69 protein-coding genes (2 of these 69 cut by a window edge) are annotated in these 53,790 nt (G+C 65.6%); 27 read left to right on the top strand and 42 right to left on the bottom strand.

What is annotated here, in order from left to right; translation table 11 throughout:
* The 6 genes from LL964_RS10015 to LL964_RS09990 form a co-directional block, all read right to left on the bottom strand.
* Positions 1-625 carry the 5' end (the start) of an aldehyde dehydrogenase family protein gene (locus LL964_RS10015; protein WP_104587482.1) on the bottom strand. Its footprint begins 971 nt before the window's first position, so only the first 625 of its 1,596 coding nucleotides appear in the window; it begins with the start codon at positions 623-625; its stop codon lies beyond the left edge, outside the window.
* A 192-nt stretch (positions 626-817) separates the two neighbouring features.
* Positions 818-1,726: a dihydrodipicolinate synthase family protein gene (locus LL964_RS10010; RefSeq protein WP_104587483.1), complete on the bottom strand. Its 909-nt coding sequence runs from the start codon at positions 1,724-1,726 to the stop codon at positions 818-820.
* A complete protein-coding gene (locus LL964_RS10005; RefSeq protein ID WP_208621445.1) occupies positions 1,723-3,036 on the bottom strand; it encodes an NAD(P)/FAD-dependent oxidoreductase in 1,314 nt (437 codons plus the stop codon). Before LL964_RS10005 ends, LL964_RS10010 begins: the two co-directional genes overlap by 4 nt.
* Positions 3,029-3,277, bottom strand: a complete 249-nt coding sequence (locus LL964_RS10000; RefSeq protein WP_104587485.1) for a 2Fe-2S iron-sulfur cluster-binding protein — start codon at positions 3,275-3,277, stop codon at positions 3,029-3,031. Before LL964_RS10000 ends, LL964_RS10005 begins: the two co-directional genes overlap by 8 nt.
* Positions 3,274-4,551: an NAD(P)/FAD-dependent oxidoreductase gene (locus tag LL964_RS09995; protein WP_104587486.1), complete on the bottom strand. Its 1,278-nt coding sequence runs from the start codon at positions 4,549-4,551 to the stop codon at positions 3,274-3,276. Before LL964_RS09995 ends, LL964_RS10000 begins: the two co-directional genes overlap by 4 nt.
* Positions 4,551-5,489: a proline racemase family protein gene (locus LL964_RS09990; protein WP_104587487.1), complete on the bottom strand. Its 939-nt coding sequence runs from the start codon at positions 5,487-5,489 to the stop codon at positions 4,551-4,553. Before LL964_RS09990 ends, LL964_RS09995 begins: the two co-directional genes overlap by 1 nt.
* A 161-nt stretch (positions 5,490-5,650) precedes the next feature.
* Between LL964_RS09990 and LL964_RS09985 the strand changes: the two genes are divergently transcribed.
* From LL964_RS09985 to LL964_RS09965, 5 genes are all read left to right on the top strand, one after another.
* The gene (locus tag LL964_RS09985; RefSeq protein ID WP_104587488.1) at positions 5,651-6,367 is read left to right on the top strand and encodes an AraC family transcriptional regulator; all 717 of its coding nucleotides are present in this window, start codon (positions 5,651-5,653) and stop codon (positions 6,365-6,367) included.
* Between the two features lie 275 nt (positions 6,368-6,642).
* Complete coding sequence (gene ftsY, locus LL964_RS09980) at positions 6,643-8,286, top strand: signal recognition particle-docking protein FtsY (RefSeq protein ID WP_146092371.1); 1,644 nt, start codon at positions 6,643-6,645, stop codon at positions 8,284-8,286.
* Positions 8,287-8,358: 72 nt separating this feature from the next.
* Positions 8,359-8,550, top strand: a complete 192-nt coding sequence (locus tag LL964_RS09975) for a hypothetical protein (protein WP_228329429.1) — start codon at positions 8,359-8,361, stop codon at positions 8,548-8,550.
* Positions 8,551-8,624: 74 nt separating this feature from the next.
* Complete coding sequence (gene mutY, locus LL964_RS09970) at positions 8,625-9,698, top strand: A/G-specific adenine glycosylase (RefSeq protein ID WP_104587490.1); 1,074 nt, start codon at positions 8,625-8,627, stop codon at positions 9,696-9,698.
* Positions 9,699-9,717: 19 nt separating this feature from the next.
* Positions 9,718-9,996, top strand: coding sequence for an oxidative damage protection protein (locus LL964_RS09965; RefSeq protein ID WP_104587491.1), 279 nt, complete (start codon positions 9,718-9,720; stop codon positions 9,994-9,996).
* Between the two features lie 390 nt (positions 9,997-10,386).
* Here the strand turns inward: LL964_RS09965 and LL964_RS09960 are convergent, their stop codons facing one another.
* Together LL964_RS09960 and LL964_RS09955 are read right to left on the bottom strand one after the other, a co-directional pair.
* Positions 10,387-12,009, bottom strand: a complete 1,623-nt coding sequence (locus tag LL964_RS09960; protein WP_104587493.1) for a hybrid sensor histidine kinase/response regulator — start codon at positions 12,007-12,009, stop codon at positions 10,387-10,389.
* 400 nt (positions 12,010-12,409) lie between these two features.
* Positions 12,410-12,685, bottom strand: coding sequence for a hypothetical protein (locus LL964_RS09955; protein WP_104587639.1), 276 nt, complete (start codon positions 12,683-12,685; stop codon positions 12,410-12,412).
* 261 nt (positions 12,686-12,946) lie between these two features.
* Here LL964_RS09955 and LL964_RS09950 point away from each other — a divergent pair, with 261 nt between their 5' ends.
* Complete coding sequence (locus tag LL964_RS09950; protein WP_104587640.1) at positions 12,947-13,411, top strand: hypothetical protein; 465 nt, start codon at positions 12,947-12,949, stop codon at positions 13,409-13,411.
* A gap of 57 nt (positions 13,412-13,468) precedes the next feature.
* Here the strand turns inward: LL964_RS09950 and LL964_RS09945 are convergent, their stop codons facing one another.
* From LL964_RS09945 to LL964_RS09935, 3 genes are all read right to left on the bottom strand, one after another.
* Positions 13,469-13,702, bottom strand: coding sequence for a hypothetical protein (locus tag LL964_RS09945; RefSeq protein ID WP_228329428.1), 234 nt, complete (start codon positions 13,700-13,702; stop codon positions 13,469-13,471).
* A gap of 130 nt (positions 13,703-13,832) precedes the next feature.
* A complete protein-coding gene (locus tag LL964_RS09940; RefSeq protein WP_104587494.1) occupies positions 13,833-14,771 on the bottom strand; it encodes an SOS response-associated peptidase family protein in 939 nt (312 codons plus the stop codon).
* 9 nt (positions 14,772-14,780) lie between these two features.
* Positions 14,781-15,005 (bottom strand): hypothetical protein, encoded by a 225-nt coding sequence (locus LL964_RS09935; RefSeq protein ID WP_104587495.1) that lies wholly within the window; start codon positions 15,003-15,005, stop codon positions 14,781-14,783.
* Between the two features lie 60 nt (positions 15,006-15,065).
* Between LL964_RS09935 and LL964_RS09930 the strand changes: the two genes are divergently transcribed.
* The 3 genes from LL964_RS09930 to LL964_RS09920 all read left to right on the top strand — a co-directional run bounded on the left by LL964_RS09930 (position 15,066) and on the right by LL964_RS09920 (position 16,398).
* Entirely contained in the window at positions 15,066-15,266 is a 201-nt protein-coding gene (locus tag LL964_RS09930) for a hypothetical protein (protein WP_104587496.1), read from the top strand.
* Between the two features lie 260 nt (positions 15,267-15,526).
* Positions 15,527-15,958 (top strand): hypothetical protein, encoded by a 432-nt coding sequence (locus LL964_RS09925; RefSeq protein WP_104587497.1) that lies wholly within the window; start codon positions 15,527-15,529, stop codon positions 15,956-15,958.
* A gap of 71 nt (positions 15,959-16,029) precedes the next feature.
* Positions 16,030-16,398: a hypothetical protein gene (locus LL964_RS09920; protein ID WP_104587498.1), complete on the top strand. Its 369-nt coding sequence runs from the start codon at positions 16,030-16,032 to the stop codon at positions 16,396-16,398.
* Here LL964_RS09920 and LL964_RS09915 read toward each other — a convergent pair.
* The 30 genes from LL964_RS09915 to LL964_RS09770 form a co-directional block, all read right to left on the bottom strand.
* Complete coding sequence (locus tag LL964_RS09915; protein WP_267190405.1) at positions 16,395-16,838, bottom strand: BLUF domain-containing protein; 444 nt, start codon at positions 16,836-16,838, stop codon at positions 16,395-16,397. The genes LL964_RS09920 and LL964_RS09915 overlap by 4 nt on opposite strands.
* Positions 16,839-16,977: 139 nt before the next feature.
* Positions 16,978-17,628 carry a hypothetical protein gene (locus tag LL964_RS09910; RefSeq protein WP_104587500.1) on the bottom strand — a complete coding sequence of 217 codons (651 nt, stop codon included), beginning with the start codon at positions 17,626-17,628 and terminating at the stop codon, positions 16,978-16,980.
* A gap of 1 nt (position 17,629) precedes the next feature.
* Complete coding sequence (locus LL964_RS09905) at positions 17,630-18,307, bottom strand: hypothetical protein (RefSeq protein WP_104587501.1); 678 nt, start codon at positions 18,305-18,307, stop codon at positions 17,630-17,632.
* 1 nt (position 18,308) lies between these two features.
* A complete protein-coding gene (locus LL964_RS09900; protein WP_104587502.1) occupies positions 18,309-18,620 on the bottom strand; it encodes a hypothetical protein in 312 nt (103 codons plus the stop codon).
* Positions 18,617-23,341, bottom strand: coding sequence for a host specificity factor TipJ family phage tail protein (locus LL964_RS09895; protein WP_104587503.1), 4,725 nt, complete (start codon positions 23,339-23,341; stop codon positions 18,617-18,619). Before LL964_RS09895 ends, LL964_RS09900 begins: the two co-directional genes overlap by 4 nt.
* Entirely contained in the window at positions 23,332-23,724 is a 393-nt protein-coding gene (locus tag LL964_RS09890; protein WP_104587504.1) for an NlpC/P60 family protein, read from the bottom strand. The genes LL964_RS09895 and LL964_RS09890 overlap by 10 nt, the downstream gene beginning before the upstream one ends.
* Positions 23,724-24,191 carry a DUF1833 family protein gene (locus LL964_RS09885; protein WP_104587505.1) on the bottom strand — a complete coding sequence of 156 codons (468 nt, stop codon included), beginning with the start codon at positions 24,189-24,191 and terminating at the stop codon, positions 23,724-23,726. The genes LL964_RS09890 and LL964_RS09885 overlap by 1 nt, the downstream gene beginning before the upstream one ends.
* Entirely contained in the window at positions 24,188-24,544 is a 357-nt protein-coding gene (locus tag LL964_RS09880; protein ID WP_104587506.1) for a hypothetical protein, read from the bottom strand. The genes LL964_RS09885 and LL964_RS09880 overlap by 4 nt, the downstream gene beginning before the upstream one ends.
* Entirely contained in the window at positions 24,544-27,213 is a 2,670-nt protein-coding gene (locus LL964_RS09875) for a phage tail tape measure protein (protein WP_228329427.1), read from the bottom strand. Before LL964_RS09875 ends, LL964_RS09880 begins: the two co-directional genes overlap by 1 nt.
* Before the next feature lie 206 nt (positions 27,214-27,419).
* A complete protein-coding gene (locus LL964_RS09870) occupies positions 27,420-27,896 on the bottom strand; it encodes a hypothetical protein (protein ID WP_104587508.1) in 477 nt (158 codons plus the stop codon).
* Complete coding sequence (locus tag LL964_RS09865) at positions 27,893-28,648, bottom strand: phage tail tube protein (protein WP_104587509.1); 756 nt, start codon at positions 28,646-28,648, stop codon at positions 27,893-27,895. Before LL964_RS09865 ends, LL964_RS09870 begins: the two co-directional genes overlap by 4 nt.
* Positions 28,649-28,678: 30 nt before the next feature.
* On the bottom strand, positions 28,679-29,113 hold the full coding sequence (locus tag LL964_RS09860) for a hypothetical protein (RefSeq protein ID WP_104587510.1): 435 nt from the start codon (positions 29,111-29,113) through the stop codon (positions 28,679-28,681).
* Positions 29,106-29,432 carry a hypothetical protein gene (locus tag LL964_RS09855; RefSeq protein ID WP_104587511.1) on the bottom strand — a complete coding sequence of 109 codons (327 nt, stop codon included), beginning with the start codon at positions 29,430-29,432 and terminating at the stop codon, positions 29,106-29,108. Before LL964_RS09855 ends, LL964_RS09860 begins: the two co-directional genes overlap by 8 nt.
* Positions 29,429-30,202 carry a hypothetical protein gene (locus LL964_RS09850; protein ID WP_104587512.1) on the bottom strand — a complete coding sequence of 258 codons (774 nt, stop codon included), beginning with the start codon at positions 30,200-30,202 and terminating at the stop codon, positions 29,429-29,431. Before LL964_RS09850 ends, LL964_RS09855 begins: the two co-directional genes overlap by 4 nt.
* On the bottom strand, positions 30,199-30,510 hold the full coding sequence (locus tag LL964_RS09845) for a lipoprotein (protein WP_228329426.1): 312 nt from the start codon (positions 30,508-30,510) through the stop codon (positions 30,199-30,201). Before LL964_RS09845 ends, LL964_RS09850 begins: the two co-directional genes overlap by 4 nt.
* The gene (locus LL964_RS09840; protein ID WP_104587513.1) at positions 30,510-31,010 is read right to left on the bottom strand and encodes a hypothetical protein; all 501 of its coding nucleotides are present in this window, start codon (positions 31,008-31,010) and stop codon (positions 30,510-30,512) included. Before LL964_RS09840 ends, LL964_RS09845 begins: the two co-directional genes overlap by 1 nt.
* Positions 31,007-31,285, bottom strand: coding sequence for a hypothetical protein (locus LL964_RS09835; protein WP_104587514.1), 279 nt, complete (start codon positions 31,283-31,285; stop codon positions 31,007-31,009). The genes LL964_RS09840 and LL964_RS09835 overlap by 4 nt, the downstream gene beginning before the upstream one ends.
* Positions 31,282-31,743: a hypothetical protein gene (locus LL964_RS09830; RefSeq protein WP_104587515.1), complete on the bottom strand. Its 462-nt coding sequence runs from the start codon at positions 31,741-31,743 to the stop codon at positions 31,282-31,284. Before LL964_RS09830 ends, LL964_RS09835 begins: the two co-directional genes overlap by 4 nt.
* On the bottom strand, positions 31,743-32,171 hold the full coding sequence (locus LL964_RS09825; RefSeq protein ID WP_104587516.1) for a structural protein P5: 429 nt from the start codon (positions 32,169-32,171) through the stop codon (positions 31,743-31,745). The genes LL964_RS09830 and LL964_RS09825 overlap by 1 nt, the downstream gene beginning before the upstream one ends.
* A gap of 80 nt (positions 32,172-32,251) precedes the next feature.
* Complete coding sequence (locus LL964_RS09820; RefSeq protein ID WP_104587517.1) at positions 32,252-32,605, bottom strand: DUF2190 family protein; 354 nt, start codon at positions 32,603-32,605, stop codon at positions 32,252-32,254.
* 73 nt (positions 32,606-32,678) lie between these two features.
* Positions 32,679-34,898, bottom strand: a complete 2,220-nt coding sequence (locus LL964_RS09815) for a ClpP-like prohead protease/major capsid protein fusion protein (protein ID WP_104587518.1) — start codon at positions 34,896-34,898, stop codon at positions 32,679-32,681.
* 2 nt (positions 34,899-34,900) lie between these two features.
* A complete protein-coding gene (locus LL964_RS09810; protein WP_228329425.1) occupies positions 34,901-36,361 on the bottom strand; it encodes a phage portal protein in 1,461 nt (486 codons plus the stop codon).
* 86 nt (positions 36,362-36,447) lie between these two features.
* Entirely contained in the window at positions 36,448-36,645 is a 198-nt protein-coding gene (locus LL964_RS09805; protein ID WP_267190395.1) for a primosomal replication protein PriB/PriC domain protein, read from the bottom strand.
* A gap of 110 nt (positions 36,646-36,755) precedes the next feature.
* A complete protein-coding gene (locus LL964_RS09800) occupies positions 36,756-37,088 on the bottom strand; it encodes a hypothetical protein (protein ID WP_104587521.1) in 333 nt (110 codons plus the stop codon).
* Entirely contained in the window at positions 37,088-39,028 is a 1,941-nt protein-coding gene (locus LL964_RS09795; protein ID WP_104587522.1) for a phage terminase large subunit family protein, read from the bottom strand. Before LL964_RS09795 ends, LL964_RS09800 begins: the two co-directional genes overlap by 1 nt.
* A 118-nt stretch (positions 39,029-39,146) precedes the next feature.
* Complete coding sequence (locus LL964_RS09790; protein ID WP_104587523.1) at positions 39,147-39,728, bottom strand: hypothetical protein; 582 nt, start codon at positions 39,726-39,728, stop codon at positions 39,147-39,149.
* A gap of 340 nt (positions 39,729-40,068) precedes the next feature.
* Positions 40,069-42,480, bottom strand: coding sequence for a DUF5906 domain-containing protein (locus LL964_RS09785; RefSeq protein ID WP_104587524.1), 2,412 nt, complete (start codon positions 42,478-42,480; stop codon positions 40,069-40,071).
* Positions 42,481-42,862: 382 nt separating this feature from the next.
* Entirely contained in the window at positions 42,863-43,381 is a 519-nt protein-coding gene (locus tag LL964_RS09780) for a hypothetical protein (RefSeq protein WP_228329422.1), read from the bottom strand.
* Positions 43,382-43,440: 59 nt separating this feature from the next.
* Positions 43,441-43,737 (bottom strand): hypothetical protein, encoded by a 297-nt coding sequence (locus LL964_RS09775; protein WP_228329421.1) that lies wholly within the window; start codon positions 43,735-43,737, stop codon positions 43,441-43,443.
* Positions 43,730-44,086: a hypothetical protein gene (locus tag LL964_RS09770; protein WP_228329420.1), complete on the bottom strand. Its 357-nt coding sequence runs from the start codon at positions 44,084-44,086 to the stop codon at positions 43,730-43,732. The genes LL964_RS09775 and LL964_RS09770 overlap by 8 nt, the downstream gene beginning before the upstream one ends.
* Between LL964_RS09770 and LL964_RS09765 the strand changes: the two genes are divergently transcribed.
* Both LL964_RS09765 and LL964_RS09760 read left to right on the top strand, forming a co-directional pair.
* The gene (locus tag LL964_RS09765; RefSeq protein WP_104587528.1) at positions 44,085-44,321 is read left to right on the top strand and encodes a hypothetical protein; all 237 of its coding nucleotides are present in this window, start codon (positions 44,085-44,087) and stop codon (positions 44,319-44,321) included. The genes LL964_RS09770 and LL964_RS09765 overlap by 2 nt on opposite strands.
* A gap of 280 nt (positions 44,322-44,601) precedes the next feature.
* Positions 44,602-44,979, top strand: coding sequence for a hypothetical protein (locus tag LL964_RS09760; protein WP_104587643.1), 378 nt, complete (start codon positions 44,602-44,604; stop codon positions 44,977-44,979).
* Between the two features lie 148 nt (positions 44,980-45,127).
* On the opposite strand, the gene LL964_RS20160 is transcribed toward LL964_RS09760, so the two are convergent.
* Complete coding sequence (locus tag LL964_RS20160; protein WP_104587529.1) at positions 45,128-45,352, bottom strand: transcriptional regulator; 225 nt, start codon at positions 45,350-45,352, stop codon at positions 45,128-45,130.
* Between the two features lie 84 nt (positions 45,353-45,436).
* On the opposite strand from LL964_RS20160, the gene LL964_RS09755 reads away from it, so the two are divergent.
* The 16 genes from LL964_RS09755 to LL964_RS09680 form a co-directional block, all read left to right on the top strand.
* Positions 45,437-46,126 (top strand): LexA family transcriptional regulator, encoded by a 690-nt coding sequence (locus LL964_RS09755; RefSeq protein WP_228329419.1) that lies wholly within the window; start codon positions 45,437-45,439, stop codon positions 46,124-46,126.
* A gap of 23 nt (positions 46,127-46,149) precedes the next feature.
* The gene (locus tag LL964_RS09750; RefSeq protein ID WP_146092372.1) at positions 46,150-46,989 is read left to right on the top strand and encodes a hypothetical protein; all 840 of its coding nucleotides are present in this window, start codon (positions 46,150-46,152) and stop codon (positions 46,987-46,989) included.
* Positions 46,990-47,171: 182 nt separating this feature from the next.
* Complete coding sequence (locus LL964_RS09745; protein ID WP_104587530.1) at positions 47,172-47,414, top strand: hypothetical protein; 243 nt, start codon at positions 47,172-47,174, stop codon at positions 47,412-47,414.
* On the top strand, positions 47,411-47,746 hold the full coding sequence (locus tag LL964_RS09740) for a hypothetical protein (protein ID WP_104587531.1): 336 nt from the start codon (positions 47,411-47,413) through the stop codon (positions 47,744-47,746). The genes LL964_RS09745 and LL964_RS09740 overlap by 4 nt, the downstream gene beginning before the upstream one ends.
* Entirely contained in the window at positions 47,743-48,036 is a 294-nt protein-coding gene (locus tag LL964_RS09735) for a hypothetical protein (RefSeq protein ID WP_104587532.1), read from the top strand. The genes LL964_RS09740 and LL964_RS09735 overlap by 4 nt, the downstream gene beginning before the upstream one ends.
* A gap of 1 nt (position 48,037) precedes the next feature.
* A complete protein-coding gene (locus LL964_RS09730; protein WP_104587533.1) occupies positions 48,038-48,352 on the top strand; it encodes a hypothetical protein in 315 nt (104 codons plus the stop codon).
* 144 nt (positions 48,353-48,496) lie between these two features.
* Complete coding sequence (locus tag LL964_RS09725) at positions 48,497-48,721, top strand: hypothetical protein (RefSeq protein ID WP_228329418.1); 225 nt, start codon at positions 48,497-48,499, stop codon at positions 48,719-48,721.
* Between the two features lie 2 nt (positions 48,722-48,723).
* Complete coding sequence (locus tag LL964_RS09720; RefSeq protein ID WP_228329417.1) at positions 48,724-49,029, top strand: hypothetical protein; 306 nt, start codon at positions 48,724-48,726, stop codon at positions 49,027-49,029.
* 8 nt (positions 49,030-49,037) lie between these two features.
* Positions 49,038-49,295 carry a hypothetical protein gene (locus LL964_RS09715; protein ID WP_017163199.1) on the top strand — a complete coding sequence of 86 codons (258 nt, stop codon included), beginning with the start codon at positions 49,038-49,040 and terminating at the stop codon, positions 49,293-49,295.
* The gene (locus LL964_RS09710) at positions 49,292-49,777 is read left to right on the top strand and encodes a hypothetical protein (RefSeq protein ID WP_104587536.1); all 486 of its coding nucleotides are present in this window, start codon (positions 49,292-49,294) and stop codon (positions 49,775-49,777) included. Before LL964_RS09715 ends, LL964_RS09710 begins: the two co-directional genes overlap by 4 nt.
* 30 nt (positions 49,778-49,807) lie before the next feature.
* Complete coding sequence (locus tag LL964_RS09705) at positions 49,808-51,913, top strand: DNA cytosine methyltransferase (protein ID WP_104587537.1); 2,106 nt, start codon at positions 49,808-49,810, stop codon at positions 51,911-51,913.
* On the top strand, positions 51,910-52,197 hold the full coding sequence (locus tag LL964_RS09700) for a hypothetical protein (protein ID WP_104587538.1): 288 nt from the start codon (positions 51,910-51,912) through the stop codon (positions 52,195-52,197). Before LL964_RS09705 ends, LL964_RS09700 begins: the two co-directional genes overlap by 4 nt.
* Complete coding sequence (locus LL964_RS09695; protein ID WP_104587539.1) at positions 52,194-52,739, top strand: Lcl C-terminal domain-containing protein; 546 nt, start codon at positions 52,194-52,196, stop codon at positions 52,737-52,739. Before LL964_RS09700 ends, LL964_RS09695 begins: the two co-directional genes overlap by 4 nt.
* A gap of 33 nt (positions 52,740-52,772) precedes the next feature.
* Positions 52,773-53,198 carry an Lcl C-terminal domain-containing protein gene (locus tag LL964_RS09690; protein ID WP_104587644.1) on the top strand — a complete coding sequence of 142 codons (426 nt, stop codon included), beginning with the start codon at positions 52,773-52,775 and terminating at the stop codon, positions 53,196-53,198.
* A 21-nt stretch (positions 53,199-53,219) separates the two neighbouring features.
* Complete coding sequence (locus tag LL964_RS09685) at positions 53,220-53,663, top strand: four helix bundle protein (RefSeq protein WP_104587540.1); 444 nt, start codon at positions 53,220-53,222, stop codon at positions 53,661-53,663.
* Positions 53,660-53,790 carry the 5' end (the start) of an RNA-directed DNA polymerase gene (locus LL964_RS09680; RefSeq protein ID WP_104587541.1) on the top strand. It continues 1,246 nt past the right edge of the window, so 131 of the gene's 1,377 nt are visible here — the first part of the coding sequence; the start codon lies at positions 53,660-53,662; its stop codon lies beyond the right edge, outside the window. The genes LL964_RS09685 and LL964_RS09680 overlap by 4 nt, the downstream gene beginning before the upstream one ends.

Below are 53,790 nucleotides of genomic sequence, written 5' to 3'. Positions count from 1 at the left end.
CCGGCAGGCCCGCCGCAAGCAAGGCGGTGTGCGCAAGCTGCGCCATGCGCTGGCTGGTGGCCGGATGCAGCGGATGCGCCTTGGCGATCACCGGATTGCGCGCGGCAATGGCCGAAGCGAAATCGCTGCCGGCAATCGCATTGAAGGCGAATGGGAAATTGTTCGGGCCAAACACCAGCACCGGCTTGCCCAGCGGTGCCAGATGCGAACGCAGATCGGCAGCGGTGTCGATGATGGGTTGGGTCCAGCTGTAGCTGCGCACCGCCTGTGCGGCCTGACGCAACTGCCCGCTGGTGCGCGGCAACTCGTTGCCACGCAGCCGCGTGGGGGCCGGCAGTGCAGTCTCGGCATGCGCCAGCGCGACCAGGGCATCGGCATCGGCATCCAGCGCGTCGGCATAGCCGTCGAGAAAGGCCGCGATGCGCGCGGCGGGTGCGCCCGCCAGTTCGCTTGCCACCGCCTGTGCGGCGCGCAGCGCGGTCTCGATGTCGTCGGCATCGCTGATCGGAAACAACGGGCCGATCGGCTCGCCGGTGGTGGGATCGGCGGCGCGAAAGCTGCCTGTCGCCGCATGGCTGGGCCGCCATTGGCCGGCGAGCAGAATGGGTTGCAGCGTGTCGTTCATTGCAGCACCTTCGATTGCGTGGAATGGGCCGCTGCGCGATGTGCCGCGGCGACCCACCAGGGAGGCGATATGGAGGACCTCGTGCGGACGACCTCCATGGCGATCACCATGCGGCCACCGTGCAGGCAGCGGCGCCCCGACGCCACCTGCCGACAGCGCGTGGCATCGCGCAGCGTCGTGTTGGCTGCGCGCTCACGCCAGCCTGGGCGCATGCGCGATGGCGTGGTCGATCACCTTCAACGCCGCCTCGCGTTCGGCACCGGCCACCACCAACCGGGGCGCGCGCACATGTTCGCTGCCCATGCCCACTTTCGCCTGCACCAGCTTGATCAACTGCACGAAGGTGGGCACGGTATCCAGGCGCAGCAACGGCAGGAACCAGTTGTACAGCTCCCTGGCGGCGGGGTAACCGCCATCGCGGGCCAGTTCGAACAGGCGCACCGATTCCTCCGGATACGCATTGACCAGGCCGGCGATCCAGCCCTTGGCACCCATGCTCAGGCCTTCGACGATGGCATCGTCCATGCCCACCAGCAGCGCCAGACGATCGCCCAGCAATTCCTGCAGTGCGGCGAAGCGGCGCACGTCGCCGGAGGATTCCTTCACTGCCTGCAGGTTCGGGAATTCGCCGGCCAGCTCGGCGATCTGCGCCGGGCCGAAGTCGGTCTTGTAGGCCACCGGATTGTTGTACAGGATCACCGGCAGGTCGGTTGCGCCGATCACCGCACGCACATGCGCGCCCATCTCACGCCAGTCGGTGGAGTACACGTACGGCGGCAGCACCATCAAGCCGCCGCAGCCGATCTCCTTGGCCGCCTTGGCCAGCGCCACCGCCTCGCCGGTGGCCAGGCTGGCGATGCCCGGCACCACCGGCACGCGGCCGTTCAATGCCGCCACCAGCGTGCGCAGGATGGCCAGCTTGTCGTCCACGCTCAAGGTGGCCGCCTCGCCCAACGAGCCCAGCGGCACGATCGCGGTGCAGCCGGCATCCACCAGCTGGTTGGCGTGCTTGCCCAGGAAGTCGTGGTCGATCGCGCCATCGGCGGTGAACGGGGTGGTGATGGCCGGCAATACGCCGTGCCAGAACGCAGCAATGCTCATGGAAGATTCCCTTGCGAGTCGGAAGTGAAGGAGTCGGCCAGCGCCGCGAGGCGGACCGGGAACAACGGCGGCCGGCGGCCGGCATCGGTGGAAAGCGCAGGCAGGCAGCGGCCCAATTCGGTCAGTGCAGTGCCGCAGATGCGGCCCTGGCAGGCGCCCATGCCGCAACGCGAAGCCAGCTTGGCGTCGCGCGCATCGTTGAAGTTGTCCAGCGCGCCCAGCGGCACGTCTTCGCAACGGCAGACCAGCGTATCGGCCTGCGCCAGCGCATGGATGCGCCGGTCCAGGGCGAACTGCTGCTGCAACAACGCAGCGAAGGCGCGCGCCGTGTGTCGACGTGCCTGCAGGCGTAGCGCATGCTCCGGCGCATCGGCCGCCATATGCCCGGCCATGGCGCCCTCGACCAACGCGCAGTCGCGTCCACCGATCCCGCAGGCTTCGCCAGCGGCGAATACCTGCACGACGCTGGTGCGCAGCAGTGCATCCACCTGCACCTGCTGGTGCGCGCCGCACGCCTGCAATTGGCAGCCCAGCAATTGCGCAAGCTCGACGTTGGGCACCAGGCCATAGCCCACCGACAATTGATCGCAGGCGATGCGCGTACGGCCGGCAGGCCCGTCGAGTTCCACTTCGCGCAGGTGCGTGTCGCCATGTGCGGCAACGACGATGCTGCCGGCGCGGTACGCCACCGCGCGCAGCTGCAGGCGCAAGGCGGCCGCCTGCGCCGCCTTGCCCGGCCAGCGCCACAACTGCAGCGCGAACCGGCGCAACGCGGCGGCCGAGCTCTGTTCGTGAATGCCGAGCACCTGCGCGCCATGCCGCTGCAAGGTGGCCGCGCTGGCCAGCAGCAAGGGGCCGCTCCCGGCCACCAGCACCCGCTTGCCGGCCAGCGGCCAGCCCTGTTTGGCCAAGGCCTGCGCCGCGCCCGCGCCGGTGACGCCGGGCAAGGTCCATCCCGGAAACGGCAGCAGCAGCTCGCGGGCGCCGGTCGCCAGCACCAGCGCGGCGTAATGCAATTGCAGCGCGCCCTGCGGGCCGTCGGCCAGCAGCCAGCCCGGCTGCGCCAGCACGATCTGGGTCTGCGTCAGCAGCGTGATCGCGGCGTTGTCGCACACCTGCCGCAACAACGCGCGCGCCGCATGCGGTGCGCCGTAGCGCACATCGCGGCGCCACACCTGGCCGCCCGCGCGCGGCTGCATGTCCACCACGCCCACGCGCGCGCCATGGCCGGCAGCCGCTCGCGCTGCGGCCAGTCCGGCCGGACCGGCACCGATCACCAACACGTCGAAGCGCTGGACCGGATCAGCCATCGGTGCGCACCTGCATGCCATCACGCGCCTCCACCAAGCAGGCGCGCTGCTGGCCGATCCCGTCGATCCGCACCCGGCATTCGAAACACACGCCCATGCCGCAGAGCGGTGCGCGCGGTTGCCCGCCGCTGGACCGACGAAACTGCAGCGTGGCCTGCGCCACCGCGGCCGCCACGCTGGCGCCAGCCGGCACCTCCACCGGCTGCGCATCCACCTGCAGGCGCACCGTGGTCGCGCTCATGCCAGCTGCCCCTGCAGCGCCCGCACCGGCGCGTAAGGCGTCGGGTCGATGACCGGCGTGCGCCCGAGCAGGCTGTCCACGATCACCCGTGCGCTCCCCAGCGCCGTGGTGACGCCCAGTCCCTCGTGTCCCGCCGCCACCCACACATCGCGCCGGCCGGGCACCGCCCCAAGATACGGCCGCCCGTCGGGCGTGGCTGGACGCAGACCGGTCCACACGCGGATCGCCTGCAGTTCGCGCAGCACCGGCAGGTAGGCGAAGGCCCGCTGCAGCATCCGCTGCAGCACCGGCATCGACAGCGCACGATCGGGGTCGCCGAACTGCCGCGAGGAACCGATCAGGATCTGCCCGGTCGGCCGCGGCTGCACATTGAAGGCCACGCTGGTGGCGTCGGCCCCATGCGCCGAATCGGCATAGCCCAGTTCCAGCAATTGATGCCGGATCAGGCCGGGATGGCGATCGGTGATGACCAGATGGCCCTTGCGCGGGCGCAGGGGCAGCTCGGGCAACAGCTGCGGCAGCGCCACGCCACTGGCCACCAACACCGGCCCGGCGAGCACCTGCCCATCGTCCAGACGCACCGCGTGTTCCTGCAACTGCGCCACGCGGCGGCCGGCGAACAACCGCGCGCCCGCGCTACAGGCCAGGCTCACCAGATGCCGCGCCACCCGCGGCGGATACACCACGGCTTCGTCCGGTACCCGCATGCCGCCGGCCAGGCCGGGTGCCAACTGCGGCTCCAAAGCGTACAGCTGCTGCGTATCGACGGCCTGCGCCTGCAGTCCGGCGTCCGCCAGCCGGGCGATCTTGGCCGGCACCGCCGCCAGTTCGCGTGCATCGCGCGCCACCCACAGCGTGCCGCAACGGCTGAACTCGGCGTCCTCGAGGTGCGCGAAGCGCTCCCACAGCCGCAGCGAATACGCCGACAACGCCAGCTCGGCCGGATCGTCGTCCATCGCCACCAGATGCCCCATCGCCGCTGCCGTGGAGCCGCCCCCGATCGGCCCCGGCTCGACGATCGCCACCCGCAAGCCCTCGCTCGCGGCGGCCTCGGCGCAGGCGGCACCGACGATGCCGGCGCCGATCACGATCAGGTCATAGCTGCGTCGCGTGGAAGCGGCCGAGGAAGCGGATGAGGATGTGGGAGCGACGCCTACTGCCGGCGCGGAGGTCGACGCAGGCTGCCCCACGGACGCCCCGGACATCGCCGCAGACACCGCAACTGCCGACGGCGTGGCCGACGCAACCACCGGCGTGGGCCGCACGGCCTCCATCAGGCCACGATGCCCCAGGCGAACGGATCGGCCGGGTCGATGACCAGCTGCGAGCGCGCGGTGATGTACGCCCGTCCGCTAATGCGCGGCGCAATGCCGCGCCCGCTCAGGCGGTAGCTGCCTTCGAAGGCGCTGCCCAGAATGCCCTGCTGCACCCAGCGCTCGCCTTCGTCCAGCTTGCCGTCGGCGGCCAGGCAGGCCAGCTTGGCGCTGGTGCCGGTGCCGCAGGGTGAGCGGTCGTAGGCCAGCCCCGGGCACAGCACGAAATTGCGCGCCACGCCGGAGCCGTCCGGAGCGAGCCCATTGACCTCGATATGGTCGATCTCGCCCCCCGCCTCGCCGGTGATGCCGGCTGCCTGCAAGGCCAGCCGGACCGCTTCGGTGTAAGCGGTCAGCTCGCGCTGATGCGCCAGGTCCAGCACGCACGGCGCCTGTTCGGTGATGAAGAACCAGTTGCCGCCCCAGGCCACATCGCCACGCACCCGCCCGTACCCCGGCACCTCCACCTCCACGCCAGCGGCCAGACGGTAACTCTCGACGTTGTCCACCCACACCGTGCCATCGGCGGCCAGCTCCACCCCCACGGTGCCGACCGGGGTTTCGATGCGGTGCTGGCCGGGCGCGATGCGCCCCAGCTCGGCCAGGGTACGCACCACGCCGATGGTGCCGTGGCCACACATTCCCAGATAGCCCACGTTATTGAAGAAGATCACCCCGGCGCAGGCGCCCGGGTCGCTTGGGGGCAGCAACAGCGCGCCGACCATGGTGTCCGAACCGCGCGGCTCGCAGGCGATGGCGCTGCGCCAGCGATCGAACCCGCGGGCGAAGCGTTCGCGGCGCTGCGCCAGGTCGCCAGTGCCCAGATCGGGAAAACCGGCGAGCACCACCCGGGTGGGTTCGCCTGCGGTATGCGAGTCGATGACGTCGAGTATGTGCATGCCCCATGCTCCCACTGCCGACCCGCGAGCGACTAGCGTGCAATGCGAAGTGAAAATGCGGAAATCCGCATAATGTCCGTCGCGTTCCGCGACCGCGCGTTTACGTTAGGATCGGTGACCGGTCGCACCTGTCGTGCGGCCGTCAATCTGCGATCGCCACCATGACCCCGATGGACCTCAATCTTCCCGCGCTGGAAATGCAGACGCTGTTCGACGCGCTGCCGGACGTGGTGTTCTTCATCAAGGATGGGCAGGGCCGCTACACCCATTGCAACCTCACCCTGGTGCGTCGGCTCGGGCGCAAGCTGCGCAGCGAGATCATCGGCCAGTCGCCACTGGAAGTGTTTCCGTTGCCGCTGGGCGGCAGCTACATGATGCAGGACCGCCGCGTGCTGCTTGGCGAGCTCATCGACAACCAGCTGGAAGTGCATCTGTACCCCAACCGGCTGCCCGGCTGGTGCCTGACCTTCAAGCGCCCGTTGTGCGAGGCCAACGAGGTGATCGGCGTGGTCGGCATCTCGCGCGACCTGGGGCAGCCCGACAGCCGTCACTCGGCCTACGAACGCCTGAGCCAGGTGATGGATCACATGCAGAACAACTTCGGCGACAACCTGCGCGTACAGGCATTGGCCGATCTGGCCGGGCTGTCGGTGGCGCAGCTGGAGCGGCATTTCCGCCGCGTGTTCCAGGTCACTCCGCAGCAGTTGCTGACCAAGCTGCGCATCGAATCGGCGATGCGACTGCTGTACGGCGACGACAGCATCGCCAGCATCGGCCAGCGCTGCGGCTTCGCCGACCAGAGCGCATTTGCGCGCCAGTTCAAGGCCACCGTGGGCATGACACCGCGCGATTACCGCACGCTCAAGGGCCAGTTGTAAGCGCACGCGCAGACCGCCCAGGCATGGCGGCTGCGCGCGCTCCCCCGGTCCCCTATGCCCGTTGCGACCCGGCGGCGCCGGCATAACCGCGCGCTTGCCGCTGCCGGTCTGCCGCAAGCCCCCTGACACACGCTGCCACAAATGCAGAATTCGGCAGCATGGCCGACATCGGCGAGGGGCGCCTCCAGAGCCTGCGACCGGGCGTGGCGACGATCGCGTCAGGGTCGGCCGACACCCGGATGGTAGACTCCCGGGTTTCCCCCACTGCGTTGCCAATGGCCAGCTTTTTCCGCCGCAACAAGCCAACTTCGCTCGACAGTACGCGCACCTCGCGTTACAGCCTGGAAGAACTGGCAGCCGCATTCCCCACCGCGCCTGCCGAAGCCACGCCGCCCCCTGCGCAACCCGGCACAGCGCCGGCTGCACAGCCCGCCCCCGCACCTGTCCCGGCGGCCAGCGAGACACCCGCTCCTCCGGCGCACCCCACCGCTGCGCCGGCAGCCACGCCAGCCGATCAGTTGGCCCGCGACATCGCCGCGCGCACCGGCCAGGCACAAAGCGTCGCCGCCGTACCGAGCGCACCGCCCCCCGCGGCCACGCCCGCACCGTCTGCCCTGCAGGCACTGCCGGATCCTGTACCGACCGCCCCGACCAGTGCGCCGACGCCGGTGGTGGTTGCACCGGTCGTGATCCCAGGCCACGCGGCTGCGCCGCCGCCCACGGACGCAGCACCGGCGGCCGGCGCGCCGGTGCAGCCGGCAGAGCCCGCTCCGCCGCTCCTGGCGCCTGCCCCGCCCGCTGCCATCCCACCGGTCACGGCACCGCCGGCCATCGTGCCGCCAGCCGCCGCACCAGATCCATTGGCATCGCCAGCCGCCGCGCCCGCTGCAGGCGCGACGCCGGCGGTCACTGCCCCGGCCATCGTCAGCAGCCCGGCGCCGTCCCTTCAGGACACCGACAACGGCGCCGGCGCGCGCGACGCACTGCCTGCGGCGGCGGCCGGCAAACCCGGCTGGCGCGAGCGCCTGCGCAACAGCAGCTTCGCACGCAGCTTCGGCGGCCTGTTCTCGCGCAATCCCAAGCTCGACGACGACCTGCTCGACGAGATCGAAACCGCGCTGATCACCGCCGACGTCGGTATCGGCGCCACCACCGCCCTGGTCGAAGGCCTGCGCAAACGCATGAAGTCGCGCGAATTCGCCGACGCACAGGCGCTGTTCAAGGCCTTGCGCACCGACCTCATCGCGCTGCTGCAGCCGGTCTCCAAGCCGCTGGTCATCGACCGCTCGCTCAAGCCCTTCGTGGTACTCACCGTCGGCGTCAACGGCGTCGGCAAGACCACCACCATCGGCAAGCTGGCCAAACGCTTCAAGGACGAGGGCAATAGCCTGATGCTGGCTGCCGGCGACACCTTCCGCGCCGCCGCAGTGGCGCAGCTGCAGGCCTGGGGCGACCGCAATGGCGTGGCCGTGATCGCGCAGGGCCAGAATGCCGACGCCGCGTCGGTGGCCTTCGATGCCCTGCAGGCGGCAAAGGCGCGCAGCACCGACGTCTTGATCGCCGACACCGCCGGACGCCTGCACACCCAGACCGGGCTGATGAACGAGCTGGGCAAGATCCGCCGCGTGCTCGGCAAGATCGACGCCGCCGCCCCGCACGAAGTGCTGATGGTGATCGACGGCACCACCGGTCAGAACGCCATCTCGCAGCTGCGCCAGTTCCATGCGGCGGTCGGCGTCACCGGCCTGGTGGTGACCAAGCTCGATGGCACTGCCAAGGGGGGTGTGGTGTTCGCGCTCGCCCGCGAATTCGGCATTCCGATCCGCTTCGCCGGCATCGGCGAGCGCCCGGAAGATCTGCGCGTGTTCGACCCGGTCGCGTTCGTCGACGCCTTGCTGCCGGAAGCCCTGGGCGGCTGAGTGGTCGCGGCCTGCCCGCATCTGCAAGCGCTGTACGCACAGGCGTTGCAGGCAGGCTGCACGGTGCGGGAGGTGTCCTGCAACTGGTCGCGTGCCAACCGGGTACTGGACTTCGCACAGCCCTTGCCGGCGGCGTTGCGCGAGCAGGCGCCGCACGATGCGCGGGTGGTCTACTACCACGCACCGGCCGCGCCGCACTGGCCCGGCGATGAAGGCTTCTGCTGCGAGCAATGCCGGGTGGTCCTTGCGTTTCCGCTGCCCTGATGGGCCCTCGCCATCCGCGTAGAACCGAGCCTCCTCCGCCACGACGCCATCGCCGTCCTTCGCCAGCAGACCCCATGCCAGCCGATCAAGCCGCTCCCACTGCCGACGCCTTTGTCGATCGCCTGCTGCACTGGTTCGACGACCACGGTCGCCACGACCTGCCCTGGCAACATCCGCGCACGCCATACCGGGTGTGGCTGTCGGAAATCATGCTGCAGCAGACCCAGGTCGCGGTGGTCGTTCCGTATTTCCAGAAGTTCGTCGCCCGCTTTCCGACCCTGGCCGACCTGGCCGCAGCCGACAACGACACCGTGATGGCGCACTGGGCCGGGCTGGGCTATTACGCACGCGCACGCAATCTGCATGCCGCTGCCAAGCAATGCGTCGCCCTGCACGATGGCACGCTGCCACGCGACATCGATGCCTTGCTCGCGTTGCCCGGCATCGGCCGCAGCACCGCGGGCGCGATCCTCAGCCAGGCCTGGAACGACCGTTTCGCGATCATGGACGGCAACGTCAAACGCGTGCTGACGCGCTTGCACGGCATTGCCGGCTATCCCGGCCTGCCGGTCGTCGAAAAACAGCTGTGGCAACTGGCGACTGCGCATGTCGCGCACGTGCCGGCCGGCCGCCTGGCCGACTACACGCAGGCGCAGATGGATTTCGGCGCCACGCTGTGCACGCGCGCCAGACCGGCCTGCGTGCTGTGCCCGCTGCAGGACGATTGCGTGGCGCGGCGCGATGGCCTGGTGGACGCACTGCCCACGCCCAAGCCCGGCAAATCCTTGCCCGAGCGCGAAGCCACCGCCTTGCTGCTGGAGAACGCCGACAGGCAGATCCTGCTGCAGCGCCGCCCGCCGACCGGCATCTGGGCCTCGCTGTGGACACTGCCGCAGGCCGAGACCGATCGCGGCATGCGCGCATGGTTCGACGAACACGTCGATGGCAACTACGACCGCGCCGACGCAATGCCGCTGATCGTGCACACCTTCAGCCATTACCGGCTGCATCTGCAGCCCTTGCGCATCCGCAAGGTCGCGCTGCGCGCGGCGGTGCGCGACAATGACGATCTACGCTGGGTGGCTCAGGCCGAGCTCGCATCGCTAGGCCTGCCCGCACCGATCCGCAAGCTGCTCGCTACGCTCTGATCGCTTTGAAGGAAATCGCATGTCCCGCACCGTGTTCTGCCAGTACCAGCAATGCGATACCGAAGGTCTGGAGTTCGTGCCCTATCCCGGCGAGCTCGGCCAGCGCGTGTTCGCGCACATCGGCAAGAGCGGCTGGCAGGCATGGCTGGCGCATCAGACCATGCTGATCAACGAAAACCGCCTGTCTCCGCGCGATCCCAAGCACCGCGCCTTTCTGGAAGCAGAGCTGCAGAAGTTCCTGTTCGAGCGCAACGCCGACAAACCCGAAGGCTACGTGGCGCCACTCGGCGAGGAATGATTGCAGCGGGTCGGAGCCGGCGATGCGCGACGCGCCGAGGGTTTCCCCGGCTGCCGCATGACCGCACGATGTCGATACCCCGCCGGTGAGCGGGCCGATCGCAAGCCGCCGTACCAGCCACCTACGATCACGTGAGACACGACTGACCTGGCGCGCGTCGGCACCGCATCGAACCATCGACGGCAATGCGCTCGAACGCCCTGTGCAGCGCATGCTGTTCGCGGTCATGCCGACGTCCGGTCCTGCGCGCAGACGGCCCCCTCGGCAAGCAGTGCGTGGTCCGGCCCGTGACCCCACACCTCGCGCACGCTCGCCAGCCATCGTGCGCTGCACGCGATGTCGTGCAGCGCAGCGCGCAGCGCAACCTTCCCGCCGCACGGCAGTGCCGGCTCAGCCCACGCCGGTCGGCCCATCCAGCAGCATGCGGATACGCTTGAGCAATTCCTTCTGCGTGTACGGCTTGTTGACCACGTCGAATTCCGCTCCACCCACGTCGGTGCGCTGGATGCTGGCATCGGCATAGCCGGTGGTCAGCAGCACCTTGATCCGCGGCAGCATGCGCCGCGCCTCGCGCGCCAGCATCACCCCGTTCATGCCGCCGGGCATGATCAGGTCGGTGAACACGGCGTCCACGTCCGGGTGCTGCTGCAGCAGTTCGATCGCCTCACGGCCGCTGGACGCCGACAGGATGCGGTAGCCCGCGCTCTCCAGGAACATCTTGGCCACCACCGCCACGTCCTGCTTGTCCTCGACCACCAGAATGGTCTCGCTGCCGCCTTTGTCGATCGCGCGCGCCTTGACCGCCTGCAGATCGTTTTCGAACTCGTCGGAGGCGGGAAAGTACAGCCGCACGGTCGTGCCTTCGCCCACTTCGCTGTAGATGCGCACGGTGCCACCGGACTGCTTGACGAACCCGTACACCATCGACAATCCCAGGCCGGTGCCCTGGCCCTCTTCCTTGGTGGTGAAGAACGGTTCCATGACGCGGCTGGACACCTCCGGCGGCATGCCCACGCCGGTATCGCTGACGGCGATGCTCACGTAACGGCCGGGCGCCAGCTGGTGATACATGGCCAGATCGTGGCTGGTGATCTCCACGTTCCGGGTCTGCACGGTGACTTCCTTGCGCTCGGCGTTCGCCATCGCATCGCGGGCATTGATCAGCACGTTCAGCAGCGCGACTTCCGCCTGGGTGGTATCGATCTGGCAATTCCACAGGCCCTCCTCCAGCGACTGCCGCAGGCTGATCCCGCCACCCAGCGCGCGCTCGGCCATGTTGGTCATGCCGGCCACCAGACCATTGAGGTTGACCACCCGGCCGCGCAGCTTCTGCTTGCGCGAGAACGCCAGCAGCTGCTGGGTCAGGGTGGCCGCCTTGGCTGCAGCGGCCGCCGCGTGTTCGGCGCTGAAGGCGATCCGATCGGCAGCACCGCCGCACTTGCCCGACATCATCTGGATCACTTCCAGGTGCCCGGACATCACCTGCAGCAGATTATTGAAATCGTGCGCGATGCCGCCGGTCAATTGCCCCAGCGCTTCCATCTTCTGCGCCTGGCGCAGCGCGTCCTCGGCATCACGGCGGCGGCTGACGTCCAGCTGCGACCCGAAGAAATACACCAGGTTGCCTTGCTGATCGAACACCGGCGAGATGAACAGCGCATTCCAGAACGACGAACCGTCCTTGCGGTAGTTCAGCACCTCGGTGGCGAATTCGCGGCGGTTGTCGATGGACTCGCGCACGTCCTGCACGCTGGCCGGATCGGTGTCCGGCCCCTGCAGGAACCGGCAGTTGTTGCCGATGATCTCCTCGGCCGAATAACCGGTCATTTCCAGGAAGGCACGATTGGCGAACACGATCGGATTGTCCGGCAGGTGCGGATCGGTGACCGTCATCGGCATCCGCGTGGTTTCAACCGCGGCAAAAAAGATATCCGATCGGCGCTCGTCCACGGGCAGAGCGCTGGTGTCGCTGATATGGGGAGCCCGTGGCTGTCCGTGACGGGAATCGTTCAAGTGCTGTTCTCCGCGGGACCGTTCCCGTGGCGTCAGTCTAGTAGAGGGCGGTGATGCGCTCCCTCACATTCATGCACGCTCCCCGTATGCAGCCGCACAGCGATGCAACCGAAACGCAGGTCGCCTGCCTCGGCCCATCGCTACGCGGACATGATGAACACGCGCCGCTGCCGTGCGCGCCCCACGCGCGTGCATGGCCGGAAGGCGACGGTCAACGCTGACGGCACGCCACGTCGAAACGGCACGCCGGCGGCGAACGAGCCGATCAGTCCACGCACGGTTGCCAAACGACACTGCGAAGGCCCGCGGCATCACGCCTGCAATGCTGTCGCCATGACGACGAGTGGGCAGACTGTACGCAGCGAGGTTCGGCCGGCCAGGACAATGCGACGCGCGGCGCTCAGCTTCCTGCGGTTTCGCAGGCCCGGTATTCCTTCGGATCCAGAAACTCCGCAAGGCACGACCCCACCCTCAGTGCCTGTTCGCGCGCATCGCCGCGGTACTCGCCCTCGCCTGCACCCTCGATCGTGGCGATCGGCGCGGTGCGATCGCGGTGGTAGACGAATGCCGTCGACATCCACAGCGTCTGACCGGGGGCCTGGCTCTCCATCGTCTCCACGCGGAACTCACCGCAATAGCCGTGGATCAAGGTACGTCGAAGGGTCTTGTGCGTCATGCCGAAAAGTATCTCCACGCGCAGTTGAAGACCACGTGCAAACCCTGCGCCGACCTGTTGTCGCAGGTGGGAGCACGCTCGTGTCGATGCAGGGAATTGCGTGGGAGGCAGCGCCAAGGCCGAATACACTTGCGCTGCATGACGATGGAATGGTGGCCGAGGACGGAATCGAACCGCCGACACGGGGATTTTCAATCCGGAACCGTAAATCTAAGTGACTGATCCCTAAGCCTTTCTCTGAACCACTTGGAGAAAGCGCGAATGAAACATAAGGCTCTGACGCAGCACGAAAAGCCGCCACTGGTGCAAAATTGGCTCAAGCTTTTGGCATGGGCCTGGAGCGTTTGGATCACAGCAGCAAACGCCGATCAACGGGTGACACAGCTGTCAGTTGAACTCTCGCAACCCGGGGAGACCCTGGACGCCTTCATCCTCCGCATAGCCCCAAAGCTGAACCAATTCACAGCGGAACTGGGCGCTGAAGTCTGCGGAACAATCCGCACAGAGCATGGCCGGCATGCAGTGGATATCCGCACCTACCACGATCCTTACAGCTGCTTTGTTGAGCGCGATGGGCTGCCGTACGTGCACACGCACCCAAGCCTACTGAAAGAATGCTGGACGTTCAGCCTGGAGGATTGGAAGCGGCCCGGTTACCTAGTCACCGAGATAGGAGTGCGATACCAAGACACTCGGCGCTCCAGAAAAGTCAAGCCAGAACGCTAGCCGTAGCCAGCTGACAGACACCTCACTGCGTTTCGGCAGGTCGGCGGAGTGAGGAGACTACCTTGCTAAGTTTCGCGCAAACTCCGCCGCCACCTCAAAAGCCTGAGCAATCGGCAGCGGCACCGCCGGCGGTATGACGGAGCTTCCCGCGATACTCAGCGTCACGTCGGCCCCGCCCATCTCATTGCGCCGAACCCTTGCCAGGACGTCTGCCCCACCTGGTCCGACACGTAAAACGCACCATTCGTCACGATTGGTGTTCTGGCCGACGACCGGGTTGAGCCAGTTCATATCGATAGGCAAATCCGGCAACGTCACACCTTCCGGAGCGATGACACTCGGCTCTTGGGATCGCCGGAGTGCGGCGCGATGCGCAGATCGGGAGGGCATGGCTATCAATCCTCGTTGTGGCTGGTGTTGGTCACGCGGCTAGCCGGTGCTCGTAGAACGGGTGACGCTTGTCGTCGAAGATCGCGTGCAGCGCCTGGAGGTTGGCCGGATCGGGGTTGAGCCAGGCGTCGACGTGCTCGGGCTTGATGTTGATGATGGTCCGATCGTGCCCAACAGCTGCCACCTCAGGCTCCGGCTCATCGGTGATGGCCGCGAAGCTCAGCAGGTCCGGCTGCTCGCCGGCCGGATCGGTCCAGCGGGACCACAGGCAGGCCACCAGCATTGGCTCGCGGTCGCTGGGCTGGAACTGCACGACACGGTTCTTGCCGTCGGGCCCCTCCACGTTCTCGTAGAAGCGGCCGACGACCACCAGGCCATGTGTGTAGCCGAACTGCTCGCGCCAGAAACCCTGCAGATTGTCCCGCCGGGCGTTGTAGGTGCCGGGATACTTGGTGTCGTAGATCGGCGGCTTGCCGGCGGGTCGGCACTGGTAGCGCATCGGCTTGATGACGCGCTGGCCGCCTTCGGAGATGATCACCGGCGCGTAGTAGCCCGGGAAGATGCGGTAATCCCGCGCCTTGGGCTCGGTCCGCTGCAGGTCCGCGATGCGGCCCTTGATCTGCTCGATCTTGGTGGTGGCGATGCGCTGGTCTGTCGCCGCCTTCTTGGTCGGCTTGCCGCTGGCCAGCACCCGCTCGGCGTCTGCCAGGCGCCGGGCCTGCTTGAACAGCTCCTGCTCCAAGGCCTGCATGTCATCGGCGTCCCACACGGCCAGCTCTGCGGCGATTGCGGCCACGCCGCCCTCCCCGCCCGCGCGAAATGCATCGTCCATCGCCTTCGGGGTCTTTGGCCGCTTCTCCGCCTCTCCCTGCCTCAGCCACAGCTTCGAGAACTCCTCGATCGACATGATCGCGCCAAAGTTGCGCACCAGCTTCCGGTAATCGGCCTGGATCTCAGCGGAGTAACACATGGCGGTCCCTCAACAGTCGCGGTCGCCGTTTTCCAGGCCATGCCAGGCCAAGATCTCATCGAGCCGCCGGGACACGAATTGGGCATCGTCCCCCGTGACGGCGCCGTCCTCGATCACGTCGGCCATGCCCGCGAAGGCCTGCCAGAAGTGGCAACGGTCGGGGCTGCTCTTCAACAGCGCCGGCACCGCAGCGTCGAGGTTCTCCAGATGCGTCTTGAGTTCGGGTCTGTCCATCCGGCTAGTATCGGCTGACCCGTCTCACCGCTTGAGACGCAGCCCCGTAGACTCCGATCCATGGACGCCAGCCCCAATTTCTTCGAACAACTGCAGCAGCGGCTGGCGTGCGCCTCCGAACCGCTCGAAGTGCTCAATCAGTTCGAAGAGGAGCTGCTGTATGCGTTCCCAGCCGAGGCGGCCGCCGTCATTGAGCTGGTTGCTTCCTGGGGTCATCGCCTCGGCGTCCTGACGCGCGAGGACATTGAGGGCTACGTGTAGAAGCCGGGCCGGCGCTGCTCAGGCGCCATGCGGGTGAGCGGCCTATGGCCCCGCATCCGGCAACGGTAGATTGGCACCGATATGGGGTTTCACATATCGGGCGGTGCCGCACAATCGGGTCGGATTTTTCCTGATCCGCAGCTGTGCGTCGGGCCTGCAAATGAACGTTTTTTCCGAAGCGCGTGCCAAGCATCTTTGCCTTGCGCCGGGATGACCTCGGGCCGCCGGCGACAACCGGCGCAGCTGATCCGGAGAAAGTGATGCACCCATTCCTCGCCACCGCCGCTTTGGCGCTTCTCGGCGCCACCCTGCCCGCCTTCGCCGCTGATCCGCTGCAGGTGAAGCTCGGCCAGACTACCGAACTGCATCAGGAGGTATCGGCCGCCGGCGAGAGCCTGGATGCCTTCGTCACTCGCATCGCGCCGCGCGCCCGCGCAGCCTCGGTGAGCAGCCGGTCTGTCGTGTGCGGCGAGATCCTGGGCGCTGGGCCTTACACGCTGACGCTCAAGACAGACGGGCGGCAGGATTGGTGCGAGGTCCCGAAGACATCATCGCCATACGTCCTGGTCAATGGCATCGCCAAGGACGCGCGCGAAGACCACATCCCGGCCATCTACTACCGCCGGCCGGGGTACCTGATCACGCCGTGGTCCATCAAGTTCCAAGACAGAGCCGGCGTGCGGCGTCTGTGAGCTGGCTGGCCTAACGCTCCCTTCGCGCAGGTGGCCTTACAACAAGCGCTACCTGCGTAGACGTGCCGAAGATGAACGACAGCGTTGACTATCAAGAAATGAGGCAGAAACGAGACGAGGCTGTTCAGGAGCGTAACAAGGTTATAGCGCTGCTTGCCAGGCTCTTCCCCGCCGGCATCTCGGACAAGCGAATTCCGGACGGAAATGGAAACGTGCGAGGTTGCGTCCTCATCGACCTGCCGACCGGGCAAATCTCGTGGCACTTTGCTGACGAAGATGCCGCTTACTTCCAGGGGCTGCCCTCGTACCTTGGGGCCTACGACGGGCATTCGCAGGAGGAGAAATACAAGCGATTGGAGCAATGGACGCGCATGCTTGATCTGGGCGAGGCGCATACCACCTGGCGCGCGTACAGCAGCAGAAAATCCATCGCCGACTAATCTGCGCCATCCCAGAATGCGAGCAGGCGCTGGATCGCCTCGGGCTTCCTGCCTGCGGCAGCCAGCGCAAGCCGCGTTCGATCCCAACGCAGGGCACTGATCTCGACGATCGAGCCGGAGCTCACTTTGCGACATGCCATCTGCCAGTCTGGAAAGTGCCGCTCGGTGATCGGCCCGTTGTACACCTCCGCAACCACGATGTGTCGGCTTGATTGCTTGATTCGGTCGTAGGTTTCCCGAACGTTCGCCGGCGCCCCTTCGATGTACTGGAAGAAGCGACGGCCGTCGTATAGCAGCGCTCCTGTAACGGACAACTGCCCATTGCGTGCGCTGGCCGAGACCAGAAGCCGGTCTAGCTCAGCTACGGACATCGGGCGACGCACCTCGCTCACATAGGCGACTGCGTGCAAGGGCGAATTTTTCAAAGGCAACCACCTCAGGCCGACCGCGCTTTATCCCCTGGACGCGAGCGAAGTTTTGCCGGCAGGTCCATGCACCGGATCAGCGGCAAGTATCGCCGCCACTGTGTCGCTCGACAAGATTCAGTCCTGAACTTTCACACCTGCCGACAGGCGATGCTCAGGCTGCCGCCTGCTCCGCGGTCGCCAGGCTGGCCACGATTGCGCTGTCCGTTGCCGCCTTGATCAGCGCCTGGAGCTTCCAGCCGGCCAGCTCCTGCGTTTCTTCTGCTCCGGGATAGCGGATCGCATAAGTCGGGGCAATCAGGTCTGCGATGGGCGCCGCCAGCACACCCAAGGCCGCGCCGCGGTCCTCAACCTGGAACGTGACGGTGCCGGTGTCGTTGATCGGGTTCCAGATGATGGTTATGTGCTGCGCGAGCGGGTCTGCATCCGGGTCGGGTGTCACCACGTTGGCGTCGTAGGCCGCGCGCGTGGCGGCCTTGATGCCGAGCAGCAGGTGCACGCCGGGCTCGGTAACTGTCTCGCCAGGAACCTGGACGGACTGCCCGGCGGTCGGGTCGACTTCGGTCCTCGACGGCGCGGTGATCTCGTAGTTGCGGCCGATCAGGTCGCTGATCTGCACCGTGAGCACGCGCAGGAAGAACCGCTCCAAAGTCTGCGTCCAGCCCTCGGGATGCGGCTTGGTGGTCATCTGCTCGAGGTGGAACTCGACGGGGCCATCATTGGTGGCCGGGTCCCATCTGATCTCGATGCGGGGCGACACGATCCTGGTCTGCGTGCCGAAGGTGGTGTTCTCGCTGATGAGCATGTCAGTAGCCTGTAACGTCGAGGATAGGAGCCCGCACCCAGGCCTGGCCGTAATTGCCAGGGGGCGGTTGAGGATTGTTGTTGGTGCCGGTGCGTAGCTCTTGGGCTGTGTCTATGGCGGAGATGGATGCAACGTTGCCGTTGATGTTGACCACGCCCTTGCGCCACAGCTGCTGCACCTGCCACTGCGGGCCGCCACCGACCAAGCCGCCAATGGCGAGCATGATGTTGCCGGTGGAGCCAGCCAGCGCGGCGTATGTCCTGCCGGCCGGCAGGGTGATCGATCCTCCTTGATTGGCGTTGCCCTGCAGCAGCCCGCGCACGCGCATGAACTTCAGCGTGGCATCGAACACGACCTGATTGTTCGACGGGTTGCGCACGACGAAGAACTTTCGCTGCCCGAAGGTTGGCTCGTCGAACACATAGGCCGTAAAGCTGCCGCCGGCCGTCCACCCTGTAAAGGTGAAGGTGTTGCCGCTCTGGGTGCGCTGGCCGAGCACTGCATTGCTCTCGCCCAGGAACGCCAGCACAGGGTTGGAGCCGGCCACTGTCAGGCTCCACGTCTTCAACACGCCGCTGCCGCTGGGAGTGATGGTTTGCTTCGACGCGAGGGCTAGGTTCTTCCAGTCCTCCGAGATCACCACGCGATTAGGGCCGGCATTGATGCGAGCGAATGCCACGTCAAAACCTCCCGTAGAACAACGTGCCGCCGGCACGGGCAGTCAACGTCGCCGACGGCGATGTCCACGTGATCGTGTTGCCGTCATCGGTGATGTAGGGGAGCAGCGCATTACCTGCCCCGCTGTCCGCGACGAACCAGTAGTACAGCTGATTGGCGCTGCCAGTGATCGGCACCGCCACCGAGCCGTTGGCCCCGCTGGCGATACCGGCCGCACCCATGTGCTGAGTGAGCAGGTCTGAGTCGGGCTGATCGGTCACCTCCAGCAGCACCGCGTTGGTTGCCTCATCACGCACGCGAAGATAGGTCGTCATACACCTGGCCCCATGGCGATCACCTGCACGCCGTTTGGCGCATAGCAGTAGATCTTGCCGTTGACGATCTCACTACGGCCCTGCCCCGCATCTACGCCAATGAATCGCACTTTGTCGAATGCGAAATCCAAGGTTGCGGTCTGTCCGTTATTCACCGATCGCGCACCCGCCACCCGTCCATTAACGTCCAGAGCGAGGGTCCATGACGCCTGGTAGCTGGCCACCCCATTCTCATTCGTGGTCAGCCTCGTTGAAAGCGACTGCGTGGCGCTGGCGTACTTGAAATCGATCGCCGTCGCTGAGGGCGACCATGCCGGCGGCACGGTAGTGTTAGCAGCCACCTCATTGATCGCAGGCTTCACGATCCACAGGTAGTTTCCGAATGACGTCGAATTGTCGTACGGCGAGTGCATGCGAACGTAGAGCCGGACCCGAACAGCATTCGACGGTGCGGTGCGGAAAACAAAGCTGCGGGTGTAAGACGCCATCGTGGTCCCGCCGGACGCGGCAAAGGGGGTTCCGGTCACCGATTCGATCTCGTTCTCGTTGGAGTCGTAGAACGCGATCATCACCTCGCCCGCCGCACGTTGAATCGCGCCATATACCGATGCGCAGTAACGCACACCTGGTGTGCACGACATCCCGGCAGAGCTCACAACCAAATCGCCATACAGCCCTGCATTGGGAAGGCGCCGGATCTCCATCGCGAAGTTGCCGCCGGGTACCCACGGACCGGGGGAAACTCGGGTCAAGGTGGTCGCGCCGCCGTCTTGGTTGTAGAAGAGCGACCACCCCGAAAGATCGGCCTCGAATGTCGAATTGTTGAGGATGTTGCCGCCGCCACCCACCTGCGACCTCACCTGCGTCAGAGCCAAGCTGTTCGCCGTGGTCTCGTTTCCGATCTGATTGACGTTCGACTGCAGAGCATTGACTGCAGTTGTGTCTGCCTTGCCCGCCACGACAGCGTTGGTACTGTCGATTCGTTGACCAAGCGCCGTATCGCGGCTTGCGCTTGCGGTATCTACCGCGGTTACGCTCGCCGAGGTGGCCAAGCCGCCAGTGCCACTCGGCATGCGGGCTTCGACCACTCCAATGCGCTGACCCAACGCGGCGTCACGATCCGTACTTGCAGTGCTCGCCGCTGTCACACTTGCAGCAGTTGCAAGCCCGCCATTACCGGCCGGCATGCGGGCTTCAACCACGCTTGTCCGCTGCCCCAGAACGCTATCGGCGTTCGCACGCGCAGTAGACTCCTCACTGACGGATGCCGATGTCGCAAGCTGGCCGGTACCTGCTGGCAATCGAGCAACAACCGCGGCCAGGCGCGTTGCTTCCGCTTCAAGCTCGTTGGCGGTCTGGTTGGCCATGTCCAGCGCAGCCGCAATCGCCTCGCCTGCGCTCGAGTAGTTGCCGACGTTCTGCCAGGTTGAGGGATTGCCCGCCGGCACGACGCCGGAGTTCGCGAGCTCTGCTCGGTACAGTCGCCCGTCGTAGCGCACGAAGTCGCCCTTTGGATACGAAGCGGTCGATGTCCATTCGTCCGCGTTGACCAGATCACCCAATGCAGCGTTCAGCGCGTCGGCATGCGCGATCGCGTCATCGCGAGCCTTGTTCGCCGCAGCCAGTGCTTCCTCTGCAATTTGCCTATCGCGCTCCGCTGCTTCCATCAAGCCCTGCCGGATCTGCTCAGTTGTCTGATCGATCGCCTGCTGCATTTCCTCCTGCAGCTCGCCCAGGTTCTTGCCGAGCGTCTTGGTGACGTACTTGGCCGCCACCGACAGGGTGCCGTTGGTGTTGCGCGCGCGGATGGCGAACGTCCACTTGCCCGAGGCCGGGATGGGCGAGTCGAACGCACCGGTGTGGTAGCCGCTGTCGCCGACCGGCGTCATGGCGTCCCACGCCGGCATCGGCGCGCCCTGCTCCGGCGCCGCGGTGTAGCGGATCTCCGCGCCGGCCAGGTTGGCCGAGCGGATGGTGTCGTTCCAGAAGCCCCAGGTGTAGCGCCGGATGCCGCCGGAGATCTCCTCCACGTCGAAGATGTCGTAGTTCACCGGCGGCGCGTCGGCGCCGATGGTCGTGTAGATCAGCGAGGCGCCCACGCCCATCTGCCCATCCGGACCGAACGGGCGCACATTGAGCGTGTAGGTGCCGGCGCGCGGGATGCGCCACCGCGCCGTGCGAGTGCGCGTCTGGGCCACTTCCTGCAGCTCGCCGTTGCCATCCGACGCCGAGGCGTACACCACCGCGTGATCGAACGGCCCGCTGATATCGAAGGTGGCCAACAGGTCCGTCGCGGTAACGTCGCCGGTGGTGATCTGGTCCTCGCTGATCACCAGGTTGCTGACGATCGGCCGCGTGGCCAGGGACGAGCCGCTCTCCGGCCGGATGTACTGGCCGGTCTTGACGAAGATCCAGAACCTTGTGTCTTCCGGCACCACGCTGATGCTGGCGCCCTTCAGATCGCTCTCCGGCTCGATCGCCACGACGCGCACGCGCAGGCCCGGCGTGGCCTTAAAGTCGTAGATCCACACCGTGTCGTGGGCCGGATTGTCCTGCCAGCCGCCCTGCACCATTGGATCGTCGTAGCCCTCGCCCGGTAGCGGTGCGTCATCCGGCCATTCCTCGACCAGCTGGATGGTGTCGGTCGCCTCGGCGAAGTTGCGCACGCGGAACGTGCGGTAGACCGCCTCGCCCGGGATGCGGAGGCCGATGAAGGCGCTGCGCGTATCTGGCGGTGGCACCGGCTCGTCCAGCGTCAGCGTGACCGTGCCCAGCAGCGGGCTGCGTTCGGCCGCGATGATGCGACCGCCGAAGCCCCACTGCGTGAGGTCGTGGGAGATCGACAGCATCGACATGCGCCGATAGGACAGGTACTGCAGGTCCTGGGCGAAGCCGATGTCCTTGTATTGGAACAAGCTCTGCGCGAGGTGGTAGCGGGCCATCTCGGCCGCGTGTGCCTCACGGCCAATGCCCTCACCGGTTAGGCGCGCCGGGTTGAGCATGACCTCCACGCCCGGCGCCGGCACGCGCAGGGTCTCGACCTTGTTGGTGGTGCTGTCGAAATAGCTGTACTCGATGCCGTCGGCAGCGCTGGCCAGCGTGTAGTCCACGCTGAAGCTGCCCTTCTTCATCTCAGCCATGTTGACCACGCCCGACAGCGGCTGCTCGTCGGCGGCCCAAACCACCGACAGGCGGCCACCGGCCCAAGTGGTCTGCCCCATGCCGGCCAGGGCGATGGCCTGCAGCACTTCATCGTGGCTGCGCTCTTCCGTCAGCCAGTAGTCGTAGGTATAGCCGTTCGCTTCGCAGTGGGCCATAAAGCCCTGCAGCGATTCGATGTCGATCTCTTCATCACTCTTGCCCATGCCCGCGATGAGCTTGCCGTCCTTGTCGTAATAGCCGCGGACGTACTTGAGGATGTTGGCGCCTGGGTTGCTTGACTCCTCATTGACCCACGCGCCGCTGCGCCACACCGGGATCGGCGCGGCGACGTGCTCGGCACGCAGCTCGTCGGGCTGGCCATTGAGCTGCCCGGTGGCCTTCATGATGATGCCGGTGCGCGAGATGCCGGCATACGTTGCCGTGTCGGCCTGCACGCTGCCCATCGTCGACCACTGGAAGTCGTTGCGCTGGGTGTTGTCGCCGCTGTAGTTGCCCAGGCCGAGGATGCGCACGCGCACGTCGTACTGACCCTTGGCCACATCTGCCGACAGCGTCGCGCGCCTGCTGACGTCCAGCTTGTCACCGGTGTAGGTCTGCGTGGCGAGCGTCTGCCAGATGCCGGTGCCCGCTGGCGCGTACTGCACCTGTACCGTCTCGGAGACGTTGTAGGCTTTGCCTGATGTACCCAGCCCGCCCAGCACATATTCCAGGTTGATGAGGATGCGCACCGTGTCGGTGCTGGTGGTGCGGGTCACGAAGTCGGCGGCATCCGGCAGCTCACCGCCGTCGACGGTGTCAACATTGCTGTAGAGCGGAATCGTCTGCTCCGGCATCTGGCTGTAGCCGGCGTGGAAGACGCTCACGCCTTCATAGCTCGACAGCAACGTATCCCCATTGGAGAACGCGCCAACGCGGCCAACACCGATGCCCGGGGTGAGCACCATGCCGATGTACTGCTCGTTGCCCTCGTACCACGAGTAGGTGTTGCTGGCGATGTCGGGCGCGATGCGCATGCGGCCGAACAGCAACCCCAGCGGCTCGTACTGGCGTGCGCGGTTGCGCGCTGCCCCAAGGCTGAACACCGTGCCGGCGGTGCTCTCTGACGGCTTCTCGACCTTCGGCCCGAGCACTTTGTTGATCACGATCGAGCCGGCCACAAACACCGCCGACGCGAAGACCGCGCCGGCGACGCCACCGCCAAATGCCCCCGCCGCCGCACCCGCGCCCCAACCAGCAGCGGAGCCGATACCGAAGGTGAAATACGTCAGCGCGATCATCGCCACGATGTACAGGGCATTTCTGCCGACCGCGCCGCGCACCTCGATGACCTGGCCATCCTTGGGATAGACGTACGGCCACAGGTGGCGCGGCACGACCCGGCCACCGATGGACACCGTCCACTCGCCCTGGTCCAGATCGATCACATGCCGGTGCAGGAATTCGCACAGTCGCTCGCCCGGCTGCAGGTCCATCGCAATGTGGCACTGCCCGTCCAGCGTGACCGGGTGCGGTGTCAGCACCAGCTGCCCATCACTCGCAGGCGCGGTCATCAGACCCATGTGTAATACCCCTCGATCCTTGCGCCGTAGTCCGGCAGCTCGCGCACGCGGTGCAGCCAGCTGCTGCCGAGCGCGCTGGTTGTGTGGAGCACCCAGCCCTCGTGGGCCAGGTGGAAGAAGACACCGACGTGCCCGGGCCGGCTCTGACCCTTGTCGAACATCAGCACCAGGTCGCCGTCTACTGGCGTGGCAGTGGGCACGGCATACGCGCGAGACAACTCGCCGAGCGCCAGCTGCCCCTCTGCACCGCGCGGTCGGCGGGCCGGAATCTGCACATCGCGGCCGAACAGCTCCCGCTGCACTTGCACCACAAGGTCGGCGCAGTCGTAGGTGTCGGCGTCGTACGGGATGTTGAGGAACCGCTCAGCCTCACTCGCCCGCATCAAAAGATCCCCGGCAGCGTGAACGGGTTGGCGCGTAGCTTCACCGCCTGCTGGCGCATGAAAAAGTCCACGCCAATCTGCGCGGTGATGATCGGTCCGGCTGCTCGCACCTGTATCAACGGTAGATAGAAGCGCCGAGCGATCACATTGGGCTGGGCGCGGTCAGTGATCAGATAACGGCACATCACCATCTCGTTCGGCTGCACGCGCTCCAGGTCATCGGTGATCCCACGGCCGACGTTGTCCACTTCCAGCTGTGCACGCGGCGTCTCGCCCGCAGAGTCTGCCGGCGGAGTGAAGCGGAAGGGATATCCGATATACGTGTTGCCGTTACTGACCCAATCGCGCGTATCGTTGGCGATCCGCAAGACGGCGCCGAATGAGGGCGCGGTCATCTCCAGCAGCTCCAGCGGCGCGGTCGTGTTGTCGTCGGTGACGCGCTGGCGGCGTTCGAGAAACGTGCTCATCGCAGGTACTCCACGGTGACATCGCACTGCCACGGCCGATCAGCGCCCTCCACCGGTCGTAGCTCCCCGATGTCACCGCCTTCGAAACGCACCTGCAGCGGCGCGCCGCTCAGCGGATGCACGAAGTCGAACCAACCGACTCGGCGGATCACGTCAAAGTACCAATCCTCAAAGGCCATCGCGTCCGCGGGGGTGGCAAAGTCCAGCGTCATCGCAAGTTTCATCAACACGCCGTCGTTGGTGACGCGCTGCTTGGGGATTCCGCGCTCCATCTCGGTTCGCACAACGGCCGGATCGAAGGAGCGGCGCACGGTGTCGTACAGGATGCCAGCATAAGGTGGGAAGACAGCCATCAGCGGCGCTTCCTCGTGTCAAACCGGCTTTCGATCGCAGTTGCCATACGCCCACCAGCAGCGATGTTTTCGGCCCCGATATCCACAATCATCTTCTTCAGCTCGCTGCCATCCGCGCCCCGGGTTCGCTCCTCACGCTGCTGCACCTGCTGACCGGTGTAATTGTTGATCTCAACGCTCATGCCCCCAGCAGGTGAAATGGAGGGCATTACGGCGCTACCAACGAGCCCGCCCGCTGCATAACCGCGCCCGCTGCGAATCGTGCTAAGCAGCGAAAGGAACGCGCCCGGCCCGCCAATCGAGGCGATATCGCGTTGACTCAGCACGCCCTCGCCCTTGTGCACAATGCCCGCAGGCTCGTACACCCCACCCGGCCCCGTGTAGCCGCCTGAGGCCTTACCGCGAATAAATTGGTCGATGTTGTTTCCGAACGTCCCCATCGTTCCGGAAACGGCTCCAGCCGAGGCTCCACCACCGAGCTGACCGAATAGCGCCCCCAGAGCACCCGAAATCGCTTGCTTTGCAGCAATACGCGCCAAGTCGGCAATGATCGAATTAGCCAGATCACTGAAGCTCATCTTGCCGGTGGTCACGAACTTGACGAACACATCCTCCAGACCGCCCAGGGCAGAGCCGACGGCGGACTCCACCTGACCGGCAGCATTGCGGGCCTCATCCACGTAATTCGTCCACGCCGCAGACGCGCCGTTACCCCAATCGGCCTGCGCTTCGGACATGCGCTCATAGCCGTCGCGGATGATCTGGACACGGCGCTCAGTCGAAGCGCGCACAGCCTGCTCCTCTGCAGCGGCGGTGGCCTCGTCAATGCGGCCGGTGTTCTTCTGCAGGGCAAGCTCGGTGAGGCGCTGCGCTTGCTCCCGGTAGACGCCGTTGAGGCGCTGCTGGATCTCGAACTCGCGATCGCCCGCGCCGACACGGGCAATCATGGCGTCCATGTCTACCTGTAGCGCATCGGTGCTGGCGTCCAGCGCTGCCTTGTAAGAGGCAAGTGCGTCTTCGCGCTGCTTCTTCAGCTTGCCCTCTTCGGTGGACAACACCTCAAGGGCCGCGGCGCCCTCGGTGCGCACCTTGACCAGCTGCGCCTCCAGCTCGCCGACCTGCTTATTGACGTCGATCAACTGCTTGCCGCTGACGTTGCGGCTATTGAGGTAATCGATCTGCTTCTGGAGCGACTGTGCCTCGGCGGCAGTGCCCCGCTCGGCCAGATCCCGCATGCGCTGGTAGTAGGTTTCGGCCGAGACCTCGCGCGCCTGGTACTGCGCTTGCAGGACCTTGGTGCTGGTAGTGATCTGCGCCTGCTCGGCGGTGAACGCATCCTTAATACTCTGGAGCCTTGCAGAGCGACCGCCGGTGGCCGAACTTGCGGCGCCCCTGGCCCCAGCTGCTGCGGCAGCATCCTTCATCGCCTGCTCCCGCTGCTGCAACACCTTGGTATCGGTGATACCGGCTTGCGCTGCCAACTTGCGCATGTCCGTGATGCTCTTTTCCAGCTGCTCCTGTTTGGTCAGGTACTGCACGCCCTGCTCTTGGAACTTCGTGCGAGCTTCCTCTTGCTTGGTATCCACTTCCGAGTAGATACCGGCCATGATCACCTTGACCGGCTTTTTGTTCGCCTCTTTCTGTAGCGCCTCGATCTCCTTCTGGAAATCAGCGATCAACCTTGCACGGTTGGCAGGACTCACATCCCCATAGAAATTATCGCCATTTCTCAGGCCTTCAATATTTGACTGCAGCTGCTTGATCTTGCCTGTAGCCGTCTCTTGCCGGCCAACTCCAAGCATCGTGTCCCAAGCCAGGGCGGCAGCGCCCGCCACTGCGCGCCACGCCCGCTCCATGTAGCCGAGGTTCTCCTGTACGTCAGCCGCCCTATCCTTGAGCGTATCGGCGTAGATCTTGAATGCAGCAGCGACCGCCTGGACCTGATCGCCCTGCTCGATCAGCGTCCTGATGTTGGCCAGCTGCGTCTGGTCCAGGAAGTGCATGGTCTCGTTGAGCTCGAGCAGCGCGGCCACCGGGTCGGCCTTGATCTTGGCGAACTCGGCGACGGTTTCGCCCACCGCTTTGCCAGTGCCGGCACGCATGGTCTCGGCGGCGATCGCCACCGTTTCCATCTGGTCGGCGGTAAATTTGCCAGTGGCCGCCACTTCCGCCAGCGCGGCGGCGGCGCTCGACGTGGTCACACCGGCAATGGCATCCATCTGCGCGGCCACTTCTGCCAGGCGCTCAGCCGTTTGGCCGGACTGGTTGCCGGTCAGAATCAGCGCCCTTTGGTAAGCCGTTGCCTCGTCGCTGCCCTGCTTCCAGGCAATCGCCACCGCTGCAGCGGCGGCGGCCGTGATCGTGAGCGGATTGACCATTCCAACCAGGGCGGAGGAGACGCCAGACAGCGCGGGCCCGATGCCGCCAAAGCTGTCCTTGATCTGCCCACCTTGCTGCACCAGCACGGTGAAAAATGGCATCCCACCCTGCAAGCTGGTGAAAATGTCGGTGAACTGCGCAGGCAGCTGTCGCATAGCTGCCGCCGTCTGACCAGCCGAAACGCCCAGTTGCGACACAGGGTTGTTTACCGGCAGCGGCTGGCTGGCCTGCTTCTGCACAGCGGCAAGTTGCCCGCGCAGCAACGCGAGGCCTTGCTTGATGTCGTTCACGTCCGCACTGATGCGGACGCGTAGGTTTGCTGATTGGTCGGCCATTTACTGGTTCAAGTCGTTGAGGTACTTCGTAAAGGCGGCAGGCTCAGATCCCATCGCCATCCGTACGGCCTGCGCCGTGGATGCTTCGCGTTGCCGCAGCTGCTCGTGGTCGTCGCGCACAGCAGCTGCAGAGAACGCTTTCGCTTGCACCAGGGTGTAGGTCAGGACGTCTCGGCGCTGGTGCCCGCGGGCGACGAGGAAGTGGACAAGATCGGCCCAGTCGGTTCCGCCTGCGTCGCCACCATCGCGGGGATGGCTTTGCCTGCCGCCTGCATCAGGCTCGGCAGGCGCTGGCCGAAAAAATCCTGGTTGAGCTCCACCACTGCCTCAACCAGCGTGGCCGCATCGGCAAGGCTCGCACCGGCAATCCATTCCTCTGGCTTGCCGGTGACGAGCGCGCCGGCCTTCGCGAAGGCCGTCCCGTTCTGCTCCAGCACGTCCATCAGCAGCGCAGCCACCTCGATCGAGGCACCGGCATTGACCAAGCTGGCGGCGATCAGCACGCGTCCGATGATCGGCCGTGTGGCGGTCATGAAGGGGCCAATTTGGGCCAGCGTCACCGGCCCGAGTTCCAGCTGCTCGCCGCGGAAAGTGATCGTGCGCGTGGGCGGCGTCAGGATGTCGATGTCCTCGCTCACTTTTCGGCATCCCAGGTAAAGTACTGCGACACGCCGGCCGGCTTGCTGGTGTCCTTGCTGAGCGTGCCCGTGACGGTGCCAGCGCCGTACTGCTCACCGATCAGTGCCAGCTCGCCGATGACGCCGCCGGATACGCGGTAGGCCTGCGCGCGCACCTTTTTACCGCTGCGCGCCTCGTTGAACCCCAGGAACAGCAGTTCGTACTCTTCATTGGGATTGACCAGCGCCTGCAGGCGCTCGGCCGCACCGTATCCGTAGCTCACCTTCAGGTTGGCGGCGCCCGCCACCGGCTCGGTGATCGCGGAGCCGGCAGGCACGTACAGCGCGCCATTCTTGATGTCCCAGTCCTCCCCCTTCACGTAGACGGTGCTGCCGGTGATCGGCTTGACGGCAGTGATGTCGTTGGCCAGGTTGAGCAGCGGCGTGACGCCGTCCTTGTAGGCCACCACCAGCTCATCGATGGCGTTACCTGCCGCGACCGAAGTGGCCGTACCGCGCAGCACATCGGCGAAGTTGTCCGCGCTGAAGTCGTGCATGGTGAAGCTCACCTGCACCTCGGTGACCCGGTCGACCGAATTGCGATTGCCACCACCGGGCTGGGTGTTGTCCAACAGGCTCACGCGATTGGTCTGTGGTGAGAAGCTGAAGGCCGAGCAGTTGCCAACGCCGCGAAACGGCTTGGCCGCACCACGCTTACGCAGGTGCAGCTCGCCGCTACCCAGGTAGCTGTAATCGGGGGAATTGATGGGCATGGATGCTCCTCGTAGGTGCCGCGGGCGGCGTCAGGTGATGGGGATGTGGGTTTGGTAGGTGAGCAGTGCGCCGATCCAGCTCATGCCGGCTTCTGGCTTTACCGGCTCCATGGACACGTACTGCGGGAACTGGATGCCGGGCGGGTAGCGGAACTGCTGGTCGGCCATGGCCCGCTCGATGTCGGACACCAGCGCGTCCAGCTGCGCCTGCGCGGTGTCCAGCGGTGCAGGCGCCTTCGCCACGATCACCAGCGTGGTCAGCCGGTGCGTGCGCGTCAGTGCGCTTTCGCTGGCGCGCTGTTGCTTGGCCACCAGCACGGTCAGCACGGCGGCTGTGTCTTCGTCGACCTGGCCCGGCTCCAACGTCAGGCTGGCGCCGGCATCGGTCTGGTAGCCGCTGGCCCGGCTGATGCGCTGCAGACAAGCGCCGACCGCTGCGCGCAGGCTCTCGCGTGGGCTAGCCATGGTCGGCCACCCACTGGCTGATGGATTCGTCCTGCCGCACGCGCTCCGCCAGCACCAGCGTCTCGCCGGGCAGCAGCAGCCGGCCGCGCTTGGCCGGCTGCACCTCGGCGCGCTGGAAGGTCACGAGCGTGTAGCCGGTGCTCACCGGCGCCAGGTCGCCGCCGAAATCGCGCACGGCTCGATCGATCTGCACGGTGCACGGCACAGTTTCCGGTGCGTCGGGCGCCTGGTAACGTGCATCGCCATCAGCCAGGCCTACCTCAGCGAAGGCCGAAAAAGTGGCCGCATCGAAGGCTTGCAAGAACTCGCGCTGGCTCATGCGCGCACCTTGGCGATCGCACTTTGGATGGCCTTGTCCAGCTCGCGGTTAAAATAGAACGGCATCAGCTTGTCCCAGGTGCGCTGGGCAAGGCCGAAGATGTCGTAGCGCGGCGTGTAGCTGGCACTTTCAGTGAAGATAAAAATGCTGCGGACGGCACTACCAAAGCCGGTGCCGACCCTCTCGTATATGCCAGGCTTCAAACGTCCGCGTTGCTTTGTGATCGCGAAGTACTGACCGCCACGATTTTTGCTGGACTGGCGCTTACGCGACCTAGCACTACTTTCACGGCCCGCGATCTGCTGGGGAGACTGTGCTTGCAACTGCGAAAGGACCGCTTTAACTTGGCTACGGCGAACATTGCCGAACTGGTCCAAGCTGGCACCTCGCCCCATTTGCGCAAACTGCCCTGCAGGCATCAGTCCCTTGGCCTGGAGAAGCACTTCGAGCCCCTTCCTGCGGCGAGTTCCGCCCTCCACCTCAGCTAGCAAATACTTTGCTGGTGAAGTGCCGTTCGATGCCCTGTCTCGTAAGAAAATCTCAGCGAAAGGGCTCTGTTTTGTAGCTTTGGTGTACAGCGCCGCGTTGATTGTCAGGGGCGACGGCCTGTCGAAAACCCGTGGCGCGGTACGCTTCCACGTTTCCCGAATCTCAAATGCCGTGGCGTTACACGCCTGCATGATGGCAAACGGCAGCTGCTCGCGCTCCAGTGCGCTCAATTGGCGGCCGAGCAGGTTAGCGGCATCCACCGCGATGCGGATCTGGCTCACGGGCTGCCCTCGCCCGCTGGCGTGCCCTGCACCTGTTCGATCTCGCCTAGGTTGGCCTCGTAGAACTCCAGGCAGCGTTTGCGCCCACGCGAGACGTCCAGCACCTGCTCCAGCGTGCCGCTCTTCACCCACGCGCAGCGCTGCGTCAGGCGCGGCTCGATCTGCACGTAGGTGCGTACCGGCACGGCAATCACGGCCGGCGCTGGCGCCACGACCACTGGGCGCGCCGGGTCTTCGCGCGTGATGCCCTTCTTGCCGCAGCCAGCCAGGGCAACGACCATAGCGATGACGAACAGTGAACGCAGCATCAGTAGCCTCCTAGGCTGGGGCACGCAGCAGCCAGCGCCTGCAGGGCCGCATTGCATTCGGCCGGGCGCTGGTCGTATTCCTGTTTGAACGCCTTGGCGCTGCGGTCTGCGGCGACCTTGGCCGCTTCGGTCTTGTCGCGCAGGCCGGCGTTGCGCTCCTGCAGTACTCGCAGCTTCTCGGCCTCGGCCTGCAACTTGGCGGCGATGGTCGCCAGTGCGGCATCCTTGTCGGCGTTGTTACGCTCCAACTCGGCGCGCTTGAGCTGCGCCGCTTCCAGGGCCGACGTGCGATCGCTCTGGCACTGCGCCACCTGGCGCGTCACCACGATGACCTGCTGGCCCTTGCGATAGGACGTGAGCGCAGCAATCGATAGCAGCGCGGCCAGCAGCGCACAGACCACCTTCAGCCGGCTGCCCGGCTTGCGCAGCCAGGTCAGTGCATCGGCAGCCCATCCGAATACCAGCGCCACCAGCGCTTTGAGGAAGGCCAGAATATTCATCGTTCACTCTCCCGGCGACGCCACGGGTAGATCAGCAGGACCGTCAGGCTCACGCGCACCAGCAGCACGTACCAGGGCGTGGGCGTGTGCTGGGACAGGTCACGCAGGAAGATGCCCAGCATGCCGACGGCGAGGCCAATGAAGCAGGCACCCCGCAGCGCCCATGCCGCGCGATCGCGCGCACGCTCGCCGCCATGAAAGGTGTGCAGCAGCTGCCAGGTCGTGGCGCAAAACACCGCCAGCGTACTGACCAGGCTCAGGAGGTAGATGCTCACGCGGCACCTCCTGCGCGGCCGGCCAACCGGTCGGACCACTTCTGCAGTGCGCCCAGGTAGTGCGGCAGCATCGGCTTGATGATGAAGCCGCTCAGCCCGCTCACTGCGATGCCAATGCGGTGCACCGAGGGAAAGTAGTTGGCCAGCGCCACCACGATCCAGCCGGCCGCCAACGCAAACCCCAGCACGAACAGCCCCAGCAAGCCCACGCGTAGCAGCAGCGTCAGCCACTGCACGCCCGGCCCACCGCTGGGCGCGGACACCTTACCCACGTCGATCTCACTGAGCAGCAGCAGGCCCACCAACGCACCCACCACCGCCGCCAGAAACCACGACTGCGGAATGCCAAGGAACAGGTGTTCGCTGCCGGTGATCACCTCGGTGACTACCGCGCTGCCCGCGCTGGTGGCCACCAGCAGCGCCGCCGTCTTCAGCACCACCGTAGCGCCGCCGTCCATCACCGGGCGATCCCCGCCAGCTCCACGCCATCCCAGATGACCGCATCGCCCCAGAAGTTGCCGCCGTTCTCGTGCTTGGCGATCGCCTTGGCCAGCTGGAACGCCGTAGCCGGCGCTTCCACGTTGATGCGCTGGTCCACATCCACGCCGAGTGCGGTAGCCACCTGGCGCGCATAGGCACCGGTGTCGTTCTCCACCGGCGGCGCCCAACGGTTGATGATGCCGCGCACTGTGCGCAGGCCATGCTTGCGCTGGTAGGTCAGCAGCGTCTTGACCAGCGCACGGAAGCCGTATTCGGGCGTATCGAAGACGGCAAAGCGCGACTCGCGCGCCAAGGCGGACGCACTGCGATCCTCGCCCTGCCAGACGGTGCTGGTGCGATCGATGTTGCCGGGATTGTTATTTCGCACGCCACGAGGCCTGGACATGGATGCAGTACTCAAAGAGGTCAGAAGACCCACCACCGCACGCGCCACACGGGCATCTGCGTGCGATGGTGGTCGAGGGGTTAGGCGCCAGCGGTTGCGGTGCCAGGCGTCAGCCGCACCAGCAGTTCCGTGGTGCCGTTGGCAGCAGCGGCCACGGCATAACCGATACCGTTGGCGGCACCAGCGCCACCCGCCGCGACAATGGCGCGTGCATTACCGGTGTCCCAATTGACTACGGTGCCAACAGCAAATACAGCGGTGCCCAGTTTGGGCAGGCGGAAGACACCTTCCACATGGACGGCGATGGTGTCGCCGATCTCGCCGTCGGTGACAGCGACGCCGACCAGCTTGCCAATCACAACCACTTGCCCGCTCTTGGCGGCTGCAGTCAGAGTGATATCGAGCACACGGCCGTCTTGATGTGCGTTTTTCATGCAGTTTCTCCGGAGACGTAAGTAGAGGGATCAGACAAGCGGCACGCGGCGACTGGCGTCGCCGCGTGCGCGATCACGCGCCCGGGTTCTTGTAGATGCCGCGGTAATCGGCCACCGCAGGTGCGGCGTCCAGACGGACCTTCCAGGCCACGCCGTCGACGGTGAAGCCCTCGTGCTGTTCCAGATACGGGGTCTGGTTGCCGTCGAGATAGCCCACCACAATGCTGTCGACGTAAGCCGAGTTGGCAACGCCGTACCAGGCGTTGGCGCTGACGGCATCGAGCCGGCCATCGCTGATGACGTCGAACGTGTTCTGCACGATGTTCGGCGTGGTATTGGCACGACTAGCCGCACCAACTTCGTACTGGCTGGCACGCACGGTGAGCGCGGCGCCGCTCAGTGCCACCGGCACCAGCAGGGACTTCATCGGCACACGGATGATGTTGCCGTCCGTGTCCTTCTGCAGCGCCATGCGCGCCTGCATGGCCGCCACACTTTCGGTGGTGATGCCGGCACCGGGCAATAGGTTGCCGTGGTCGGCATGGAACAGCGTCTTGCCGTCGGCAAGTACCGGGTTGGCGGTGATCAGGTTGAACACTGCCTTGGCCATCGTGCGCTTGGCGGCCTGGCCCATCTTGCGCGGCACGTCGCTGAAGACGCCCAGGTCATCGTTGATGACGGCCTGACGGGTAATCGAAAACAGCCGGCCGTAGGTGACGATCTTCATCGCCTGCGACTGCTCACTGAAGGTGCCGTACTTGTACTCGCCGCCCTCCGGCACCACGAGCAAATCGCTGAAGGCGCCCAGGCCGACCAAGTTGGTCGGCTTGAAGTCCGGCACGTTCACCGCCCGGGTGAACTGATCGAACTGCTCTTCCACTTCCTGGTAGCCCTGCAAGATTGCGCGGCGTGCCGCATCGCCGAGCAGCGCCGGGAAGTCGGACGTGCTGTGCGTAAAGGCCAGGCCCACCACCTGAAGGCGGTCCATGCCACGCGTGTTGGTGCCGGTCGATTCCACGCATGCCCGCGCCAGCTCGGTCATGCTCAGGCCGCGATACGGGTTGCCGTCGGTGGCCTGCACCAGGCCGACACGTGCCTGGATGGCATTGCCCATCGCAGCGCGGGTCTGGTCGCGTTGATCGCCACCGGGAACGATGCCGGCACGGCCGTTGAGCGGCTCGCCGTTGCGGCCCATCAACGCCAGGATGTGGCGGCCTACGTTGTCCGCGGTGACATTCGGGTCGGCGGCGGCAATGACGCCATCCACATAGGCGCGGATCTCCGCATTGCCCATGTGCGGCTCGGCCAGCGCCATGATGTCGGTGTTGCGCCCGCGCATGGCCACAAGTGCGGCCTGCACGGCAGCAGCGGCGTCCGGGGCGGCGGCAACCACCGGCGTTGGCGCAGCCGCAGCCGGCGGCGGGGTCACGGTGGTGGTCGTCGTTGCACCCTGCCCGCCACCGGCGTTGGCGAGGATACGGAGATAGGTTTGCTGGGTCATAGGATCCTCGATGTGGCCAACAACGGCCGTTTGGGTGACCTCGGGAAGTGAGGCGAACACGCTGGGGCTGAGTGCGGCGGCGATGTGCCCGCGCAGCTGCGCGGCAACCGGGGCCGGCGCCTGGTTGATGGCCTGCAGGTAGCCGGTAAGCGCCACAACGCAGGCGCCCTCGGCGCGAGCGGCGGCGGCGGTGTCCGCAACGCGGTCGGCAAAGCCGAACTCCACCGCCTGCGCGCCGGTGTACCAATGGTCGGCGCCGTCGGTAAGCAGCTGCTCCACCTCGGTGCGCTTGCCGGTTTTGGTGGCATAGGCCTCCAACATCGCACCGGCGTGCGCATCCAGCGCGGTGGCGTACTGGCGGAACGAGGACGCGTTGCCGGCGGCGATCGTGTGTGGCGCATGCACCATCAGCAGCGAGCTGGCGTACATCACCACCTCATTGCCGGCCATGGCGATCAGCGAGGCGATCGATGCCGCCTGGCCGTCCACGAACACCACCTTGTGCGCGGCGTGCTGGCTCAGTGCGTTGTAGATGGCCATGCCATCGGCCACGACACCGCCGCCGCTGTTGATGCGCACGTGGATCGTGCCGGCGGTGATCTGGCTGATCTGCTCGGCCAACTCCAGTGCGGAGACCGATTCCGACCAAAGGCTGTCGCCTATGGTGCCGTAGATCATCACCTCGGCGATGTCGTTGGCGCGGGCCTCGATCTTGAGCAGGCAAGGGCCGAGCGCCTGGCCGGCATCGGCAAGCACGCGGCCCAACGCCGCGGTGAGTGCAGTAGGTCGCATAGTCAGATGCCCCTCAACATGTCGCGCGTCAGATCCGCGCGCAGCTGCGCCCGGGTTTCCGCAGGTACCGGCACAGCCGGCTGCAATTGCTGCTGCTGTTGCTGCCAGTCCTGGCGCTGGCGCAGCACTTCGTCGGGGTTATTGCCGTACTGCAGCGTGTTCTGCTGCGGGCTCACCCAACCACGGTCCTCGGCCTCGCCCTTGGCGTAGGCCTCCTTCAGCGGATCGATCCACGGCATGATCGGGCGCACGTAGGTCGACGCGGCCAAGTGGCGCAACGACCAGCCGCGCGGCAAGCGCACCTTGCCGGCCAACACCGCCGCCTCGACAAAACGCTGGCGCTGCGGGCGCACCGACAGCGCAATAAAGCGCTCGGCCAGCATCAGATAGCTGCCCCACTTCTCCACCAGCTCCTGGCGCTGCGCGGAGTACGTGCCGTTGTAGTCCAGCGACAGACTGGAGTAACTCACGCCAATGCCACCGGCTGCGGCGCGCAGCTGCTCTTTGCGCCAGGTCGCTGCGTTCGGGTTGGGACGATCTGTGCCCAGGCTTTCGATGGATTCGCCCGGCAGCAGGTCGTCGAAGATGGCGCCGGGCGCCATACGCAGCTCCCGCACCGGCAAGCCCTGCTGCATCAGTGCGACGCCGCCCAGGCCCTCGCCGGGCGGATGATAAAGCTCGCCCGAGCCCTTCTTGATCTGGAACGTCATCGACGCAGCCACCTTGGCCGCGATGCGCTCGGACTCTTCGTAGTCCTTGACGTCTTCGAAGCGCGACATGGCGCTGGCAAACACGCTCAGGCCGCGCACCTGGTGAAGCCGCTTGAGGTTGGCGATGCAGTGCATCACCTCCGCGCTCACACGCTTGGTTTCGGTGGTCCAGCCCAGCGGGTCGCCAGGGTGCTGCTTGTACACGTGGTAGGCAACCGGCCTGCCCCAAGCGTTGCGCTCCACACCCTGCAGAATGTTGCGCGCCGGGTCGTTGAAGTCCAGCGGGACCAGGTCAGCTTCCAGCATCTCGATGCTGTACGGCACGCCGCCGCCATGCTCCAGATACGGCACGGTGCCGACGAGGTCCTGGTAGAACGCCTCGCCGTCACGCAGCCAGCTGCGCGCCAACAATTGCTGGCACGCGCCGTAGTCGTGGGCGCGGGTGACTTCGGGCGCGTCCCACCACACGTCCCACAGCTCATCCAGCTGAAGGGCCAGATCGCGGTTGATCGGCTGGCCGGGCAGGCGCGGCGCCGACAGCACGTCGATGCCGGAACCCACGGTGTTTTGCACCAGCACATTGAGCGCGTTGTCGGCCAGGTCCAGGTCGCGCTCAAGGTGGCGCGCCTGGTCACGCAGCTGCCGCGCATCCATACCGGCAATGGCGTTGCCGCTGCCCCAATCGCGCGCCAGCTTGCGGCTACGCGACGGGCGGGTGACCTCGTGGGCGCGCGACACAACAGGGGCCGTCACGGCACCGCGCATTTCCGCCGCGTGGATGGCGCGGTCAGCGGCGAGCGCGGTGGACAAGCGCGTGCGCGCGAGGGTTGCACTGCTCATCAAGTGCGCCCGCCAAAATCGGCAGTGGCCCAGCGAGCCCGGCGGCCTGCATTGCTCTCGCGATCGACGGCGGCCTGCCATTCCTGGCGGCCCTTGCGGATCTCCGCCAGATCGGCGCGCGTGAGCATGCGCTCACCGAATCGAAAGCTCTGCCCCTGCAGCACGGCAATCTCTGCCTGCTGGTATGTGGTGAGCATTTCCTGTGCGGTCGTCATAGATACACAGGCTATAGACCGGACTGTCCACGAACTAAATGAAACCGTGGACACACCCCCTTGTAAGTTACTGATTGGTAAGGGCCGAAAAACTATTTTGTCGCTGATTTCATTGAAACCGTGGACACGCCCCGATTTTCACGCGTTGGAAGGCCGCCTGGGAAAAGCTGGTGCAGCTTCGAACGGGAGATATCGAACGTGCGCATCACGGTTTTGACCGGCTCGCCTTGCTCCAATGCGGAACGAATCAGGAGCACGGGATACTCCCGCACAACCGAAGGAAAATAAGGCTGCTCACCGGCAAAACATCGCATGATTGATTCGATGAACGGCTGCGCCATCTGCTCGCTGATGCCAATGTCTCGCTGCATCGCGCGCAATATGCGCTCGCGCAATTGTTCGGCTGACTCACTCGCGCGCGCCATCAGAGTCCCCACCCATCGCGCGCGAACCCACTCGCCCGATTTCTGACCGGAGTTGCGGCGAGGGTTCCACGGGAATCCGATTGGCCAGCACTGACGGGTGCCTCGCTCTGGGTTCCACGGGAATCATTTTCCGACGGGACGAGCGCCCCCGTCATTTGCCGTTGGTCCACCGCATCCCAATCCGCCTTGCCGAATCGGTGCAGGCGCACTTCCGGGTGATGCGCCGCAGCGTAGGCATACACCCACGTATCGAGTGGCTCGTTGCGCACGACGCGCTTCTCGAAACGATTCTTGACCGGGTTATAAACCTCTGATACCAGGCCGGGGAAGAACTCGGGCGGCAGCTGGTCGCTGAAGTGCACGAGCCGCGCATCGGCCTGCCGCTCGGCGTCAGCAGACAGACGGCTGTAGAGATAGTGCTTCGCCGCCACGCCGCCGACGTGATAAATGGTGATGCCGCGCTTGTCTGTGCGTCCGCGCCAGGTGACGTCCGCAAGCTTGCCCTTGGACAGGATGGGCGCATTGTTCGGCTTCGCACCGAAGATACACATCGGACGCGTGACCAAGCGTTGCCGCACATAGTTCTTCACCGCCTCCGTGCGGTGACCGCCCGCATCGATGGCGATCGACAGTGGCCGTAGCAGGATGCCGTCCTCGCGCTCGATGGAGCGGTTCAGAAGATCGGTCAGCGCCACCCACACAGCCTCCTCGGCGGGGTCGCCCGGCAGCTCGACGTAGTCCAGCGTCCAGGCAGCCATGCCCCTGCCCCATCCCACGATATGCACCGCAAGTCGGTTGTCCTGCGTATCGACACCCACCGTGATGGCCAGGACGCCGCGAGGCGCGTGCCGCAGGCGGTACGGCTCTGCGCGGTCGGCGATGACGTTGTGCTTGACCGAGCGCATCGACGGGTCTTCCCACGTCTCGGCCAGGCGGTCGTTGATAAATGTCTTGAGCGCAGCCGGATCGTTCTGCGCGTCAAGCCACTCGCGCACCAGATCGGCCCAACGCGGTCCCAGGCCGAACTGGTAGTACAGGCAATTGATCGTGTAGCCGCGGATGTCCGAATCTGGGTTGCCCGCCACCCAACGGCCGGCGGCGATCATGTCGGTCTTGTGGTGCTCTTCGATGGCTGAGCCACACTCGCTGCACGCGTACCATGCGTGCTTGGCATCTGGCGCCCACACCAGCCCGCTCCACGTGAGCGCCTGGAAATGTCCGCAGTGCGGGCACGGCACGTGGTAGCGGCGCTGGTCGCTCTTGTCGTAGAGCTTGGAAATACGACTGATGCCGGCGATGCCGGGCGTGCTGATGTACTGGCGTTTGTAGGTGGTGGGAAATGCCGATGTGCGCCCGTCGAGCATCTTGATAGGGTCATCGCCGGTGCTAAGTTGCTGCGGCGCCTCGTCGATCTCGTCGACCTGCAGGTACTTCACCGTGGTGGACTTCAGCCGCTGCGGGCTACCCATATGCTCCACGTAGAGCTGACCACCGGCGAAGTCTTTGAAGGTGCGCTGGTTGGCGCTGTCGCGACTGGCCGTGCTGCTGAGCGCACGCCGCACGGCCGGGCACACTTCGATCATGGGGTTGAGTTTCTGGGCGATCCACTTGTTCATGGAGGCCTCGCCCGGCAGCGCGTACATGATCGGTGCGGGCGCGTAGTCCATCCAGTAAGCCATGCTGTTGGTGGCCAGTTGGCTCTTGCCGAACTGAATGGGAAACATGCATACCTGGACGTGCACCGGGCTACGCGCCGACATGCTATCCATCGGCTCGCGCAACGGCGGGTTGCGGTCGGTAACCCAACGTCCTGGCTTGCTGCTGCCCTTGCTCGACAAGCGCATGTGCTCGTCGCACCACTGCGACACGGTCAGTGGGCGGCGCGGCTGCAGCGCACGTGCAAGCACCGCATTGATACGGAGAGTCGCCGATGTAATCAAAGGGAAACCTCGCAACGACGCACCGGCTTCAGCACTATGCGGCTCGCACGTAGTGAATCGGCTTCGATTCGGCGGTGGCTGGCAACGAGGCCGCCGCGAGCCAGCTTGTTGTCCGACCTCACCCCTCCACCTCCGCCGGCTTGGTGGCTGATCGAAAGCCGCGGCTCATCTCTTCCAGCGCGTGGGTCAGCTCGTCCCACAGCAGCTGCCGCACCTTGGCTTCGTCGGTGGCCGCGGCCAGCTGCGGCGCGAGTGTGTCGGGGATGCGCTCGAGCGCTACGCGCAGCCCAGTGCCAGCTTCGGAGATGGCCTGCTCCACGTCGGCGCGCGGCAGCAGATTGCCGAGTTCCTTGGCCAGCTCGATCTGCGCCAACTGTGCGTCGGTCTCCGCCCTGTCCGCCAGCGCCTTGGCTCTGCGCTTGGCATCGCTGGTCTGGGGCTCGTCGGAGTCGTCCTGCTCGTCGCTACCCTCTCCCACCAATGCAGCACCGCGCGCCTCGGTGTGGCGCGCAGCAACGCCGGCACGCGACGGGTCGCGGGTCTGCTCGTACAGCGCCAGGGAAGCGCTCTTGAGGTAGCCCTTGCCGCCTTCGGCCTGCACCAGGCGACCGTTGCGCTTGAGCTCCACGATGTAAGACGGCCGGCAGCCGATGTAGGCCGCCAGCTCCTTGCCCGTCACCACCACATCGTTGTCCGTCATACCCAGTGCTCCACTTCTTCCATTTCTTTCAAGGCCAGCGAGACAGGAAAAAACGCGCGCGCGTGAGCGTGTGCGGCCTGTGCGGGGACATGTGCGGGACGCGCATTGCCTGAAACGCCCGTGGCGGTAGCGATGTGCGGGATGTGCGGGATGTGCGGGCACTCACACGCGTGGGAGAGGCGTTGCGCGAATGCGTCTTGCACGGCTGCCCACGCGCCCGCGCCCACGTAGGAAGTAAAACGCCCGCACATCCCGCACAGGCTTACTGCTACAAACATTTGGGCCCGCACAGGTGCCCGCACACCGTCCCGCACATCCCGCACATCGATAGGCGCAGTGGTCATGCACGCCCCTTGTATTCGTTGAAGGCGCCGCGAAAACCGACCACCTCGGTGCCCAGCCAGGCCGATTCGGTCTGTTCGTCCGGGCAATTCGCGTTGCCCAGCAGCAGGAACCCGTGTGGTCCGTGGCTGGTCTGCTCGATGAGGTAGCGCTTGCGCGCGCGATCGGGATGCGTGATGCCACGCTTTCGCACCAGCGCGTTGATGAACTTGGGTGACGGAGCCGGCTTCACGCCTTCGCGGCCGCACCAGACCTTGTAAACCTCGTACCACTCCTTCGAGGGCGCCGGCCGCGGCTTGAGCCCAGGAATGTCCTGCCCGTACAGCTCGTCCAGGAACCGCTGTGGGCTGTCTTGCCCCAGGTTGATCAGCTCGGCTTTCGCCGCCGTCATGGGAGGATTGGTGCCGTTGGTGAAGTCGCCCAGGTCCACCTGCAGCAGGTAGTGGTGCAGCGCTGCGGTGCCGCCGGCGCGGATCTCCGCTAGCACCTCTTGGTAGAACTCCGCCTGCAGCTTGTCCGGCGTCCAGATGACGGCGTGCCGTCGGTCGTCTTCCTCGAGCACGACGGGCATGGCCTCGTTCGAGAGGAACACCAGGTTGGCGTGGTTGTCTTCCTCGTAGGCCTGGATGTTCTTCGGGTTGATGCGGATGCGGTCGCCCGTGATCAGGGCCTTCAGCTTGTTCTTGAGGTGATACACCTCGGTGCGCGCCACCACTTCGTCGGCCAGCAGGAACAGTTTGCGGCTCGCCCAGTCGTTGAACTTGTCCTCCAGGGCGGACTGGTCAAGCACGCGGCCGTATTCGCCGAACAGCTTCATGTACTCGTCGAAGAACATGTTTTTGCCGGTGCCCTGCGGCCCGTGAATCACGATCGTCGATTTCATCTTGGCGCCCGGGTACTGCAGCGGGTACGCCAGCCACTTGATCACCCAGTCATAGAGCATGCGCTGGTTGGCCTCGTTGCCGCACATGTGCCACAGCAGCTGCAACAGCTTGTCGCAGGTGCCCTCTTGCGGCACCGTTGGCCAGCCGGCGAACAGGTTGCAGGTGATGCCCGGCTTGCAGCCGGACGGGTCGAAGTCCACCTCTTGCACGCGCACGATGGCGCGCTGCGGGCTCTCCAACCACGCACGGTGCAGCTCGCGCCGCACGCATGCATCGCGCATGTCTCCCAGCGCCACCAGCATATGCTCTTGGTGATCGAAGACCGTGCCACCCTGCCCGTACACCAGCGCGAAGCGACTGAGTAGCGTGTCGATGCTGTCGATCGGCTTGAGCAGGGCCTTCCCCGCGCCCCCGGTGCTGGGGATGGAAGCGACGCGTTTCTCTACCGGCGCACGCCAGGACAGCTCCGTGATGCGAGCCTCCACCTGCGCACGTACCACGTGCAGCCCTTCGGCCAGGTGCAGGTCGTTGAAGTCGCTGACTTTTCGGCCGTGCTCGATGTATGCCGCACGCCGCGCGTCCTCTTCCGCGAAGACCGGCAGCAACGCCGCGCCGTGCACATCGAGTGCTGCCGCGCTCGCGCCCAGCATGCCGGCGTTCTCGGCCTTGTGGTCTTCCCCGCAGGTGGGGCATGTCTTCGGATGCTCGGTGAGCACCAGGCGTGACTTGCACGCGCGGCACTTCTGCAGCACGTCGTCGTCGCCGCAAATCAGCACCTTGGTGCTGCGGTAACGCTTGGCCAGCGCGCTGGCCACTGGCATCAAGTTGCCGGCATCGAAGGCCACGGCCACTGGGTAGCCGGTGGCCATGTGCAAGCTGGCGGCTGTGGCGTAGCCCTCAGCCACCAGCAGTATCCACTGCGGCGTGCCACCGATCAGGTGGAAATGCCCGCGCTTGGCGAGACCCGCCGGCCAGAATTCCTTCACCGGCTTGCGCTGCTGGTCGGCCTGTTTGGCCGTGCGCAGCAACTGCAGCCCGTGGATGGCCCCATTGCCATCGAGCAGCGGCACCACCGCGATACCCGAGCCACCGTAGCGCAAGCCGAAGCCCTGCACGCCCTTGGAGGTGAGGTAGTCAGACTCGCCATCATGCAGCGCCTTGCCCCAGGCGCGGGTGGCGCGTTCGGCGGCACGGCGGTTTTCTTCCTGCCGCGCGACTTCTGCGCGGCGGCGGTCCTCCGCCAACCGGCGCTTCAGTGCCTCGCGCTGCTCGGCGGTGAACTCGCTGTCGCGCTTGCGCAGCTCCACCTTGATCGCGCCGTTGTCGTTACCGCGCCAGATGCCGTAGGTGCCAACAATCAGCACATCCGCGCCGTTGGTCTGCAGCTCGTGCAGCACATACCAGCCGCGCCGCTCGCGCGAGCCTTCCACCTTGCAGCGGACCATGCGCCCGCTCGCATCCAGGCTGTCGAGGATCAGGCCGGCATCGCGCAGCTGGCCGAGCACATCGTCGTAATTCGCCAACATTCAGTAACTTCCAGCCGCGCTATCTACCAAAGGAACGGGGTCCGAATTACCCGCATCGGGGGTCGGCCAGGAGGACCCATCGCCCGGAGCTGAACAGGTCGCCCCCTCGTTCAGATTCAGTGCCCCGCCCTGCCCGCGCGCCCTTTTCGTCGCCTCCCGGGGAGATGGGGCGCAGGGCAGCGGCAATTCGCTCTGCACTGCGTCGCGCGCGGCATCCTCGCGTCGCAGTCGCTCACGTTCGGCCAGGGCGTCCTCGCCAGTGAGCCCAGGCGTGTCGCCATTGAGCAGACGTAGTGCCTCGTCCATGTGCTGCCGCGCAACCAGGCTGATGGTCTTGCGGCCGGCGGGGTGTGGTGCCCGGGGCGCGCGGTAGATGGCCATCTCAAGCACCGGCCGCTCCGCTCTCGATGCCCTGACGCAGGGCGCGCTTCATGCCGATCACGGCGCCGATGACGTCGTCGCCCTTGCGGCCGATCTCGTCGGCGTACTGCCGGTCTTCGGGGCCGAACTTACCATCTGCCACGGCCGGGGCCAGCGCGCTCACCAGCTCGCCGTACTCTTGAAACAGCGTGGCCACGCACGCCACCTGCATGCCATCGTCGCTGGGCATCGGCACAGCCAGCATGCCGCGGCGGCGCGCCAGGTCCTGCTCGCAATCGCTGCGGTACGGCTCCGGCAGGCTCAGCACCCACGCGTCCTCCAGATCTGCCGGCAAGGACTTGACCGTGCCGTCCATGTAGCGGCGGAGCACCTGGGCGTTGTTCTCCATCGCCTTGATCAATTCAACGCCCTCACCGGTGCGCAGCTTCACCTGCCGCACGTCGGGCGCCGTTGTGGCGAGGTAGCGCTCGGCAACCTGCATGGCGAACGTGGTGTAGTTGCAGGCCGTGGCATCCAGCATGCGGCGGGTGTGGGCGTAGACCACCGACTGCCTGGGCGGCAGAAACTGACGGACGTCCTTCATGCGCCGGGACCTGCCTCTGCAGCACCATGCGCGGCATGCAAGGAAGCCCCGCCACTATGCAATTCAGTGCACTGCGCTGGTACGACATCCGCACCGGCGTCGGTGCCGTCGTCGCCGTGTTCTTTGTTCCCCAGCAGGCCGGCGCAGAACGCGACCAGGCCGGCCGCGGTCAAGACGATCGCAGCCGCGTTGCGGAGCATCCCCGGCATGGTTGAGGCAGCTTGCGCAGGCGCGCCCCGCTCCCACTGCTGGCGGACCCGATCCAGCACCAGTTCGTGGCTGGGCTTACGCATAGGTGCCACACTCCCCGCGGTAAGCCAGAACCCCCACAGCTCCAACAGAAGCCCTTGGGGAGGGCGACATAGACGAATCCGAAGCAAAACTTGCTTTGACGAAGTTGAGCGGCCAGCCCACGCGGCGGCGGCGCTCGGTGAGTGCCGCCCAGTCGTCGGCGGTCAGGCACAGGTCGGCGAGATCGCCGTTGTTGTGGATCGGCAGGCCTACCAGGGTGGCGAGCTCGCCCGCGGTCAAGGCGTCATCCAGCGGAGTGATGTGGCGGGACACGTAGCAGGTCTCACAGTTACTGCAGTGCGCCGCCAGGTATGCTTCGGCAATCACGGCATCGGGAAAGGTGATCTGCATGGCGCAATTTTTCTGGCGCAAGACGCGAGCAGGCATTTTTCGCATTGCACATGCGGATGGCGGCTGGCAGCCATGGTTCGAGGACGAGAAGCTCATGGGAACCTACCCCTCCCCACAGCAAGCGCTGGACGACTTGGCAGGCGGATACACCGACTGGCCATCCTGTGGCGACCCATCGGAACTCGGGCTGCCCGACGATATCGACGCCTGGACCTGGCACAGCGACGCGCGGTAGCGCTGGACCGCCACAGCATCGAGGAGCGCCAACGCAGTACGCTCGGCTTCACCCAGGCTCAGCCGCAGGCGCAACGCGTCGTCAGCGCGGCCACTGATGGTGTCCAACGACAACCCCACCACGCTGGCATCAGCAGGCGGGGTTCCCACCGCACGCAGGACGGCGCGCTGATACGCCGGATTCAACAATGGGCAGGGCATCAGGCCGCACTCCCCGCAATCAACGCAGCGGCCGTGCATTGACCCTCAACCACATAGGCAGGACCAACAAGGAAAGCACCATGACCAGCAGCCACTTGCTCAGGATCGCGCCCGACGAGCACGGACACGTCTACCCCGTGTACGACACCATCCACCAGGGAAAGCACTTGTTCACCGCCATCGGCGTGGGCCGCATCGAGCGCGGCGAGGTCCATACCACGCCGGTGGCACAGAACACGCTCAACGCGCTGGCCGCTTACGGCAAGGACCACGGGCACGGTCGATTCCACATGGTCGAGGTTGCCACCGAAACCGCAGCGCCCATGAGGGTCCGCAAGGCCCTGGAGGCGGCCCACGACAAAGAAACCGTGTTCTTCGTCTGTCGCGGGCCCAAGGTCTACGACGCCGTGTTCTTCGCACTCAAAGTTGACGCTACCCAACCGGGCAGCCCCCAGTAATAAGCTCATATCAAGCGGGCGCATCAGGAAATCTCCTCTAGAAGCAGCGTTGCCACGCGCGCTCGACGCAAAGGACTGACGTGCAGGCAAGAAAATTGGATGTGGAGCGATCCGGCCAAGAAGTGAATCGAAACGAAGAAGCCGGACATCAGGCCACCTCCTGCACGTCGGCAGCCGGGCCGAAAACATCCGGTCGGAGAGCATGGCGAGAAACCCCGGTTTCCCGCTCAATCGCGATCGCATGCTTTGGCGGAACCGGTCGATGCCCCTTGACCCACTGGCTCACTGCTTGGGGACTCACCCCCAGGCGCCTCGCAAGCGCAGCCTGCCCACCCTCAAGTAAAGCGACTGCGTCGGAAATGATGGTCTTCATGGCCGGGAAGTAAAGCACTGCTTTAGTTCTCCAGTCAAGCGACGCTTTATTACTTTTTCTTCCGATTGGACGGACAATCAAGCAATGCTTGACAATACTGCCATGGCCGCTGCCATTCGGAGCGCAATAGATCGCTCCGGCCACACCCAAAAACACATAGCCGAAGCTCTGCGTGTGTCGGAGCAAGCAGTCTCAGGCTGGCTCCGCACCGGCAAGGTGGATAAGCGCCGTCTTCCTCAGCTCGCCATGCTGACGGGTACGTCGTTGGCGCACTTCGGTATGTCTTCCGCCTCAAGCCACGTAGCAGAAGCCTCTACTGCTTATGTCTCATCGGGTGAGATATCCGATAGAGATCATGTCCGCGTGGATCAGATCGATGGAGATGCGGATATGGGAGATGGAAGGATCAATGAGGACTACCCGGAGGTCATTAAGTCAATGAACTTCACCCCTGCGTACATTCGGTCTGTTGTGGGTTTCGTTCCTCCACCTGGCCGGCTTGTGCTCGTAACGGGTCGCGGAGACTCAATGATTCCAGTCATACAGCCGGGAGAGGCGCTAATTGTCGATACCGGCGTCAAGAGTTTTGACGGTGACGGAATCTATCTGCTCAACACTGGCAACGGCCAGCAAGTCAAAGGGCTGCAGGATCGAGGAGATGCCGTGTACGTGGTCAGCGCCAATGCTGCGCTCTACCCTGCATTTCCTTTTCCACGCGGGGCAGTGATCGGCGGAAAGGTTTACCTCCGCAACAGAATCGATAGGCTCAACTGAAGCTATTTGGCAGGAGATCAAGGATGACAGCGAAGCATTTCACTATTAGCTTAGTCACCACACTGGCATTAGCCGCGTGTTCGCAAGACCAAGGCAGCCCAAGTAAGGCGGCTACTCCCGCTCAGCAGGTCAAGCCCGCCTCCAAGCCGATATCGTGGGAGCCTGAAACTTTCAACCTCGACTCACCAACTGTAGAGATCGTCGATACTGCATCGTTCTTTACAGCATTCGAGGGTCGCTCTGATCGAAGGATCAAGGGTGAATACGAGACCTCGGCTGAATTTAAAGCACGCACTGCTGACTTGGAAAAATTCTTTGCGCCCATTTCTTTTGAAAAGAGCTACCTCTTTCAAGCTGAACATCCGGAGATGAAGTACAACGCGGATGAGCAACGCTACGAGGCGACATGGACACAGGATTGCTACGAGTCGACTCCCATCAGCACGGGTGTGTCATGCGGATTCGGCAGCAAAGTGGACAGCCGGCGTGACTACGAGGGACGCAACGCATTTGGCACTTCAGCTCAGGTGCGAAGCGAGCAGGGCCGAGATTTCTATTTCAATTTCACACGCAAGAACCTAGCGGCTAAGCCATTTCGTCAGCGATACGGTTATCGATTACCAGCGCCTTGCCCTCTCGCAATTGATGAAGCTCGCGCGTTCAAAGGAATGCCGGTACGCATAGCCTACGCGATCATGCCAACTGAGCCATCTATGTCAGAAGGCAGCACACGATTCGACACGCCTACCGTCGCTGATCCGATCGATCGCTGGTTTGAATCCAAGATCATTCGAGCCAAGCTCGTGGCATCTGTGTGCTACGTGATTGGTCAAGAAAAACCAATCCATGTGCAGCGCTACTAAAGCTCAATAAAGCAACGCTTGACTGTAAAATAAAGCAGTGCTTTACTTTGTCCGTCGGCCCACAAAGCTGACGGGCGACCGGCGGGTCGTCCCTGCCGGTCAACCTTCCCTTCTGACCGGTAGCAGGCCCCTCCCCTGGCCTGACTGACCCGCCGGCGCCCTCCTTCTTCGGAGAGAGCGCCATGTCCCGGAATGCAGACCCTGAGTTCGACGAGCTCACCGCCGCGGTAACGCTGAGCGGCCCCGCCACGCGCCGCTGCCTCAGCGCCTGTGCGGCCGCAGACCACGCCCACGCCAACGCACTCAAGCGCCGCGGCATGAGCAAGGGGCCGCACCGCTACCCCAAGCGCACCAACCGCATCGAGCTGCAGGGCTTGCGCGAAGAGGCGGCCAGCCGTGACTTTGCGCGGGAGCAGCGCGCATGAGCGCCACGCGCCTGGAAGTAGCGTGCTACGGCCCAACGAAGGCCGTCCTGTCCACCGGCCTCAACGCGGCAACACGTGCGCGCTACTGGATCGCCGAGGTCTATTACGAGCGCCAGCGAGCAGCTGCAACCCAGCTCGTCACCATCGTCGGTAGCGATGGTGCGCAGCCGTCCTTCGAGACGCTGGCGCAAACAGACGGCATACGTCATTGCCTTTGGCTCGACCACAGCTGCATTGAGTTGCCGCCCGCATCGTGGATGGCGCTCAAGGCCTGGGCGGATGACGTGATGCAAGACGCGCCGAGCCGCACCTCTGAGGCATTGCCGGCATGACCGCCGCCACCGCATCCGCCCGCTCCACCGCGCGCTTCCGTCTTGCTCGCGACCTGCGACTGCAATTGACCGTTGTCGGCGACACCGTGCTGGCCGCCGTGTGCCCGGTGATGGGCGACGGCGCCCCCGAACATTACAGCCTCACCCGCTGTGACCGTGACCAGGTGAGCAGCGTGCCGACGCACTGCATGGTGTTCGGCAACACCGCCATCCCGGCCGATGACGACACGCGCGTGGCGATCATCGCCTGGTTGCGTGAGCACGACATTGCCGTGCGCGAGGTGCCCTGACATGCGCACCCACACACCCGCTGCCGCGTTGCAATGCGCCGACTTCGCCACTGGCCACCGAGGGCAGCTGCTGTGCCTGCAGGTGACGCCCGACAGCACGCAGTTTGGGCGCGGGCATGTCTGGGCCGGCCTGTATGCCAGCGAGTACAGCCGCACCGCGCAGGAGGTCTCGGTGGGGTTCGCGCGGCAACTGGTAGCGCGCCCGACCGAGCTGCAGATCGGCGCCGGCCGGTACCGCATGTCCGCTACTGCGCTGCGCGCTGCCGTGCGCTGGCTTGATCGCGCCGGCCGCCGCGTCCGGCAGGTGCAGCCATGAGCCGCCGCATGCGCGCCGCCTGGTGCCTGGTCGCCCTGTTGGCCTGCTACGCAGTACCCCACCGGATTTTGGAGCTCGCGCAGGCACACGCCGAACACGCAGAGGCCATCGCCCGTGGCCGCTGACATCTCCCTGGACCGCCGCATGCGCACCGCCTTTGCGGCCCACCGGTACGCCTACACGCAGGCCACCCAGGCACGCCTGCGCGGCGAGGCACAGCTGGCTGCGTTCTGGGCCGTCATCGCACGCGCGTGCACGGCAGAGACGGACGAGTGCCTGGCAGCCATCCATGCCGGCGTGGAGGACACCGTGCGGCCCATCCCCGGCTTGCTCGCCGGCAACGCCGATATCTACTCACTGGAGGCATGACCATGCGTCAAATCGCCATCCCGCTGCATCCCAGCATCCCCGGCTGCCGCGCCGGCCACCACCCCCAGTGGGTGGAAACGCACGGCGCACCGCTGCGCCTGCGCACCCGCCTGGGCACGCCCGTGCCTGTGACGTTTCACATCCAGTGCGCCCGCTGCGGCGTGGCCACGCGGCCGACGCATTTGCGCTCGCTCGTGGAGAACCGTTGGACCGACCCGCTTGGCCTGCAGCGCGTGCCGCTGTCACTGATCGGCCGCGCCCGCGAAGAAGCGCTGGCCGCCCTCAACCCAGCGGCACACGCCGCCTAGGAGTCCGTATGCACCTCAAGCCCATCGTCCGCGAAGCGCTGCTCGCGGCATTCCAGTCCCCCGATCACGCACTGCGTCGTACGCGCGCCGGCTTTCGTGGCGCAACGGATCGCGCTTTTACTCGCCGCGCCATCAACTGGCTGGAGGAAAGCAGGTTGGCCGACTTCGACCACCGCGATTTCCCCAGCGTTGTTACGCTCAATGCTCGCGGCATTGCGCACGCGCAGCAGCTCACCGCGCCTGTATCGCAGGCAGGTGCGGCATGAGCAGCGGCATGCAATCGAAAGGCCTCGCCGCGCAGCTGCGCGCAGGCCTCTTCCACGCGAAGGACGGCGTCACCAGTGCCGCCCTGCAAGCCACCGCCGCGCCCGAGTGCACGCAGTCACAGGTCACGCGCGCACTCAACGCAATGCGCGGCACGGGCCTTGTCATCCGCACGCCTGATCCGACCGGCACGCGCTGGAGCCTGACGGCGGCTACGCGCGCCAAGGTGGCCCGCACGCTGACATCGGACGCCGAGAACACTGCAAGGCGCACAAAGCCTGCGGTTGTGCCGTCGCACACCACCCCATCGCATGCGGTGCTTGCGTTGAGTGCCGCGCAGAAGAAGGCAATTGAAAGCGCACGCATTGCGCAGGAAATCGCCGACTTCCAAGCCCACGGCGGCCGCATCGAAGTCCTCGGCAACACCCCCATCCGCCGCCCAGGTGGCTACCGGCAGTCGATGAGCGGCATCGCCACCGCCTGATGAACACCACCACAAAGGACGCACGCACCCATGGCTGACGGCTCGCACTCCTTCAACTTCCCCGTTCCGCAGGTCTCGTGCCTGCGCCCCGGCGAGATCGTGGTCGATCTGTTCGCCGGCGGCGGCGGCGCCAGCGAGGCGCTGAAGCAGGCGCTGGGCGTGGACCCGGCGCTGGCCTACAACCACGACCAGTGGGCGATCGGCATGCATGCGGCCAACCACCCGCTGACGATCCACCACCGCGAAGACATCTGGCATGCGGATCCGCGCAAGGACGTGGCCGGCCGCCCGATCGGCTGGTTCCATGCCTCGCCGGACTGCACGCACTTCAGCCAGGCCAAGGGCGGCCAGCCGCGCAGCCACAAAACGCGGGCGCTCTCATGGGTCGCGCTGAAGTGGATCGGCCAGCTGCTGCGCGCGGACTTGCGAGACGGCACGAACACCGCGCCGCGCATCCTATCGCTGGAAAACGTGTGGCAGATCCTGACCTGGGGTCCGCTGGTAGCCAAGCGCTGCAAGGCGACCGGCCGCGTGCTGAAGATGGACGGCACCGTTGCGGCGCGCGGCGAGCGAGTGCCGGTATCGAATCAGCAGCTGGTGCCGGACAAGCGCCACAGCGGCCGCACCTGGCGCCAGTTCGTCGCGGCGCTGGAGTCGAAGGGCTACCGGGTGGAGTGGCGCAAGCTGACCGCCAGCGATTACGGCGCCGGCACCAGCCGCGAGCGGCTGTTCCTGATCGCGCGCCGCGATGGCGAGCCGATCGTGTGGCCAGCGCCAACGCACGGCACCGCGCCCGGCCAGCAGCCGCGCGTGCGCGCCGCTGACTGTCTGGACTTCTCCCTGCCCTGCCCGTCCATCTTCACCCGGAAGCGGCCGCTCGCTGACGCCACGCTGCGCCGCATCGCCAAGGGCGTGATGCGCCACGTGCTGCAGTCGGCGGATCCTTTCATCGTGCCGGCCACGCACCAGGGCTCGGACCGCGTCAACGACGTGCAGGCGCCGCTGCCGACGATCACCGCAGCGCACCGCGGCGAGCTGATGCTGGTTGCGCCTGGGCTGGCGCCTTTCATCACCGAGCACTCGAATGCCAGCAATCAGCGCACCATGCGCGCCGACGAGCCGCTGCGCACGATCTGCGCCGGGGTGAAGGGTGGACACTTCTCGGCGGTCGCGCCGGTGCTGGCAAAGTTCCGTGGGGACAGCGACGGGCGGGCGGTCACCGAGCCGTTGCCGACTATCACGGCCGGCGGCGGTGCCAAACGCCCTGCAGGTGCGGCGCACGCGCTAGGCCTGATCGCGCCGACGCTGGTGCAGACCGGCTATGGCGAGCGCGAAGGACAGGCGCCACGCGCACTGGACCTGCAGCAGCCTCTCGGCACCATTGTCGCAGGCGGCGTAAAGCACGCGATCGCCGCTCCGTGCTTGGTGCAGATGGGCCATGGCGAGGGCAAGAAGCCCGGCGGTCGCTTCAGCCATGGCGTCAACGATATCCAGGGTCCGATCGGCACCATCGTCGCGAGCGGCGGCCAAGGCCTGATGACCGCATTTCTTGAGCAGGCGAACGGCGGCTTCTATGAAGGCGGCGGCCGCGATGCGCGCGAGCCGATGAGCACCATCACCGCCACCGGCAGCCAGCAGCAGCTCGCCACCGCGCACGTGGTGACGATGCGCAAGAACACCCACGGACAGGCAGCCGATGAGCCCCTGGGCACCGTCTGCGCAAGCACCGTGCACCACGGCATGATCGAGTGCACGCTGAGCCCCGAGCAGCAGGCCGGCGCGCTGCAGGTGGCCGCGTTCCTTGTGAAGTACTACGGCAGCGGCATCGCCGTGGACCCGCGCGACCCGCTGGACACGGTCACCACCAAGGACCGGCTGGCGCTGGTCACCGTGGTGATCCAGGGCATGCCCTACGTCATCGTCGATATCGGCCTGCGCATGCTCAAGCCGCACGAGCTGTTCCGCGCGCAGGGCTTCCCCGCAACCTACCGGATCACCCACACCGCCGACGGCCGCGCCATCAGCACCAGCGCGGCGGTGCGCATGTGCGGCAACTCGGTCAGTCCGCCGCCGCTGGTGGCGCTGGCGCGGGCGAACCTCGACACGAAACCGCTGCCGCTGCCGGTGGCCGCATGACCATCGCCCTCCTCGGCCACGGCCTGGACGCCATCGTGCAGCACGACCTCGCCGCCATGGCCCCGGACATCACCGCCGCGGCGCGCCTCCACCGTTACGAGAACGCCCGGCAGCTGCGCCGCACCACCCAATCGCCCGAAGCCCGCGAGATCGAACAGCTCCGCGAGCAGGCCGGCCGCCGCTACCAGGCCGACTGGCGCAACGGCCAGCGCCCAGACCTCACCGAGTTACCCCGGCACTTCGCCGCCCTCAATGCCGTCACCGAAGGAGTCACCACCGCATGAGTTTCATCACCATCCAGACCACCGACGTGGAGATCATCGTCCGCTCGCGGCAACCGCAACTGGCCACCCTCGAAACCTTCGAGGTGCCTCACACATCCACTGTCCTGCGCTACACCAAAGTACTTGCCGATGGCACACGCGTTACGGCTGGCGACAGCCGCACCGACCACGTTGCCGTGATCGACAACACCACCGGACTGATGTGGTCCGTGGAGTCGCTCGGCGACCAAGAAGATGCCGACACGGGCATCAATCAGGACGCGTGCAAGACGCGATGCAGCGAATTGCGGCTGCTCGGCTTCTCCGATTGGCGCTTGCCCACACGCACCGAACTATCCGGCCTCGTGGATGACTGCCAGCACGAACCAGCCATCGATACCGATGCATTCCCACGCGTGAAGCCCCGCTGGCACTGGACAAGCACCCCGGCCGCCTGGTCTCCGGCGTCCGCGTGGTGCGTCTATTTCTACGGCGGCGGCGTCAACGGCCTCCACCGCAGCAGCTACGGGTTCGCGTTGGCGGTTCGCCGCGCCGGTCAGTAGTTGGCCTTTTTGAACATCAACAGGAGCACCAAAATGTCGCAAGCCAAGTACATCAAGATCGGCGCCGATGGCGCGCAACTTCCTGCCGATGCCGCCGATTGGGTGGCCGTCTTTCTTCCCGCTCATGGGCTCACGTTCACGGCTACCAGCATCGTAGATAGCAACGTCCCTCACGCCGATTGTGAGGCTGCCTGCAAGGGGCTGACTCTCGCCGGCCAGAGTGACTGGGATCTGCCCAATATCGAAGAGCTGCAGCTGCTGGTGGACCGCACACGCTACTTGCCCGCCATCGATACCGACTTCTTTCGTGACATCCAGAACGATTGGTACTGGAGCAAGACCCCGGCCGCCTGGTCTCCGGCGTCCGCGTGGTACGTCGATTTCGGCGGCGGCCTCGTCAACGACCTCCACCGCAGCAGCCTCGGGTTCGCGTTGGCGGTTCGCCGCGCCGGTCAGTAATTTGATTTTTGGGCTTAGATAATGACTTCCCGCTTCCAACCGCCGCCGATCATCAAAGCCTGCGAGCGTCTCCTCGTTGAGATTGAGCAGTGCGTGCGCCGCTTTGTGCGTTACCACCGTTATGCAATCGGCACCGATTTGCGCAAGCAGGCAATGGCCGTCTACCGCAACGCGAATCGTGCGTGGCGTGACCGTGAGAACCAAGCCAAGTGGGTCCGGCAGTTGGTGTGGGATATCGATGAGCTCAAGCAGTACCTGCAGACTGCCAAGCTGCTCAATGCATGCAGCAGCTTCCGGCAGTTTGAAGTGCTGGCGCGTCTTGCGGAACAGCTAGGCGCACAAGCTGGTGGGTGGCATCGCCAGCAACAAACCCCCAAGGTCCAGAATGCGCCCGCCCGCGAGGGCTTCGCGCAGCGTGACCAGAAACTGAGTACCCACGCCGCCTCTGCGGGGGCCAATTCATGACGAAGTCTCGCCACCCACACCCGGGCTGCGCGACCTGGTCGCAAGTGTATGGGGATGCGGCCGCCTGGTCTCCGGCGTCCGCGTGGTACGTCAATTTCAACAACGGCAACGTCAACAACAACCACCG

The sequence above is a fragment of the Xanthomonas melonis genome, assembly GCF_020783655.1.
GTDB classification, from domain to species: Bacteria; Pseudomonadota; Gammaproteobacteria; order Xanthomonadales; family Xanthomonadaceae; genus Xanthomonas; species Xanthomonas melonis.
The sequence above is the reverse complement of the archived record's forward strand: the minus strand, read 5'-3'. Positions and strand labels throughout refer to the sequence as shown.

Excerpts from the sequence above, each read along its gene's own strand:
- LL964_RS09780 (WP_228329422.1), bottom strand. The coding sequence starts at position 43,381 with ATGCTGGATGCCACGGCCTGCAACTACACCACGTTCGCCATGCAGGTT.
- LL964_RS09940 (WP_104587494.1), bottom strand. The coding sequence starts at position 14,771 with ATGTGTTACTCCGCTGAGATCCAGGCCGATTACCGGAAGCTGGTGCGC.
- LL964_RS09990 (WP_104587487.1), bottom strand. The coding sequence starts at position 5,489 with ATGCACATACTCGACGTCATCGACTCGCATACCGCAGGCGAACCCACC.
- LL964_RS09705 (WP_104587537.1), top strand. The coding sequence starts at position 49,808 with ATGGCTGACGGCTCGCACTCCTTCAACTTCCCCGTTCCGCAGGTCTCG.
- LL964_RS09935 (WP_104587495.1), bottom strand. The coding sequence starts at position 15,005 with ATGGACAGACCCGAACTCAAGACGCATCTGGAGAACCTCGACGCTGCG.
- LL964_RS09690 (WP_104587644.1), top strand. The coding sequence starts at position 52,773 with ATGTCGCAAGCCAAGTACATCAAGATCGGCGCCGATGGCGCGCAACTT.
- LL964_RS09910 (WP_104587500.1), bottom strand. The coding sequence starts at position 17,628 with ATGCTCATCAGCGAGAACACCACCTTCGGCACGCAGACCAGGATCGTG.
- LL964_RS09955 (WP_104587639.1), bottom strand. The coding sequence starts at position 12,685 with ATGACGCACAAGACCCTTCGACGTACCTTGATCCACGGCTATTGCGGT.
- LL964_RS09735 (WP_104587532.1), top strand. The coding sequence starts at position 47,743 with ATGACCGCCGCCACCGCATCCGCCCGCTCCACCGCGCGCTTCCGTCTT.
- LL964_RS09700 (WP_104587538.1), top strand. The coding sequence starts at position 51,910 with ATGACCATCGCCCTCCTCGGCCACGGCCTGGACGCCATCGTGCAGCAC.
- LL964_RS09830 (WP_104587515.1), bottom strand. The coding sequence starts at position 31,743 with ATGGACGGCGGCGCTACGGTGGTGCTGAAGACGGCGGCGCTGCTGGTG.
- LL964_RS10010 (WP_104587483.1), bottom strand. The coding sequence starts at position 1,726 with ATGAGCATTGCTGCGTTCTGGCACGGCGTATTGCCGGCCATCACCACC.
- LL964_RS09950 (WP_104587640.1), top strand. The coding sequence starts at position 12,947 with ATGAAACATAAGGCTCTGACGCAGCACGAAAAGCCGCCACTGGTGCAA.
- LL964_RS09730 (WP_104587533.1), top strand. The coding sequence starts at position 48,038 with ATGCGCACCCACACACCCGCTGCCGCGTTGCAATGCGCCGACTTCGCC.
- LL964_RS09845 (WP_228329426.1), bottom strand. The coding sequence starts at position 30,510 with ATGCTGCGTTCACTGTTCGTCATCGCTATGGTCGTTGCCCTGGCTGGC.
- LL964_RS09770 (WP_228329420.1), bottom strand. The coding sequence starts at position 44,086 with ATGCAGATCACCTTTCCCGATGCCGTGATTGCCGAAGCATACCTGGCG.
- LL964_RS09750 (WP_146092372.1), top strand. The coding sequence starts at position 46,150 with ATGACAGCGAAGCATTTCACTATTAGCTTAGTCACCACACTGGCATTA.
- LL964_RS09710 (WP_104587536.1), top strand. The coding sequence starts at position 49,292 with ATGAGCAGCGGCATGCAATCGAAAGGCCTCGCCGCGCAGCTGCGCGCA.
- LL964_RS09805 (WP_267190395.1), bottom strand. The coding sequence starts at position 36,645 with ATGCTCACCACATACCAGCAGGCAGAGATTGCCGTGCTGCAGGGGCAG.
- mutY (WP_104587490.1), top strand. The coding sequence starts at position 8,625 with ATGCCAGCCGATCAAGCCGCTCCCACTGCCGACGCCTTTGTCGATCGC.
- LL964_RS09775 (WP_228329421.1), bottom strand. The coding sequence starts at position 43,737 with ATGCGTAAGCCCAGCCACGAACTGGTGCTGGATCGGGTCCGCCAGCAG.
- LL964_RS09800 (WP_104587521.1), bottom strand. The coding sequence starts at position 37,088 with ATGGCGCGCGCGAGTGAGTCAGCCGAACAATTGCGCGAGCGCATATTG.
- LL964_RS09995 (WP_104587486.1), bottom strand. The coding sequence starts at position 4,551 with ATGGAGGCCGTGCGGCCCACGCCGGTGGTTGCGTCGGCCACGCCGTCG.
- LL964_RS09925 (WP_104587497.1), top strand. The coding sequence starts at position 15,527 with ATGCACCCATTCCTCGCCACCGCCGCTTTGGCGCTTCTCGGCGCCACC.
- LL964_RS09855 (WP_104587511.1), bottom strand. The coding sequence starts at position 29,432 with ATGAGCCAGCGCGAGTTCTTGCAAGCCTTCGATGCGGCCACTTTTTCG.
- LL964_RS09720 (WP_228329417.1), top strand. The coding sequence starts at position 48,724 with ATGCGTCAAATCGCCATCCCGCTGCATCCCAGCATCCCCGGCTGCCGC.
- LL964_RS09760 (WP_104587643.1), top strand. The coding sequence starts at position 44,602 with ATGACCAGCAGCCACTTGCTCAGGATCGCGCCCGACGAGCACGGACAC.
- LL964_RS09985 (WP_104587488.1), top strand. The coding sequence starts at position 5,651 with ATGACCCCGATGGACCTCAATCTTCCCGCGCTGGAAATGCAGACGCTG.
- LL964_RS09755 (WP_228329419.1), top strand. The coding sequence starts at position 45,437 with ATGCTTGACAATACTGCCATGGCCGCTGCCATTCGGAGCGCAATAGAT.
- ftsY (WP_146092371.1), top strand. The coding sequence starts at position 6,643 with ATGGCCAGCTTTTTCCGCCGCAACAAGCCAACTTCGCTCGACAGTACG.
- LL964_RS09685 (WP_104587540.1), top strand. The coding sequence starts at position 53,220 with ATGACTTCCCGCTTCCAACCGCCGCCGATCATCAAAGCCTGCGAGCGT.
- LL964_RS09765 (WP_104587528.1), top strand. The coding sequence starts at position 44,085 with ATGGCGCAATTTTTCTGGCGCAAGACGCGAGCAGGCATTTTTCGCATT.
- LL964_RS09840 (WP_104587513.1), bottom strand. The coding sequence starts at position 31,010 with ATGAATATTCTGGCCTTCCTCAAAGCGCTGGTGGCGCTGGTATTCGGA.
- LL964_RS09860 (WP_104587510.1), bottom strand. The coding sequence starts at position 29,113 with ATGGCTAGCCCACGCGAGAGCCTGCGCGCAGCGGTCGGCGCTTGTCTG.
- LL964_RS09825 (WP_104587516.1), bottom strand. The coding sequence starts at position 32,171 with ATGTCCAGGCCTCGTGGCGTGCGAAATAACAATCCCGGCAACATCGAT.
- LL964_RS09785 (WP_104587524.1), bottom strand. The coding sequence starts at position 42,480 with ATGTTGGCGAATTACGACGATGTGCTCGGCCAGCTGCGCGATGCCGGC.
- LL964_RS09920 (WP_104587498.1), top strand. The coding sequence starts at position 16,030 with ATGAACGACAGCGTTGACTATCAAGAAATGAGGCAGAAACGAGACGAG.
- LL964_RS09745 (WP_104587530.1), top strand. The coding sequence starts at position 47,172 with ATGTCCCGGAATGCAGACCCTGAGTTCGACGAGCTCACCGCCGCGGTA.
- LL964_RS09865 (WP_104587509.1), bottom strand. The coding sequence starts at position 28,648 with ATGCCCATCAATTCCCCCGATTACAGCTACCTGGGTAGCGGCGAGCTG.
- LL964_RS09965 (WP_104587491.1), top strand. The coding sequence starts at position 9,718 with ATGTCCCGCACCGTGTTCTGCCAGTACCAGCAATGCGATACCGAAGGT.
- LL964_RS09790 (WP_104587523.1), bottom strand. The coding sequence starts at position 39,728 with ATGACGGACAACGATGTGGTGGTGACGGGCAAGGAGCTGGCGGCCTAC.
- LL964_RS09880 (WP_104587506.1), bottom strand. The coding sequence starts at position 24,544 with ATGGCTGTCTTCCCACCTTATGCTGGCATCCTGTACGACACCGTGCGC.
- LL964_RS09695 (WP_104587539.1), top strand. The coding sequence starts at position 52,194 with ATGAGTTTCATCACCATCCAGACCACCGACGTGGAGATCATCGTCCGC.
- LL964_RS09820 (WP_104587517.1), bottom strand. The coding sequence starts at position 32,605 with ATGAAAAACGCACATCAAGACGGCCGTGTGCTCGATATCACTCTGACT.
- LL964_RS10005 (WP_208621445.1), bottom strand. The coding sequence starts at position 3,036 with ATGGCTGATCCGGTCCAGCGCTTCGACGTGTTGGTGATCGGTGCCGGT.
- LL964_RS09740 (WP_104587531.1), top strand. The coding sequence starts at position 47,411 with ATGAGCGCCACGCGCCTGGAAGTAGCGTGCTACGGCCCAACGAAGGCC.
- LL964_RS09885 (WP_104587505.1), bottom strand. The coding sequence starts at position 24,191 with ATGAGCACGTTTCTCGAACGCCGCCAGCGCGTCACCGACGACAACACG.
- LL964_RS09930 (WP_104587496.1), top strand. The coding sequence starts at position 15,066 with ATGGACGCCAGCCCCAATTTCTTCGAACAACTGCAGCAGCGGCTGGCG.
- LL964_RS09900 (WP_104587502.1), bottom strand. The coding sequence starts at position 18,620 with ATGACGACCTATCTTCGCGTGCGTGATGAGGCAACCAACGCGGTGCTG.
- LL964_RS09725 (WP_228329418.1), top strand. The coding sequence starts at position 48,497 with ATGCGCACCGCCTTTGCGGCCCACCGGTACGCCTACACGCAGGCCACC.
- LL964_RS09895 (WP_104587503.1), bottom strand. The coding sequence starts at position 23,341 with ATGGGTCTGATGACCGCGCCTGCGAGTGATGGGCAGCTGGTGCTGACA.
- LL964_RS10000 (WP_104587485.1), bottom strand. The coding sequence starts at position 3,277 with ATGAGCGCGACCACGGTGCGCCTGCAGGTGGATGCGCAGCCGGTGGAG.
- LL964_RS20160 (WP_104587529.1), bottom strand. The coding sequence starts at position 45,352 with ATGAAGACCATCATTTCCGACGCAGTCGCTTTACTTGAGGGTGGGCAG.
- LL964_RS09815 (WP_104587518.1), bottom strand. The coding sequence starts at position 34,898 with ATGCGACCTACTGCACTCACCGCGGCGTTGGGCCGCGTGCTTGCCGAT.
- LL964_RS09715 (WP_017163199.1), top strand. The coding sequence starts at position 49,038 with ATGCACCTCAAGCCCATCGTCCGCGAAGCGCTGCTCGCGGCATTCCAG.
- LL964_RS09890 (WP_104587504.1), bottom strand. The coding sequence starts at position 23,724 with ATGCGGGCGAGTGAGGCTGAGCGGTTCCTCAACATCCCGTACGACGCC.
- LL964_RS09945 (WP_228329428.1), bottom strand. The coding sequence starts at position 13,702 with ATGAACTGGCTCAACCCGGTCGTCGGCCAGAACACCAATCGTGACGAA.